Origin of the sequence: Labilibaculum filiforme, assembly GCF_002843315.1 — a bacterium.
Taxonomy (GTDB): Bacteria; Bacteroidota; Bacteroidia; order Bacteroidales; family Marinifilaceae; genus Labilibaculum; species Labilibaculum filiforme.
In genome coordinates this window covers 230,687-288,357 of record NZ_MVDD01000001.1, presented here as the reverse complement: position 1 = coordinate 288,357, position 57,671 = coordinate 230,687, and the positions used below count along the sequence as shown (strand labels likewise).

Sequence of the window (57,671 nt, the reverse complement as noted above, 5' to 3'; positions counted from 1 at the left end):
TGTCGATTATGCCTGAAAAAGAGCAGGCACAAAAACAAATTCAGGCAGCCGCCGCAGAGTACGACGCTCAAATTAAAGCAATGAGAGAAGAGTATCAAACTTTGGTTAACTCTTATGTTGAAAAAAGAGAAACTCTTTCGGAAGCAGTAAGAAACAATAAAGAGGTAGAAATTCAGGATTTACAAAATCGGATGCAACAGTTCGACGGATTTGCACAACAAGAACTTCAAAAAAAGCAAAATGAATTATTAAAACCTATCTTTGATAAAGCTTCTGCTGCTATAAAAGCAGTTGGTGCAGAAAATGGATTTATTTATGTTTTCGATATTAGCACTGGGGTTATCTTGTTTAACTCTAATAATAGTGTTGATGTAATGCCATTGGTAAAAACAAAATTAGGAATTAAGTAATTTTTCTTTAAGATATTGTGAAAAGGTGGTATTTTTAATACCACCTTTTCTTATTTTTTGTAATCATGGTTAAAAAAAGTCAACCTATTGGTGTTTTCGATTCAGGATATGGAGGATTAACCGTATTGAATGAGTTGCTTAAAACCTTGCCCGAATATGATTTTATTTATCTAGGGGATAATGCTAGGAGTCCATATGGTACTCGGTCTTTTGATGTTGTATATGATTATACCTTAGAAGCCGTAGAGCAACTTTTTTCGATGGGTTGCGAGTTGGTAATATTAGCATGTAATACCGCTTCAGCTAAAGCACTACGCACTATTCAACAATGCGATTTGCCTAAAATTAACCCTAATCGAAGAGTACTTGGGGTAATTCGTCCAAGTGTGGAGGAGATTTCGAATATTACTAACTCGAAACATGTTGGTATTATGGGTACTGTAGGTACTATTCGGTCTAATTCTTATCCATTAGAAATTGCTAAATTATTTCCGGATATAGTGGTGGTTCAAGAAGCTTGTCCAATGTGGGTGCCATTGGTAGAAAATAATGAGATCGAAACAGAGGGAGGTAGATATTTTATCAAAAAAAATATTGAAAGTTTACTGGCAAAAGATCCCCATATCGATGCGATAATTTTAGGTTGTACTCATTACCCTTTAATGCAGAAAGAAATCAAGAAAATGCTTCCGAAGCACATTCAGTTGGTTTCTCAAGGGGAGATTGTTGCTCGAAGTTTAAAAGATTATCTTTACCGACACCCAGAAATGGATATAAGATGTAGTAAAAACGCTAATTGTGAATTTTACACCACTGAATTTGTAGATAGTTTTGAGGAGAAAGCAGGTCGTTTTCTGAATACTAGCTTAAAAGCAAAGCATATTACGTATTAAAATGTATAAAGTAAAAATAGAGCCTTTCTTTTTTGAAGAAAGGCTCTATTTTTTTGTTCCCACATAAATTATTTATTGACTATTTCTTCATCTGTTTGATACCAGCTAGCATACATCGCGTAACTGTTAGCAATTCTATTAATTTCCCCTTCTAACAATTCAGGACTGAGTTCTTTTATTTTTTTTGCCGGAGCTCCTGCGTATACACTTCCCGATTCAACATGTGTTCCTTTTGTAACAACCGAGCCTGCCGCAATGATAGCGTTGCTCTCAATTACCGCATCATCTAAAATTACTGCACTCATACCAATAAGAACATTATCCTTTATGGTACAGCCATGCACTACTGCATTGTGAGCAATAGATACGTTGTTCCCGATAGTCGTTGGCGACTTTTTATAAGTAGCATGTATTGTAGCATTGTCTTGAACATTCACATTGTTTCCTAATCGAATAGAATGAACGTCGCCACGTAAAACAGCACTGTACCAGATACTACAATCATTTCCCATCTCAACATCACCTATTATAGCAGCGCTTTCTGCAAAAAAGCAATTATCTCCAAATAAAGGAGTTTTTCCATTTAATTTTCTTATGAAGGCCATTCTTATTTAGTTTGATTATAAATACAAAGATAACTAAAAAAATATTTTAGTGCTTATTTCAAAAAATCTTGTAAAAAAAGTTACGCAAACGTTAACGTGAATGAAATTGAAAATGAGTATGTTAACTAAAGAGTGAATTGTAAGGAAATTTCCCAATTACCTGTTGATTTGTAATTCATAGAGCTTGTTTATGTTTGAATTTAAAAGGTTTACGATAGATGGGTGTTTGAAAATTTAAGTTTTTTTCACACTTTTGACATTAAAGAAAAGGAAAAGAGGAAATTTTTTAGCAAAATTTAACAAAAATTAAGTAATAAATACTATCTTTCTTTAATATCATATTTAATGATTGCATTTTATTGTTTCATTTCCTTTTTAAGGAATGAAGAATTTACATATAAATGTGTATTAATGTTAATTAACCACTAACTAAAAGTTTATGAAAAAAAGTTTGTTTTCGATGTTAATTCTATTTGTAATAGGATTACAGAGCGTTTTAGCTCAAAGTCGAGAAGTTTCAGGGGTGGTTACTTCAGCCGATGATGGGCTGTCTATCCCGGGAGTTTCTGTAATTGTAAAAGGTACAACCATTGGTACCACAACTGATTTCGATGGTAAATATTCTTTAAATGTTCCTGCAGATGGAAAGGTATTGATCTTTTCTTTTGTTGGAATGACTATGCAAGAACATGAAATCACGTCTTCTACAATTAATGTAGTAATGCAATCTGAATCTATAGGTATGGATGAGGTTGTTGTTGTTGCTTATGGTACTACAACTAAAAAATCTTTTACTGGAACAGCTACTCAGGTTGATGCAGATAAGATTGAGTCCAAAAATGCATCAAACATTACACAAGCTCTTCAAGGTGAGGTTGCAGGGGTGCAAGTTATTTCTAATAATGGTCAGCCAGGTTCAACTGCTGAAATTCGTATTAGAGGTATTGGTTCTATTAATGGTAGCCGTAGTCCATTGTACATTGTTGATGGTACTCCTCTTCAAGGGGATATTAATTCAATTTCGCCTTCCGATATTGCATCTACAACAGTATTGAAAGATGCATCAGCAACTGCTATTTACGGTTCTCGTGGGGCAAATGGTGTTGTAATCATTACTACTAAACAAGGTAAATCAGGAAAAAGTTCTATCGAGATTGATCTTAAAAAAGGTATTAATATTAGATTATTGCCAGAATACGATGTTTTTACACGTCCCGAGGAATATGTTGAAACTGCATGGAGCGCCTTAAAAACAAGAGGCTTGTTGCTTGGAAATGCTGATCCTGCTGCTTATGCAAGTGCTGGATTGTTCACTGGTGATACCAAAGCTTCAGGTTTTAATGATTATTACAACATGTGGGATGTAGCTGGTGATCAATTAATCGATCCTGCAACGGGTAAATTTAATACTGGCGTGAACCGCAAGTATAGTCCAAAGAGATGGAAAGATGAGTTGTTTCAGGGAGCTCAGAGAACCGAAGCTGGTATTAGAATCAGTGGAGGAACCGATAAAACTACATATTTTACCTCTTTTAGTTATTTAGATGATGAAGGTTATTATTTGAATTCTGACTATGAGAGATTTACTGGTAGAGTAAATATTAAGCACGAAGTTAAATCATGGTTAAAAGGTACGATGAATATGAGTTTTATGAACTCAGAGTCAAACTTATCTGGTGGTCAAGATGAAGACTCTAACAACGGATTTTGGTTGGTAGCTAATATGCCTCCTTTGTATCCTGTTTATGCACGTGATGCAAATTCCAATAAAATTGAGGATACTGTGTTAGGCGGATATGTTTATGATTATGGTGATGGTCAATATGGTACTCGTCGATTTGCTTCATTAACAAATGCGGTTGCATCTAGTACTTACGATGTAGCAAGAACTACTAATAATCAGTTTTCGGGTAATTCAAAACTTGAGGCGACTTACAAAGATTTTACTTTTAGTTCGACTTTCGGTCTAGAATACCTTAACTCTTCTTATGACAATCTTGGAAATATGTTCTGGGGTGGTTCTGCAAACCAAGGAGGTAGTATTTATAAACGCAAGAGAGAATGGTTTGCTTTTACTACTACGAATATGTTAAGATATGCTAAGCAGTTTGGAGAGCACAATATTTCTGCATTTATTGCTCAAGAAGCATCTAAAAGAGAATTTAGAGAAATGTCAGCTTTTAAATCAGGTTTGGCTGATCCATGGAGTTTAGAATTAAATAATGCTATTGTTTCTTCGCCTTCTGGTTCTTATACTGATGAGTTGATGCTTACTAGTTATTTTGGACAAATTTTATACGATTTCGATGAGAAATATTTCTTCCAAGGGGTACTTCGTCGTGATGGTTCATCAAAATTTACTAATGATAAATGGGGTACTTTTGGTTCTGTTGGTGGAGGTTGGATGATTTCAAGAGAATCGTTTATGGAACCTACATCTAACTTTTTGAACGAATTGAAGTTGAAAGCTAGTTATGGTGTTGCTGGTGAGCAAGGTGGTATTGGTTCATATGATTCAAGACTTTTATATGAGGTAAGTAATCAAAATGATAAATTAGCTTTAACTGAAAGTCATGTTGGTAATCCTGACTTAACTTGGGAGGAAACTGCACAGTTTAGTATTGGGACTGAATTTGAATTATTTAATAGAATTTCTGGTTCTGTAGAATATTATATCAAGAATACAGATAATCTATTGTTTAATAAAAGGGTTGGTCCATCTAACGGATATGCAATTATTCAAGTGAATGATGGTACCATGGAAAATAGAGGTCTTGAGGTTATATTAGATTTTGAAGTTGTGAAATCTGAAGATTTAAAAGTAAACTTCGGTATTAATGCGGCATTCGAAAAGAATGAACTAACAGCTATGCCTCTTGAATCTGGTTCAGGAGAACAAAAAGTAATTGATGTTAGTGGTCTTTATGGACGTGCTGTTGGTCATTCCTTATTTGATATTTATACTGCTGAATATGCTGGTGTTGATCCAACAAATGGTAGAGCTCAATGGAATCGTTACTATAACGAAGTTGGTGGTGTGAAAGATTATATTGCTGATATGGAGATTTATTTGGCTCAAAATAAAGGGAATATAGGTGAAATTGGTAAAGAAACAACTACCGAGTATTCAGATGCAACTCAGAAATTCATTAATAAGACACCAATCCCAACTGTTCGGGGGTCATTCAACTTAGATGCATCTTATAAAGGATTTTCATTAGCAGCCTTATTTAATTATAGTTTAGGTGGTTATGGTTACGATAGTAATTATGCAGCCCTTATGGATGACGATTTGTTAGGTAGTAACAACTGGCATAAAGACATCAAAAATGCTTGGAAACAATCAGGAGATATTACTGATGTACCAGCTATTACAAGTGGTTTGTCTGGTTATAGTGATGCTAACCGTACTTCTGATCGTTTTGTAACTAAAACAGATTATTTATCATTGCAAAGTGTTGTATTATCGTATAGCTTTAACAAACGTATGCTTGATAAGTTGAAATTGAAAGGATTAAAACTGTTTGTGTCAGGGGATAACTTGTGGACAACTACCAAACGTAAAGGATTTTATCCTAATGCTTCTGAAGTAGGTGCTTCGTCAAGATATCAGTATGTATCTTTATCAAGCATTACTGGTGGAATCAATGTGAAATTTTAATTATTAAAAAAAAGAAGATTATGAAATATATTTTGAAAAGCTTCTTGTTGTTGATGGCTGTTGGAGTGTTTTCTTGTTCTGACGACTTTTTGGAGTCGGAATCCACAGAGTTGATATCAACAGATAGAATGGCGGAGGTGGGACCTTTAAATGCTGAGATTTTTAATGGTACCATTCGAGGATTATATACTTTAATGTATCAAACAGGAACTGGTGGTACTGATTTAGATCACAATGACTTCGGACAGAAGGGATATGATATCTTTTCTGATATGTTGAGTGGTGATATGGTATTAGGTGGATATAACTATGGTTGGTATAAAAACCTTGCTAATTTGACTACTACTTTGGATTATAGAGATAATGATAACTATAAACCTTGGCGTTACTACTATAGAATTATTCGTGCGACCAATACAATTATCGACGGTTTGGGAGGTAATGATGCTGTATTGGAAAGTGATGATGCAAAATGGCAGATGGGACAAGCGAAAACAATGAGAGCGTACTGCTATTTCTATTTAGCAAATCTTTATGCTGAAGAGTATAATCCTGCTACACCAATTTTACCACTTACTACATCGCTTACAGAGGTTGATATGCCTTTGAGTACTGGTGCTGATGTATGGGCTCGTATTAAGTCTGATTTGGAAGCTAGTTCTACTTTATTGGATGGTTATACTCGTGAAGGACTTCAAGGTGTAGATCAGGATGTTGCAAATGGATTATTGGCATATACTTATTTAACAATGGGTGAATATGGTAATGCTGCAACAACTGCTCAAAAACTGATTGACAAATACGCAATTATACCTAGAGATTTAGCTGTTTATAATGGTGATAATAAGCGTAATGCGTTTAGTTATATTGATGGTGATGGTGCCGATTGGATTTGGGGTATGGATTTGACTTTGGATCAAGGATTAGATTTGGTTTCTTGGTGGGGACAAGTGGATATATTTACCTATAGTTATGCATGGGCAGGCGATCCTAAAACAATGGATGCTGGGCTTTTTGCTAGTATTCCTGATACAGATGTACGTAAAGGACAGTTTATTGACCCATGGTCAGAGTCTTTGAATTATCCTGCATATAAATTTTATGCTGAAGGTCTTAGTATTGGTGGACAACGTGAAGTTACATCCGACTATGTATATATGCGTGTAGAAGAAATGGTTCTAATTAAAGCCGAAGCCGAAGCTTTTGACAATAAAGATGTTGATGCACAAACGACTTTACTTCAACTTGTTTCAGAAAGAGACACAGATTATGCATTCATTTCAGGACTTACAGGACAAGCTCTTAAAGATGAGATTTATCATCAATGGAGAATCGAAATGTGGGGTGAAGGTAAAAGTTATTTGGCTATGAAACGTAACAAGGCTACTATTGTACGCGAAGGTCACATTGAATATAATGAAGCAATTCCTTATAATGACGATCGATTAACTCTTGATATTCCTTATCAGGAAATTCAGGATAACCCTAATATTAACTAAAGGTTTTAGTTAGTTATAACCTATTAGTCTTTATTTTTGTTAAAGGTATTGGGTTAAAATGATAATAATTATAGCAGCTTTCTGTAGTGGAGAGCTGCTTTTTTTATGCGAATTTATTTTATTTACGATCCAGATTTGGAGTGGAGGATTTATCCATTAAGAAGCTATAGTTTGCCTTTACAATTAGCGTAATTCTTTAATGGCATTATGGAATTATAATTTAAGTACGCTTATGCACTGTAAATTCGTGAATAGGTATTGTTTAGTCTTGTTGAGTAGTAGTATTTAACTAAATTCATCTATATATTTGATTCAGCTTTTAATGCAACGATAACGTTAAAAATCTTGTATTATTTAGTTTTTACTTATTTAACCTATTTTAAAGAAAACGATAGTTAAGACTTTTTCAAATGGTTTTACTTTTTAGATATGTATCGGAAATTTAAGAAGATATTCTTGTAAGGTATGGTTTAATAATGTGATCATTAACCATATTTCGTAAGGCAATCCTACTTCTAATATGATTGGCATTAAGAAAATTGTTAATCTATAATTCGGAAATAAAGATGCGACTATGGTAAGTTTATGGAGTGTAAACCGTTTAGCTTTATTTATTGTGATTACTAATTGTCCATAGGGAAAAAATAAAAACCTCAGTAAACCATAGTGAAGTGAACCCCAAATGTTGTGTCCAACTTTTGGGGTGCAGTTCAGTTTGCTGAGGCTTTATTTATAGGTTGTTTATTTAATCTTTAAATATTTTATTGGGGTTTAAATATGTTATTTTGGCAATTTCTTCCAGTTTCTTAATGTCAACTAGTTTTTTATTTCCCACAATTGCTATTGCAATTGGTTTGTTTTGAATATTCTTTTTGTAGAAATCTAAAATGTCATTGAACGTCATATCTGAGTAGGAAGCAATTTTTGATTTACTAGGATCTTCATTGTAACCTAATCTTTGCCATTCTTCTATATTTTGACTTAAGTACCTAAAAGAAGGTTTATTACTTAAGGTTGCTTGTACAAGATAGCTTCTAATATTCTCAATTCGTTCTGGTTTTTCCGGTAATTCTCTTATTAGTTTTATAAACTCGGTCACAGCGTCTGCGGTTTTATCTGCTTGTACACCAATGTAACCATTTAAATGTGCTGGTTTGTTCGTAATATCTGGAGTAGAGTACATAGCCTGTGCAGTGTAAGCAAATGATCTAAGTTCTCTTAATTCTTGAAGGACAATCCCATTAAATCCTCCACCAAAGTATTGGTTAAATGCATTGATTATTGGTTGCTGGTCTAAATTAAAGTTCTCTCCAAGAAGTACTAAGTGAACATCACTTTGACGAGCATCACTATTATTTAGAAAGTAAATAGTATTTTCTGAATAATTGAAGTCTTCTATTAATTGTGGGGAATTAGATTCTTTTAAACCTGATGGAATTGCTAGATTGGCCATTAAGGTCTCTTTAACTTCTTTAAATGGTTTTTTACCAACATAATGAATCGACGTTTCATACTGTGTTGCTTTGATAAAGTCGGCTGTTAATGTAGATTTGGTTAAAGATTTAAGATCTTCATTACTTAATCGTGTTAATTCTGGTGAATTTTCATGATATTTTAAGTATTCTTCTATAGCACTAGATTGTGAGTCTTTTTCATCTTTTTCCATTCTTCTAGAGCCGATTATGCTTCCGAGAAGTTGGTCCATTTGTTTATCGTCTAAAGCCGGTAGAATGTAGGTTCTTGAAAGTAATTGACATGCTTGTGCCAAGTTTTGTTCTTGACCTGTAAGTGTTACGTAGGTGTAATTTTCATCGTTTGAGAAATAGTAACTACATGAAATTTTGGCAAATTCTTTTTTAAGTTCATGTGGTGTGAACATTGCCATAATTCCGGCTTTATTCATCAATGAAGTAGCTAAATCTAAAGTTGGAATTTCAATATTTCCAACGCCATATTTAAGTGTTAGAGAGAAGACATTATTTTTGGAATTTTGATTATAGTAAAGATTAACTTTATCGGCAATTGTCTCTTTTGTTATATCCTTATTTAAATCAAAATATTGCGGTGTTTTTTCAAGAGGTGCTATTATAGCTATTTTTTTAGAAAAATCAGAAACTGACCCTTTACTTGGTTCTATTGGTTTAATTTCAGGTTTCTCAATTTTATCTTTTTCAGCTTTTCCTCTGCTTGAAAATAATGAAAGGTAGTTGTCTGTTAAATATTCATTTGCAACTTTTAAGATATCATCTTTTGTTACTGACTGAACTTTTGTTGGATACTTATCAAAATCTTCGATAGTTTGGTGGCTTGCGAACATTGATGCTAATATCCTTCCTGTTGAGTTGCCTGATTCTTTCGCTAATTCAAAATCGGTACACATTTTATCTTGGATGGCTGATAATGTCCATTCTTCAAAAGTTCCTGATTTTAGTTCTTCTATACCTTTAAAAATCATTTTTTCAACAGCACTAAGAGGCGTGAAATTTAATTGATTATAGTCAAATATAGGTACTGACAGTATCTGTAATAGTCCATCATTTATTTTAGAATCTAAGCCAACACTTATATTTTGAATATCCCCGTCAATAACGTATTTGTCGAGAATTCCTGTTTGTTCATTGTTTGATAATAATCGGCACATAATATCCAAAGCTATTTCATCTTTGTTGCCAGATTCTACAGCAGGAAATCCCCATATTGCTACTGGTATTGGAGTGACTTTTATTTTTACTTTTTTGTTTCCATTTAGGGAAGCTTTTGTTATGGGTTTTCTAATAGGAAGTGGTTTTGCGTCCCACTTTCCAAAGGTGTTTTCTATCAATTTTTTGGCATTTTCACTATTGAAATCTCCTGACAAAATCAGTCCCATATTTCCAGGAACATAAAATTTTTCGTAGTGTTTGATTAGTTTGCTAAGAGATGGCTTTTTTAAGTGTTCTGTAAAACCGATAATAGGTCTTCCATAAGGAGTTTTTTCACCATAATAGGCACTATTAAATTCTTCTCCTAATACAGAAAATGGAGAGTCGGAGTACATGTTTTTTTCCTCATATACAGTCTCGAGTTCAGCTTGAAAACCTCTAAAAACTGGATGTACAAATCGATTGGAATAGATTTCTAACCATGCTTCCAGTTGTCCCGCAGGAAAATTGTTGTAGAATTGGGTCATGTCGAAACCAGTTCCTGCATTTAAGCTGGTACCGCCAATAGACTGGATAATATTACTAAATTCATTTGCAATAGTAAATTTTCCGGCTAATAACGATTCTTCGTTAATTTCTTTTTGAATTCTATTTATATCTTCTTCTACAGTTGTTTTTTCCAGATCATCATAAAGAGCTATGATTTTGTCATAGTGAACTTTTTCTTGTTCCCAGTTTGTTGTCCCAATTTCAGATGTTCCTTTGAATAGTACATGTTCAAGGTAATGTGCTAATCCTGTAGCATCAGAGGGATCATCTTTAGATCCTGATTTGGTAACAATACATCCATAAATTGAAGGTTGTTGATGATCCTCGTTGAGGATAATGGTTAGTCCGTTTTTTAACTTATAGCTCGTTGTTTGAGCCATTATTGATGTTGCAATAAATAGCAACAGAACGGTGATTGACAGTAATTTTTTCATGATTAATTATTAATTTATGTTGTTATATTCAAAGATATAATATTTTTTTATGTTTTTAATTAAAGATTAATATGTTATTAATTGGGTTTAAAATAATTATTGAAGTTTTCTTTCTTCTCACCATTGCGATAAATGCATTAAATATGGTGTTTGATATTTCGTGATTAGTTTTAAGATGCTAAGAAATCTGTTCAAGTTTTTTTGCGAAATATTAGATTAGAAAGTGATGGTCATTCGAAAGAGAGTGTAATAGTATCTGGTTTGTTATTTTTACTTTAAGTGATAAGGATATTATACAGAAATTATACTTCAGGTATAGTGACTTTGGTAAAAATTGTATCATCTTAAATTTTCGCTACCTCTTCAATTTTAAACAATTAGAAATGTAGACTAGGTCTTATTTTCAACATTTCATCCAAAAATATACCGCAGGATTCTCCAAATTTGGAAGGAATAGTCATCAAAAATAAGTTGATTGATTATAAATAAAAAAAAAATGTATGATTTAGATTATTTGTAAATGTAGAGGAAGACTTCTTTAAAGTTACGCAAACGTTAACGTGAATGAAATTGGAAATGAGAACAATAGATGAATTGTAATTTGATACTAAATTTGCCATAATAGTTAGTATATGTTATTAAATCTATTTGTTTTTGTTTATAATTAAAAGGATTACGAAAATAAACTATTTGAAAGTTTAAGTTTTTTTCACACTTTTGAGGTCGCAGATTAAATAGGGGTATTTGATATCTGCATTAAGAAAGAAGACTATTAGGAGTTATATGAATTCCTATTTCGTCTTAAAAACAATTCTAAAGGGTGCATTTTATTGCTTCTATCTCCAAAGTATTTCGAGATAGATGGATTTATATATAAATGTGTATTAATGTTAATTAACCACTAACTAAAGGTTTATGAAAAAAAGTTTATTTTCGATGTTAATCCTATTTGTAATAGGGTTACAGAGCGTTCTAGCTCAAAGTCGAGAAGTTTCAGGGGTGGTTACTTCAGCCGATGATGGGCTGTCTATCCCAGGAGTTTCTGTAATTGTAAAAGGTACAACCATTGGTACCACTACTGATTTCGATGGTAACTATTCTTTAAGTGTTCCTGTTGATGGAAAAACTTTGGTTTTTTCGTTTGTTGGAATGACTATGCAAGAGCGAGCTATTACCACAACTACAATTAATGTTGTTATGGAAACTGAATCTATTGGTATGGATGAAGTTGTTGTAACTGCAATGGGAGTAACTCGTGAAAAGAAAGCATTAGGATATGCTGCAACTTCGATAGGGGGAGATGAGATTGGAAAATCTCAAGCGGTTAATCCAATGAGTGCACTTCAAGGTAAGGTAGCAGGGGTTGATATTTCAACAGCTCCAGGACCAGGATCGACTCAGAATGTAATGATTCGTGGTGCTTCTTCGTTTGGAAATAATCAACCTTTATATATTGTTGATGGTGTGCCGATTACTAATGAGCAGAATAGCTCAGGAAGTGCTCTAAACTCACAAGTTGACTTTGGATCAGGTATTAATGCAATTAATCCTGATGATATTGAGGATATGACTGTATTGAAAGGAGCTGCGGCAACCGCACTTTACGGTTCACGTGCTGCTAATGGTGTAATCATGATTACAACTAAATCAGGTAAAGATACTGAAGGCAAGGTGCGAGTATCTTATAGTGGATCTGTTACTCTTTCAAGAGTAGGTCGTCTTCCTGATGTTCAGAGTCAATTTGGACAAGGTTGGTCTGGTGATAGAGCATTAGACGAAAATGGAAACTGGGGACCAGCTTACGATGGAAAAGATCGTGTTTGGGGTAATGTTGTTGATAACAGTCAGCAGATTAAACCTTATGTATTTTTGGAAGATAGAGTACGTGATTTCTATGAAACAGGTAAGAATGTTAAAAACTCGGTTTCATTAAGTGGGGGGAATGCTTCTACCAATTACTTTATGTCCTTATCTCAAAATTCTGTTGATGGAGTAATTCCAACGGATAATGATTCTTATAAGCGATATACTATTGCAACTAAGGGTTCTCATAAAGCTGGTAATTTAACTATAAGCTCTTCTGTAAACTTCAGTACTGAGAAAACTAAAGCAGTTGCGTCTGGACAAGGAACATCTGTTTTTAGATCCTTATACGAGTCGGCAAATGATATTTCAATTGTAGATTTGGAAAACTATAATGATAAATTCAATAATTTGGATAACTATTTTACTCCTTACGGTGTAAATCCATACTATGTGTTGAATGAAAATTCTGCAGTACAGAATAAAAAGAAGATCTTCGGTAAATTTCAATTAGATTACGAATTTACTAAGGATTTGAATTTGAGTTACCGTTTTGGAGGTGATTATGAAACTTCAAGATCTGAAACACATACAGCAATTATCGCTTTCACACCAGGTGCTCCTAATGACGGTTCTAGTTCAGCAAATCCAGGTAGCTATTCTGAAATTCGTAGATCAAGAACTCAAGTTAATCATGACTTAATGGCTAGCTTCAAGAAAAGTCTTAACGAAGATTTTACAATGAATGCGATCGTTGGTTTAAATGTGAACGAAAGAAGTTATAATTGGTTGAATGGTAGTATCAATTCTATTGATATTCCTGGTTTTTATAATCTTAGCAATAGTTTGGCTCCTTCAGTATCTACTCAATATGACGAAAAACGTCGTTTGATTGGATTATATGCTAATGTCGACTTTAGCTATAGAAACTATGCTTACTTAACGCTTACAGCTCGTAATGACTGGTCGTCGACTTTACCTACTGGTCAAAACGATTATTTTTATCCAGGTGTTACAGGTAGTTTCCTTGTTACTGACTACTTAAAGTATAACGATATTGATACAGGAATTTTAAATTTTGCTAAAGTAAGAGCAGCTTATGGTATGACAGGTAACGATGCTGATCCTTATTCTGTATACGATAGATATGTTTCTGCTTTTTCTGGAAATCCTGGCTATCCAGATATTGATGATCTTTCTTTCCCAATTGGAGGTGTAAATTCATACATGGCTTCTAATCGTTTGGGTAATCCAGATTTAACAAATGAGTTAACTAAGGAATTTGAACTTGGTGTTGAAGCTCAATTCTTTAATAGCCGTTTAGGTATCGATTTCTCTTACTATAATCGTTTAACAGAAGGTTTGATATCAGAATTACCAAAAGACCCATCGTCAGGTTATACAACTCAGATGGCTAATTTAGGTGATGTTCGAAATCAAGGTATCGAGTTCGTATTAAATTTCACACCAGTTAAAACTGCAAACTTTACTTGGGATGTTTCCTATAACGTTGCTTTGAATAGAAACGAAATGGAAAATCTTGATGTTGATGAAGTTTACTTAGGCGGATTTGGTGGTGCTGGAATCTATGCTGTTGAAGGTGAAGCTATGGGGCAATTTAAAATTGCTGCAGTTAAAAAAGTGGAAGTAGATGGAGTAATGAAAACAGTTGTTGATGGAAGTGGTAATCCTCAGCCAACAACAGAAACTGAATTTATTGGTAAGGACATCAATGAAAAGTACAGAATGGGTTTAACCAATACTTTTTCTTATAAAGGATTTGTTTTGGGAGCAACTTTAGATTTCCGCTACGGAGGTTATATGTATTCTTATACTAAGGATTATTTGCATTGGACAGGAGCTTCAACGGAAACAGTATTGAACGATAGAAAAACCTTCTTGGTTCCAAACTCGGTAGTTTCTGATGGTAGAGGTGGTTATGTTGAAAACACAACACCGGTTGATCCTACTGCATTACATAAATTTTATGGTGATGGTGGTGGATTCGACGGTGACGCGGATAACATTATCGATCGTTCTTATTTAAAATTAAGAAATGTAAGTCTTTCCTATTCATTGTCTGACAATTTCTGCAAAAGGTTACATGTTAGTGCTGTGAACTTATCATTAAGTGCTAGTAATATTCTATTGTGGACTCCAGCTGAAAATGCATACATCGATCCAGAGACAACAACCTTTGGTAATGATGTAACAGCAAAATTCGGAGAATATGGTGCTGGACCTAGCAATGAGTTTTACACTTTTGGATTAACTTTTACCTTGTAAATTAAACACAATTATGAAACATAGAATAATAACAATGTCACTTGCCTGTATGACCTTATTTGGTTGGGGATGTGATAGCTATCTAGATATAAATGAGGATCCTAACGTATTAAGTGAGATACCTGATGCAAAAGTAGTATTACCTTCTGCTGAAATTGGTTTGGCCAATCAGCTTATGGGATGGGATTTTGGATTTGGTGGTGGTTTTTGGGGACAATATTGGACTCAAGCTTACTCAGCATCTCAATTTAAATTCCTTTGTGAATACCAAGAAACTAGTTTCTCAAACACTTATACAGAATTAACTGCAGGTGTTTTGAACGACTTGGAAAGAATGAAGGATGTTTCAGCTGAGTCAACGAATAAGGGGAATTATTTTGTTGCAGAAGCTCTTTCTATTTTTACATGGCAAATTATGACTGATGTTTGGGGCGATGTTCCTTACTTCGAAGCGCTAAAAGGAAATGAAGGAAACGTGTCTCCAATGTTTGATAAGGGAAGTGAAATTTATGCAGACCTGTTTAAAAGAGTTGAAGCATTAATTGCTACTGATCTTTCAACCTCTACGCTAGATGAAAGTTACGATTTTGTATATGCTGGTGATTTAACTGCATGGAAAGCGTTTGCAAATTCGCTTAAGTTGAAGTTAATGATGCGTCTTACAGAAACAGCTGATTATAATAACGCAGATGTTATCAGTTTTATCGAAGCTTCAAGCTTTATTACCTCAAGTGCTAGGATTCCTGGATCTACTTGGTCTGACGGTCAAGAAGGAAAACGTCATCCTATGAGAGAATTCGAACAAGGTGGTGCAGCTAACTTGTCTACTAATGTTATTGCATCTAAAAACTTTTTGGATTATTTAAATAACAACAGCGACCCTCGTATTGAAACGTTATTTGTTAAAACTGGGAGTGCTCATAAAGGTGCTTTTGTTGGAGATTTTGATTCTAATGAAGACTCGGATGGCGATGGTGTTAAGGATGATACAGAAAAGTACAGTCAGCCTATTTTTTCGCCAAACATGGATCTTGTGATTATGTCAACATGGGAAATCAATTTCTTTATCGCTGAAGCATATGTTCGTGCGGGTAATAATGCAAAAGCGAAGGAATATTATGATCTTGGCGTTCAGGCTTCAAAAAACCAGCATATTACTGACATAGATCTAGAAATGAAAGTTGATGAGAAAGCTGCTTTAGTTGCAACTTTAGTAAATGATGATATTATTTCTACAGGTTATGCAACTTGGGTGAACGGTACTATTGAGGAAGGAATTGAGCAAATTGCGATGCAAAAGTGGGTAGCAAATGCTAACTACCAACATATTGAATCATTCTTAGAGCATAACAGAACAAAGTATCCATCGGTTAATTTGGTTGATATTCGAAAAGATCGTACTGAAGCTTTTGACAATTTTCCTGTTGGGTCTTTAACAATTTCTGTAGCTGGTAGAGCAAAAACAAATGCTAAACTTCCATCTGCACCAATCTATCCTGCAAGTGTTTTAACACGTAATAGCAATGCTCCAGAACAAAGAGTAGATCTTTTATCGAAAGTTTGGTGGAATCTTAAAGCAGAGTAATAGTTGCAATAAATTGAGATAGGATGTGATTTTAATGTCCTTCTCTTACTATAAAATTAGAAAAATGAAAAAAATATTATATTTATCGCTGTTGTGTATCATTGCCTTGTTTTATTCCTGCGATGATAAAGAAACAGAAGATATTTCAAGAATTACTTATTACCCATTATTAGAAATGGCTGGTGATGAGATTGTAGTTTTAAACATTGGAGATACATTTGTTGATGCCGGAGTTACGGCTTTAGTCGGAGGGGAATCTGCTGAAGTAATAATTGATGGTTCTGTAAACACATCAGTTGCTGGTATCTATGCTTTAGTGTATTCCGCTTATAATGAAGAAGGATTTAGTGCATCAGTTTTAAGACAAGTTATTGTACAAGATATTGCTTCAGTTACAGGTACAGATCTTACAGGAACTTATAAAAGAACAATGTATGGTTCTAGCCCAGGGGGAGGTTTCTCGCAATGGGTAGCAACAGATGCTGCAGGAGTATACAAAGTTAATGATGTAGGCGGTGTGGATTCAGATTCATACGAATACGATCTTGTTGTATATCAAGTTTCAGCTGATAAAATTGTAATGCCAGTTCAAGCGAATGAAAGAGGAGGAACTATTTTTGCTAGTTCTACAACATCAGGTTCGGAACCCGACGTAATTGCTTATAATGCAGGTTATATTTGGAGTGTTAAAGGATCGGGATACGGAACGAATCTTCGTACTTTTGAAAAACAGTAATTTTAACTATTAAAGTAATAGAAATGAAAAATATAATTAATAAGTTATTTCTCGTTGCCACTGTGATGATAGTAGGATTATCGTTCACATCTTGCGATGATGATATTGAAATATGGGATAGTGCAACTTTAGAATATTCGGGATCTTACGTTTGTCAAGTGCAATACGAAGATGGTTCTGTTTATGCTGATTATAGCGATTCTAGAATAATTGATATTTATAATACAGAGGCAAATGTTGATAATGAGGTGTGGTTTACGGATCATGGTAAATGGCTTGAAATAACATCAAAATTTTTCTTAAATGGTGATGCTTCTAGTTTTGCATCTAAGTCTCTTAGTTACGATGATTTACCTTTAAATAATTCTATGGTAAAAGTTCCTACTACAAAACCTACTGCTGCAGGTGAAACTGTTGTTAAAAATATCTGGGGAGCTAAAACAGGTTTAGTTGAAGGTAAAGTTTTACAAAAAGCTGCGACTACTATTGGTGGTAATGTTGCTGATAGTATTTACATGAAGGTTGTGTTCTTGTATGGGGATGTTACTTTCAAGTCTCAAGAAGTTCCTGAGGCTTACAGAGCAAATCCTGATGTAGCTGAATTCGAGTGGATATTCGATTCATCGGTATATGATACATCTTCAACTGATGAAACCTATATTTATTCAGGACACCGGTACACTGGATTTTCTGAAGATTCACATTAGAAATTATTTTCTATAGTAATATGGAGAGGCTATCAGCAATGATAGCCTCTTTTTTTTGACCACATTGAAGTAAACAATTGTGGCTTTGCACTTCGTTTATCATCACCATGGAGATCTAGAACAATTCTTTGATTATTTTCTCGTTACTTCCCTTATTAAGACATAATCAACTCTTTATGCTAGCATTTTATGTGAGCTAGGTTTGATGTAACTTTTTAAGATACAAACGATTGCGAAAAGTGGATATTTTTTTTGCTCTTTGCTTGTCTAAAAACAGGGAAACGCTACCTTTACCATGCTATGTAACATGATTTTAGCACCGTGTGATTTAGATAAATAAAAAACAACTAACTAACCAAAGGCTTAGTTTCAAGTTTAATTCAAAACAGTCATGAGTCAAAAAACAAAAATCATTGAAAAGGAAGAAGTTGTTATTCGATTCTCCGGAGATTCGGGAGATGGGATGCAGCTAACAGGAACGCAATTTTCGGATACTTCCGCATTGTTCGGAAATGATGTTGCTACTTTTCCTGATTATCCAGCTGAAATTAGAGCCCCTCAGGGTACAGTTGGTGGTGTATCGGGTTTTCAATTGCATTTCGGGCACAAGGAGGTGAATACTCCCGGTGATTTTGCAGATGTATTGGTGGCTATGAACCCGGCAGCATTAAAGGCAAATTTAAAATGGGTTAAACCGAGTGGGACAATTATTATTAATGAAGATAGTTTTACCGATAGGAATTTTGAAAAAGCCGGTTATGAATCTGATCCATTAGATGATGAGAATTTGGCCGATTATAATCTGATTAGAGCAAGAGTAACTTCGCTTACAAAAGAGTGTTTGAAGGATACAGGATTGGATCAGAAAAGTATTATCCGCAGCAAGAACATGTTTACACTTGGGATGGTATATTGGATGTTCGATCGTCCATTAGACCATACAGAGGAGTTTATTGAAAAAAAATTCAAAAAATATCCATTGGTTGTTGAGGGAAACAAGATGGTGTTGCGTGCAGGTTATAATTTTGCAAAAACAATTGAGGCTTTGCCCTATAATTTTAGTGTGGCACCAGCGAAAATCAAGAAAGGAATCTACCGGAATATTACAGGAAATAAAGCAACAGCCTGGGGATTAATTGCAGCAGCCGAAAAAGCTGGTTTGGAATTGTTCTGTGGATCGTATCCAATTACCCCTGCAACAGAAATTCTGCAGGAATTGGCCGCCCGTAAGGATCTTGGTGTGAAAACATTTCAGGCAGAGGATGAGATTGCTGGTATCTGTACATCAATTGGAGCTAGTTTTGCGGGTAATTTTGCAGTAACAACAACATCAGGACCAGGATTGGCACTTAAAACAGAAGCTGCAGGTTTGGCTGTAATGACAGAATTACCTTTGGTAATTGTGAATGTTCAGCGTGGAGGCCCATCAACAGGTCTTCCTACGAAAACCGAGCAGTCAGATTTAATGCAGGCAATTCACGGTCGAAGCGGAGAATGTCCAATGCCTGTAATTGCAGCCAGTACACCTTCAAATTGCTTTGAATACGCCTTTAGTGCAGGTAAAATTGCCCTGGAGCATATGACTCCTGTTATTTTGCTTACTGATGGTTTTATTGCAAATGGAGCTGAACCTTGGCGAATTCCTAAAATGGCTGATCTTTCTTCAATAGAGGTGCCAATTGCTAAAGAGGGTGACAACTATCAACCATATGCCAGGGATAAAGATAAACTGGCAAGAAAATGGGCTGTACCAGGAACTAAGGGCTTGGAGCACCGAATTGGAGGTTTGGAAAAGATGGATGTGACAGGAACTGTTTCGTATGTGCCGGAAAACCATCAGGTAATGACAGATATTCGATCGGAAAGAATTAGACGGGTTGCTAATTTTATTCCTGATGTACCGATTAAAGGAAATGAAGATGCAGATGTTCTTGTTGTAGGTTGGGGTGGAACTTATGGTCACTTAACCACGGCTGTTCGTGAATTGCAGGCCGAGGGAAAGAGTATCGCCTTAGCACATTTCCATTATATTTTTCCATTGCCAAAGAATACCGGGGAGGTTTTAAGTCGTCATAAAAAAGTAATCGTTTGTGAATTGAATGAAGGACAATTTGCCGAGTATTTAAGGGCTGGTTTTCAGGATATCAAATTTAAACAATATAATAAGTTACAAGGACTGCCTTTTACTGTGTTGGAATTAAAAGAGAGGTTTAATCAATTATTGGAGGAGAAATAGTCATGACAGATACAATTCTTAAATCAAATAGTCCTGTTAAATTAACTCCAAAAGATTTTAAAAGTGATCAGGAGGTAAGATGGTGCCCTGGATGTGGAGACCATGGAGTATTAAATTCGGTTCAAAAGGCAATGGCTGCAATGAACATTCCTAAGGAAAAATTTGCTGTTATATCAGGAATTGGATGTTCATCTCGTTTTCCATATTATATGGATACTTATGGTTTTCATACAATTCATGGAAGAGCTGCAGCAATCGCTTCGGGGGTGAAGTCAGCAAATCCAGATCTTGAAATATTACAAATATCGGGGGATGGTGATGCTTTGGCAATTGGAGGAAATCATTTTATTCATGCTATTCGTAGGAATATCGACATGACTATTCTTCTTTTTAATAACGAAATTTATGGTCTTACAAAGGGGCAATATTCACCAACCTCGAAGCAAGGAATGGTGACTAAAACTTCTCCATTTGGGACTATTGAGCAACCATTTCATCCAGCAGAACTAGCTTTAGGAGCACAATCAAAGTTTTATGCCAGATCAATAGATACGAACATTAAATTAACCACCGAATTAGTTTTAGCGGGATCAAAACACAAAGGGACTTCTATTATCGAAATTCTACAAAATTGTGTTATTTATAACGATGGAGCTCATGCTTTAATCACCGATAAGGAAACTAAGGACGATTTTCAGCTGACTTTGCGTCATGGGGAACGCATGATCTTCGGAAAGAATAAAAACAAAGGTTTAGTTTTGGGTGGTAATGGGAAACTAATTGTAGTTACAATTGGCGAATTTGGAATTACCGATCAGGATATTTTAATTCACGATGCTCATAATCCAGATCCTCATATGGCTTGGTTACTGTCTAATATGACAGCACCAGAGTATCCTGTAGCCTTAGGTGTTATTCGAGATGTTGCAGCACTTTCTTACGAAGAAAAAATGGTGCAGCAAATTAAAGATGTTCAAGCAGTGTCGACGATTAAATGCATGGACGATTTGCTGAATAGCGGGGATACTTGGGAAGTTAAATAATACGAAAAAAAAAATTAATTTATCAATACATAAAAAGAGGGAACAATTGGTTTCCTCTTTATTTTTTACCTTTAAAATTGATTATTTTCAGCCTCAAGTTTTAAAGGGAATCAAATAATAGAAAAAGGGAGAATTTCGATTGAGTTTTTCCGATTTTATTTAAAGTATATCTATTCATCAAACACTTACTATTCGTATTCAGGTTGTTTGTAAAATTTAGATATCAAACCGGAAAATTATATTATTTTGTATTTCTAAATACAGACAACAAAAACATAAATACCAATTAACATGGAAGAAGTTTCGATTTCCAAAATATACAAACGGAAAAAGAGTGATAGAGATATTTTTCAGGAATTGATGCCTTATAAAGTGAAAGAAATTCTTCTTATCGCAACTTATTACGATGCATATACCATTGTACGGGAAGGTCAGTTTTCAGATAAAATAGTGGGGGAATATCTGCAGCTAAATTTATATGCAGCACCACGATTTACAAGTGTTGCAACTAACGATGAAGCTTTAGAAGCATTAAGTAGCAGAACTTACGATGTGGTAATTTTAATGGCGGGATTGGATAAACAATCGCCATTGGAATTGAGTCAGGAAATTAAAAGGGTACAACCGGAAATTCCTGTCTTGGTTTTGGTGAACAACAATAGTGATTTGGCCTATTTTGATAGAGCCGCTGATAAAATTAAGAATAACATCGACCGGGTTTTTGTTTGGAATGGCTCCACAAAGATCTTTATGGCCATGACCAAATACATTGAGGATAGAATTAATTTAGAACCCGACACCAAAAGTGGAGATGTAAGAGTCATCCTATTAGTGGAGGATTCCGTAAAATATTATTCCAGATATCTGCCATTGTTGTATACCTCTGTAATGACTCAAACACAAAAAGTTATTTCGGATGAAGGAGATATTGACGAAATGCATAAGATTCTGAAAATGAGAGCTAGGCCTAAAGTTATTTTGGTAAGCACTTACGAGGATGCAGTGGAGATTGTCGATAATTATTTGGAAAATTTACTTTGTGTTATTTCTGATGTTCGTTTTGCCAGAGATGGAAAATTGGACGATGATTCGGGCATAGAACTGATTAAATACGTTCAGGATAAAAACATGAAAATTCCGTGTTTAATGCAATCGCATGATACGGATAATGCAATTAGAGCGATGCAGGTTGGGGCTGATTTTATTAACAAAAACAGCGATACTTTAGCTTTGGATATTTATAATTTCATTTACACGAAATTGGGTTTTGGTGATTTTGTTTTTAGAAATCAGAGCGGAACAAAAGTGGCGATTGCAAAATCGATGGAAGAGTTTGAAGAAAAGTTAAAGTACGTTCCAGACGAATCTCTTCTCTATCATTCAAAAAGAAATGGAATTTCAACTTGGCTAATGGCACGTGGAGAAATTAATGTTGCCAAAAAGCTAAGAAGATATCAAATAGAGGATTTTAAATCAGTAAAAGATTTACGTAAATTTTGTTTAGATGTATTTGAAGCTTCGCGTATTAAACAATTACGAGGACGAATTATAAAGTTCAGACCAAATATTGTGAACTCGAATCATTACGTAGTTCGTTTGGGACGAGGATCTTTAGGAGGAAAAGGACGAGGATTAGCCTTCCTTAGTAACTTTATTGAGAATATTTACTTCGCAAAATTAATTAAGGATATCAATATCTCGATTCCTAAAACAGCGATTATTGGAGTGGATGAATACGATAATTTTATCGAGAAGAATAATCTCTACAACAAGATTTATCTGGATAAAAACTATAAAAAAGTTAGAGATTTATTTGCCAAAGGCGAGTTGTCTGATAAATTAAGAGAAAGGCTTCGCGAATATTTAGAGGAAATGACTTGTCCCATAGCAGTTCGTTCGTCGGGCTTGTTCGAAGATTCGTTAATGCAACCATTTGCAGGGGTTTACGCAACCTATTTACTTCCCAATAATCATCCAGATATCGAAGAGCGTTTTCGTCAATTAGTAACCGCAATTAAGCTTATTTATGCTTCTATTTTTTCGCCAGACGCACAATCCTATTTTAGTGCGGTTGATTATAAAATTGAAGAGGAAAAAATGGGCATTATCATTCAGGAAGTAGTGGGACAGGAATCAAACGGAAGATATTATCCAAATATTAGCGGGGTAGCACAATCGTACAACTACTATCCATTTTCATACATGAAACCAGAGGATGGTTTTGCCGTTATTGCTATTGGACTTGGAAAATATGTTGTGGGAGGAGAAAAAACGCATCGTTTTTGCCCCGAGCATCCTAAATTGCAGTTGGCATCTATCGAGGATCAGATGAAAGATTCGCAGAAGTATTTTTATGCAATTGATATGAAAAAGGAAAATATTGATTTGCTAAAAGATGGGGAGGATGCGGTTACCGTTAAATATCAGCTTACCGATGCCGAGGAGGATGGAAATTTGTTGCATTGTGCATCGGTTTACGATTTTCAGAATGATAGGTTGGAACCTGATTTGAATTTACGAGGACCACGTGTGGTTAATTTTGCAAACATTTTAAAATACGATCAAGTTCCTATTGCACATGCACTTAGTGTGATTCTTAATATTTTTAAACAGGCAATGGGAGCTCCTGTTGAAATTGAGTTTGCAGTAGATCTTTCGAAAGGGAAAAATGGTTTACCTACTTTTCAATTATTGCAGATAAAGCCTCTTATACGTCAGGAAATGAGCATTGAGATCGACATGAGTAAGGTGGATAAGGAAAAGCTCGTTTTATTGGCAAGCAAAGGGATGGGAAATGGAAAAGTGGACCATATTCGAGATGTTATTTACATGGACATTGATAAGTTTGATCGGATTAAAACCGAAGAGATGGCTTTGGAAATTGAGAAGCTAAATCAGAAAATGAAAGAGCAGGATCGTCAATATGTATTGATTGGACCTGGAAGATGGGGAACAAAAGATAAGTTTACTGGTATTCCGGTTCTTTGGTCGCAAATATCTAATGCTAAGATTATTGTGGAACAAGGTTTGGAAGATTTTCCTTTAGATGCTTCTTTGGGATCGCACTTCTTTCACAATGTAACCTCTATGAATGTGGGATATTTCTCGGTAAGAAGTAATTCGGAACAAAATTTTGTGAATACAGAAATTCTCGACAGTCAAAAATTAGTAGAGCAAATTCATTATTTTAAACACGTTCGCTTTAAAGAGCCTCTGGAAATTTTAATGGATGGTAAAAAGCAAACCAGTGTAATAAGTTACCAATAAAAAAAAAGCCGTTTCAATAGTTTGAAACGGCTTTTTTTAGGTATTGTATTTTTTATCCTTGAAATGAATCTACTCCTGCAGTCTCCATTTTACGGTCTACTTTTTTTACCAATCCTTGAATTACTTTTCCAGGACCAATTTCGGTGAAAAGTGTTGCACCATCAGCAATCATATTCTCCATGGTTTGGGTAAAACGAACTGGAGCAGTTAGTTGAGAAACCAAATTTTTCTTGATTTCTTCGGGGTCGGATATCGGCATTGCATTTACGTTCTGATAAACAGGACAAATTGGAGTAGAGAAAGTAGTATTCTCAATAGCTTCTTCCAATTCAACACGTGCAGGTTCCATTAAAGGAGAGTGAAATGCACCACCCACTTTTAGTGGAAGAGCTCTTTTTGCTCCAGCAGCCAATAATTTCTCGCATGCAATTTCGATTCCTTTCATACTTCCCGAAATTACCAATTGTCCAGGGCAGTTGAAATTAGCAGGAACAACAATTTCGTTAATTTCCTTACATATTTTCACAACAGTTTCATCATCTAGTCCGATGATAGCAGCCATAGTTGAAGGCTCAATTTCGCAAGCTTTTTGCATTGCAGCAGCACGCTGAGCAACCAATCTAAGACCATCTTCGAAAGACAAGGTACCATTAGCAACCAAAGCCGAAAATTCACCCAAAGAGTGACCTGCTACCATTTGAGGTTTAAAATCATTGCCAAGAGTTTTGGCCAATATTACAGAGTGCAAGAAAATTGCTGGTTGCGTAACATTTGTTTGTCTTAAATCCTCATCGGTTCCTTCAAACATTAGGTCGGTAATCTTAAAACCTAAAATATCGTTTGCTAGTTCAAAATGCTCCTTTGCAAGCTCTGAATTTTCGTACAGGTCTTTTCCCATACCAACAAATTGGGCTCCTTGCCCAGGAAATACATATGCTTTCATATTTTTTTTCAATTAACAATTTTCAATTCACTAATATGCTTCTTTGGTAAGGAATTGATTATTAGGATAAGATTTTAAAATCTTTCGGGCGCAAAGATACCTATTCAATACGCAAAGTGCAATTTAAATTACACATAGTGAAATCGATCGTCTTCGTTTTCCGAGGATTGGCATTTGTTTAATAACTGGATTTAGTTGCGATTAAGCGAATAAACTCTTCTCGGGTAGCTACTTTTTCGAAAGCTCCAGTAAAGTCGGATGTTGTGGTAATTGCATTTTGTTTTTGAACACCTCGCATCGCCATGCACATGTGTTGCGCTTCAATAACGACAGCAACACCTAGCGGATTTAACGTGTTTTGAATACAATCTTTAATTTGAGTAGTTAAACGTTCCTGAACCTGTAAACGGCGGGCAAAAGCATCTACAACTCGGGCAATTTTACTCAATCCGGTAATGGTACCGTTAGGGATATAAGCAACGTGTGCTCTTCCAACAAATGGAAGCATATGGTGTTCGCACATCGAATAAACTTCTATGTCTTTTACAATTACCATTTGGCGATAGTCTTCCTGAAATATGGCAGATTTTAAGATGTCTTCAGGATTATTGTGATAGCCTTGCGTTAAAAATTGCATGGCTTTGGCAACTCGTAAAGGAGTTTTTAAAAGACCTTCTCGTTCGGCATCTTCCCCTAATAGTTCAAGTACTTTTTTATAGTGAAACATTAACTGTTCTGTAGTTTCCTGATCGTATTTTTCTATTTTTGTAAAACCTTTATGGTTGTCTTCGTTGGTTGAAAATTCCATCTGTATTTCGTGTTTTTAAATTAAGTCGCAATTTTGACTTGCAAAATAAGTATAAATTTCACCTATATAACAAACTTTTTAAAGCTTTTGTTTGGGCTAAGTTCTTGCATCAATGGAGATTTTAGTAATTGCGGGCAATTTTTCGGTGCTGCAAAATTTTATCAGTCAACTAGTTTTAGTTGAAAATTTAGGAAAAAACTATGCTCGATTTAGTTATCAGGAGAAAGAGCTTGATATATTAATTTCGGGAACCGGAGGAAGTGTTACCTCCTATTTTCTAACCAAATCATTAAATTTTAAGCAATACGATTTTGTAATTCATTTAGGCAGGTGTTTTAGTTTAAAAGACCAACTAGAATCTGGTATTGTTGTAAATGTAATTGATGATTACTTTGGAGATATGGGTTTTGGAGCCAATGAAAGTTTTTCTTCGGTGTTCGATTTAGGGATGCAAAATAAAAGCGAATTCCCTTTTGTAAATGAAATGCTCGAAAATAATCTTTTGTTGCCCGAATTTCAATCTCAATACCGAAAAGTAAGTGGAATAAGTTGCAATGCTATTCCTAACAGTCTGTTCGGAATTGCGAATATGTATTTAAAAAATCATCCAGATATAATTAGTCGCGACGGAGCAAGTGTTTTATACATCTGCATGGAAGAAAAGGTGAAATTACTTCAGCTTTTTTATGTGGTGGATCGACTTGAAAACGCAAGTGAAAACTATCAAATTGAGGAGCTCGAAGTGGCAAAGCTTACCGAAGCTTTGGAGGTAAGCTTAGCCCAAGTGTTGTAATTATATTAATTCAATTTTATTGCAATTGCTTTTTTGTAATAGACAGATTGAAATACACCTCGCGCCAACATAAATGCTAGCATAGCAATCCATAGACCATGATTTTGAAGGCTATTGCTTAAAAAAAAGTAGCAGGGAATGAAAACAAATAGCGTTGCAGCCATCATTGTTTTTCTCATGTACTTCGAAGCGGTAGCACCAATAAAAATTCCATCAAGTAAAAAGGATCCAAAACTTAGGATTGGTAATAAAATTATCCATTTAATATAGTCTTGTGCTTCCAAAATAATTGCCTCACTATTGGTTAATGTCGACAATATCCAATTACTACTTGTTGCATAAAATAAGGTAAAAGCCAGACTTATTCCTATTCCCCACATAAAAAGCAGACGAATAACGTGTTTCAATCCATTTTGATTTTTAGCACCAATAAATTTCCCGACTAAGGCTTCGGCAGCAAATGCAAAGCCATCCATAAAGTAGGAAAAGATGAATAAGAATTGAAGAAGCAATGAATTTACTGCGAGTATATTCTTGTTGTTGCTGGCCGATTCAGTAGTAAAAAAGGTAAAAACAAAGATAATGCAGAGGGTTCGAATAAAAATATCCTTATTAATAAGAATAAAGTGTTTTAATTCTTTCATCTTCATCATTCCTTTTGCACTCCAATAACGAAAAAGACGTTGATAATAATGGGAGATAAAAAACAAAGCAAGAAATAAGCCACAGTATTGGGCAATTACAGTTCCTAATGCAACTCCGCGTGCATCTAAATCCATTCCGTAAACAAAGAACGACGACAAAGCAATATTAATAATATTACAAATAATGGCAATTATCATTGGAATCTTGGAATTCTGCATGCCAATAAACCAGCCTGTTAATGCATATAAACCAATAGTTGCAGGCGCAGCCCAAACACGAATATAGTAGTACGATTTTGCAATTTCCTCCACCGATTTTTCTGAGTTGATTACATAAAAACTAAGGTCGGCAATTGGTTTTTGCAGAATTAAAATGAATATACTACCTAGTAATGCTACAAAAAGTGCTCTAGATAAGGAAAGAATGGATTCGCTAAGATTTCTGGCACCATAAGCTTGCGCCGTAATTCCTGTTGTACCCATGCGTAAAAAGGCAAATCCCCAATAAAGAAAATTAAAAATGGTTCCACCTAAAGCAATTGCACCAATAAAATCAACTTTCCCCAAATGTCCCATTAAAGCTAAATCGACAATCCCCAATAGGGGAATAGTGATATTGCTAACAATATTTGGAAGTGCTATATGAAGAATTCGTTTGTTCACGATACTATTTTGAGAAGTTTTAAGGACACGAAAGTAGCTAAAAATCTTGTATCTAAAAGAACACAGTGCGGATCTAAAAATAAAAGACAAAAAAGTCTTTAAATTATTTGGATCTAATCCAGATAAAAATTAGCTTTGTTTTAGTGTTAGAAAAATAGATAGTAATTACAATTAAAATACATACAAAATATGGCATTTGAATTACCAGAATTACCATATGCTTACGATGCTCTCGAGCCACATATTGATGCAAGAACAATGGAAATCCATCATTCAAAACATCATGCCGGCTATACCAATAATTTGAATGCAGCACTTGCAGGAACAGCAGCCGAAGGCAAAAGCATTGAGGATATATTAGCGAACATTTCGAAGCAATCAGTTGCAGTAAGAAATAATGGAGGTGGTTTTTTTAATCACGATTTATTTTGGCAGGTGATGTCTCCAAAAGGAGGAGGAAAGCCTTCGGGATCCCTATTAGGAGCAATTGAAAAAGATTTTGGATCGTTTGATTCATTTAAAGAAGAATTTTCCAAAGCTGCGGCTACTCGATTTGGTTCTGGTTGGGCATGGTTGGTGAAACTACCAAACGGCCAGCTAGTTGTTAGTTCAACTCCAAATCAAGACAATCCATTAATGGATGCAGCAGAAGTAAAAGGAACACCAATTTTAGGATTGGATGTTTGGGAACACGCATATTATCTGAAGTTTCAGAATAAAAGACCAGATTACATTTCAGAATTTTGGAATGTAGTAAATTGGGAGGAAGTGGCTAAACGCTTTCAGGATTAGTTTTGTTTATTGTTTTTTTGATTTTGGGACCGGCTTTCTTTGGAGAGCCGGTCTTTTAGTTTTAATACTGTTCGCTATTGGTTATGTGGAGAATTATGTTGAAATTGTATCTTAAATCAAAAAAACAAAGTCATGATACACGAACTACCAAAATTACCTTATGCTTTAAATGCACTTGAACCTTCTATTAGCCAAAAAACATTGGAGTTTCATTATGGCAAGCATCATCAGGCCTACATTACAAATTTGAATAATTTAATAAAAGGAACTGCTTTTGAAAAGGCTAGTTTAGAAGATATTGTTCGACATTCCGAAGGTGGAATTTTTAATAATGGGGCACAGGTTTACAATCACACTTTTTATTTTATGGCTTTAAGCCCAAAAGGAGGAGGAGAACCTAAAGGAAAATTAGCCGATGCAATAAAAGAAACTTTTGGCTCCTTTGTTGCTTTTAAAGAGGAATTTTCGAAAGCTGGAGCAACTTTATTTGGATCGGGATGGGTTTGGCTGGTTGCCGATGCTCATAATAAGCTTCGAATAATGAAAAAAAATAATGCTGGCAACCCAATTACTGAAGGCATGCAACCCGTTTTAACGATGGATGTATGGGAACATGCTTACTATTTAGACACGCAAAATGCTCGTCCGAAATATATCGAGAACTTTTGGAATGTTGTAAATTGGGAAGTCGTTGAAAAGCGATTTATGGAGTTATAAAGAATTAAAGAATAGAAAAGCGGTGATTTGAATAGATATCATCGCTTTTTTTATGCCATAATTTGGAACATTCATGCAATTGTAATTTTGGCTATTATTTGGTAGTAGTAATTCTTTTTACGGAAATAGGCTATTTTCTTTTCATTCATAGCTAGTTGCGCTTGTAATTCATTTTGCTTTGCAAATTGTTTGTATTCAATATAGATAGTAAAACAGAAAATGATTTGTTTTTTTCTTGACGGGTAAGGAAAATTCACTTAATTTAAGGAAACAACGGCTTTATAGACAAAAATAAATCCCTAAAAAATGATTAGTAACAGATGATAAGAGAACTAATTTTAAAGAACAGAAGTTACCGCCGATTCGATGAACAGGAAGAACTTTCTTTAGAGAATATTAAACAATGGATTGATTTGGCTCGAATGGGAGCATCCGGCAGAAACGGGCAAACGCTTAAATATCAAATTGTACTGAGTGAAGAAAAACGAAACAAGGTGTTCGAAACTTTAGCTTGGGCTGGTTATTTGTCCGATTGGGACGGACCAATAGCAGGCGAAAGACCTACGGCTTATGTCATTATGCTGAACGATGAAAAATTAGGTAAAAATTATTTTAGTGACGATGGAATTGCGGTTCAGAATTTGTTGTTGGGAGCAGTAGAACAGGGATATGGTGGTTGTATTCTTCGTGCATTTAAGGAAAAAGAATTGCGTGAAGTTTTGCAAATTGCTTCGGATTATAAAATAATACAAGTTGTTGCTCTGGGAAAACCTGTTGAAGAAGTGGTTTTGGAAGAAATGAAGAACGGAGATATTAAATATTGGCGCGATGAAAATCAGATTCATCATGTTCCAAAGCGAAAGTTAGAAGATCTGATACTTGGAAATCTATAAGAAGTAAAATTTTAGAAATGAAAAAAAACGTAGTTAGTTGTTTAGTCGTACTTCTGGTTCTACTTGCAATAGAAGATGTAAGTGCTCAAAAAGTGAGAACGGATTCTATCTTTTTCACGGGTGCAGTGATGGATCAGGAGGAGCTATCGCCATTGCCTTATTCGCATTTTCGGGTAAACGATAAAAGAGCAGGAACTTCCAATTCTTATGGAAGGTTTTCGTTTTGGGTGAATGCCGGCGATACTATTCGATATACCTATGTGGGATATCATGAGGTACAGATAATTGTGAGCGATAGCTTAAAACAAGATTCTTATTTGTTTGGTGTGTTTATGGCCAAGGATACCATTGCGCTTCAGGAAGTATTAATTCTGCCTCGATTTGGTAATTTTAGGGAAGCATTTATTAATGCAAAAGTGAATACGCCGGAATATGTTCGGGCCAAAAACAATATTAATACTGCAACCTACGAAGCACTTACCAAGCAACCTGATAAAATGGATGCCAAAGCAAATACCGATATGTTGGTGAAGCAACATGTGGTAATGAATGAGCATCATGTAATGGTTCCACCCGATATGATGGTGGGAGTGAGTACCACACGAACTTTGCCCGAAGTGCAAAGATTGAAGAGAAAGAAAGACTTAAAGATTCCCGATAATTTAATCACCGATAAGGAGATTACAACTTTAAAACAAATGTATAAGTACGGATTAAAAAAAGAATAAAAAAAAAGCGGGTGTCCAAAAAATATCGTTCCATTGTCATTTTGATCCCGATAGCTATCAGAATAGCTCAATTAGGTTAATTCGAAACAGAATATTCCTTTTTGGACACTCTCTTTTTTATCGCCAAAACAGAGCGAATGATTACCCTCGGCTGAATAAAGCTTTTATAATTAGCATTGCCATTTTTGGATTTTCTTTTAATCGTCGAGTGGAATATCCAAACCAATCTTTTCCGAAAGGAACATAAACACGCATAGTGTGTCCTTTGTCGGTAATCATTTTTCGAAGTTCGGGGGTAACTCCGTAAAGCATTTGGAATTCATATTTTTCCTTAGGCACTTTATATTTTTCAATTAACTCGAAGGCAGGTTCTACTAAATTCTTATCGTGGGTTGCAATTCCAGGATAAACATCGTTTTGGAGCATAAACTCCAATCCTTTAAGGTAGTTTTCGTTAATCTTATCGTATTTTTTATAGGCAACTTCGGCTGGTTCTACATAAATTCCTTTACAAAGACGATAGTTTAATTTCGAAGTACCGTTTTGCATGTCCATCATATTACTAATATCACCAAGAGTTCTTTTTAGATATGCCTGAACTACTAAACCAACGTTTTTAGGGAATTCGGCTTTTAATTTTCTAAAAAGTTGAATCTCTTTATCAACACAAAGAGAATCTTCCATATCTATACGAACGAAGTTGTTGTATTCTGCTGCTTTTGCTACCACGGTGCGAATATTCTGATAGCAAACTTCTTCATCAATTAGCAAACCAAAAAAAGTTGGTTTCACCGAGTAGTTACCATCCACTTTATTTTCCTGAAAAGCTTCAATAATAGCAAGGTAAGCCTCTTTATTTTCAGTTGCCTGATTTAAATCTTTTATAAATTCACCTAAAAGATCAACGGTGACTTTAATGCCCTCTTTATTTAGTTCTTTCGATGCTGCAATTGCATCTTCGATAGTTTCGCCGGCAATGTATCTTTTAGAAAAGATCCAGACCAGCTTTTTAGGCATATATGGCAGGGTAGCTGCTATTAATTTATTAAACATTGGGAAAGGTTTTAAAATTGTTACTAGGGTTAATTTATGACTCCAATGTAAATAGTATTCTAAAAGAAAAGAATGACGTTTATCAGCAATTATTATTTCCTAAGCATTAGGGCAGTGCAGGGATTCCGAATAATAAATTTGAGGTCGCAGTATTTTTTAGTCTCCATTTTAAGCTTATATTTGTTAGGCAAAAATCAAAAAAAATAAATAATACCGAAAATGTCTTTACTGATTCAGATTTTCCTTAAGAAGGAAATCTTTATTCTGATTCAGAATTTTCAGTCAACCGGGGAAATATCTTGATAATTAAATCTTAAAAATACCTATGAAAAATTTATCTATTGTTTTAAATGCGGTACTAATAGTTGCAGTTGGAATTCTTTATGTACTTCATTTTTCTAACTCATCAACCGATTCTACAAAGGCAAAATCAGTAGCAGGCGAAGGCGCAGTTGTATATATTAATACCGATTCATTATTAACCAGCTATAATTTCTCACGCGATTTAAATGAGGCGTTTCTTAAAAAGCAGGAAGATTCAAGAACCGATTTTAATTTTAAAGCTCAAAAATTAGAGAAAGAAGCTGGTGAGTTTCAATATAAAGTTCAAAATGGTGGATTTTTAAGTCGCGAAAGAGCAGAAGAAGCGCAACGTGTACTAATTGGAAAACAACAAAATTTACAGCAATTAGAGCGGGAGCTTTCAAATCAATTAATGGGAGAGCAACAAGCCAATAGCAAAAGATTGTTTGATAGTGTTACTAACTATTTGAAGGAATACAATGCATCTCATAACTACAGCTTAATTTTAAGTACAACCAAAGGTGGCAATGTTCTTCTTTCTCAGGATGGATTAGATATTACCGGCGAAATTATTTCTGGTTTAAATAGCAGATATACCGCTCCAGCTAAGTAAATTGTACACAATATAGGAGAAGGGCAGATAAGCGATGCAAGCTATCTGCCCTTTTTTATATCTTTGTTTTTTTAAGATATGAGATGTCAGAAATGAGATGATAGATTAAAAGAGAATATTATAACTTAAAATCGTGATTTGTTGAGGTGTGTACATTAAAATTGATGGGAGAAGTCTCAAATCTAAATGCTCAGATCTCAAATCTAAAATAAGAATATGGCTTTCGCTGATAAATACCTAAAGAAACAACGACTGTACCCAGATTATATTACAGATACCGTTTCGGAACAACTAAGTATTATTGTAACAATTCCTTGCTTTAACGAGCCTGATTTACTTCCAAGTTTAGAGGCTTTATGGAATTGTGAACGTCCCGATGGGGAGGTAGAAGTAATTGTGATTGTTAATTCGGGAGAGGTTGTAAGCGAGGTAATTTTAGCTCAAAACGAGAAAACTATTGTAGCTGCAATGGCATGGATGACGACTCATCAGGATGAAAAATTAAAATTTTATCTGATTCATCAAGCCAATTTGCCGAAGAAATTTGCCGGGGTTGGATTGGCACGAAAAATTGCCATGGATGAGGCCGTAAGCCGTTTCAATAAAATCGACAAGCCAAATGGAATCATTACTGGTTTCGATGCCGATTCGGGATGCGATACGAACTATTTTGTGGAGCTTGAGAAGTTGTTTAAAAAGCATCCGAAAGCCAATGGAGCCAATATATTTTACGAGCATCCTTTAGAGGGAAGCGATTTTAAGCAACCAATTTATGATGCCATTGCCCAGTACGAACTTTATTTGCGGTATTACATGCTAGCCATGCGCTTTGCTGGGCATCCGCATGCTTATCATACGGTAGGTTCTAGTTTTGCAGTTAGTGCCAACGCTTACATTAAACAAGGAGGAATGAATCGCCGTCAGGCGGGAGAGGATTTTTATTTTTTGCAAAAGATTATTGCTTTAGAAAAGTTTTACGAGATAAAAACCACGCGGGTAATTCCATCCCCACGTGAATCGGATCGGGTTCCATTTGGCACCGGAAAAGCCATTTCTACTTTTATGGAAGAAGGGATTACTGATTATAAAACCTACAATTATTCTGCTTTTTTAGATTTAAAAAAGTTCTTCGATCGAGTTGATGATTTTTATGGAGTTAATTACGATATCTATTTACATCAATTAATTGTGGATCTTCCCGGACCAGTTCGTTCCTATTTAAAGGAGGATAATTTTTTCGAAGCTTTGGATGAAATCAATCGAAATTGTTCGGGTATTGAATCGTTTCGAAAGAAGTTTTTTGGTGCTTTTTCTGCTTTTAAAGTGTTAAAATACTTAAATAATGTTCACGAACAATTTATCGAGCCAGAAAGTATTGTTGTTTGTGCCAAGCAATTACTCATCGATCTTGGAATTGAAACCAAAGGAATTTATACTGCCAAGGAGCTATTGGAAATTTATAGAGAGTACGAAAAAACGCATGAATAAAAAAAAGACCTCGCGAGGTCTTTTTTTTATTCTTCTATCATTATAAATATATCTTCGTTTTTCTTCTTCATTAAATACTGTTCGCGGGCGAATTTCTCTAAATTTTTCCGATTGGTTTTCAGTTCGTGAATTCGATTTTTGTCGGTTTCTATTTTTTCAATAAAGTAAGCTTTTTCTTTTTCAAGAGATTCAATCGTATTCTCATTTCCTTTTCGCTCCCAAATAGAATGCTGGTCGAAAAACAGCAACCAAAAATAAAAGATCAGAAAGGTGATTACGTATTTGTTACGCACAATTCTGAGAAGTATTATTTTTGTTTTTTTTGGATTCATAGCGTGTTTATTTGCATGCTAAATTACAAAGAATATGTGAAAGTTTGAAAACAGGAGAGAGTTAAAAAATAGAAGCGTAAAAAGATTGCATTTATGAACTGCTTGGTAAATAAAAAACGACCGAAGCGAACTCCGGCCGTTTTACCCAATATAATTTGTGTTCTAAAAACAGGAATTAATTATTTTTCCCGATTGAAGATACATCAACTATTTGATATACTAATCTTCTAAAAAGTTTGGATACATATAATCTGTAGCCGAAACAAAAGTTTCTTTAATGGTACGTGGAGAAACCCAACGCAATAGGTTAATCATCGAACCTGCTTTATCGTTGGTTCCAGAACCTCTACCACCACCAAATGGTTGTTGTCCAACAACAGCACCAGTTGGTTTGTCGTTAATGTAGAAGTTACCTGCAGTATGTGTTAAACGTTTCACTAATTTTTCAATTGCATAACGAGAATCAGCAAATATGGCACCTGTAAGTGCATACATCGATCCTTTATCTAGAATATCTAAAGTCTCGTCTATTTTATTGTCTTCATATACGAAAATGGTCATTACAGGGCCAAATAGCTCTTCTCCCATGGTAACGTAATCCGATTTTAATGCACGAATAATAGTGGGAGCAATAAAATAACCTACCGATTTGTCGTAAGTACCACCAGCAACAATTTCCGCATCAGGAGAAGCTTTTGCAGCATCGATAGCTGCAGCTAATTTATCGAAAGAAGTTTCGTCGATTACAGCATTCACGAAATTAGTGAAATCTTCCGTTCCACCCATTTTAATTTGTTTCAAATCTTCCTTAACAAAAGCCATTACTTCGTCGTATTTGCTTGCAGGAATGAATGCACGAGAAGCTGCAGAACATTTTTGACCTTGATATTCGAATGCTCCACGAGTTATAGCTGTTGCAACCTCTTTAGCAGGAGCAGTTGGATGCATAAAAATATAATCCTTACCACCTGTTTCGCCTACGATACGAGGATATGATTTGAATTTATGAATGTTTTCACCAATTTTTTTCCAGATATCCTGGAATACACCTGTAGAACCTGTAAAGTGAATACCTGCAAAATCAGGAGAACTAAATAGTACCTCAGAAGCAGCAGGACCCGAAACATATACCAAGTTAATAACCCCGGCAGGAACACCTGCTTTCTGGAAAATTTCCATTAAAACCTGAGCCGAGTAAACAGCCGTTTTCGATGGTTTCCAAACAATACAGTTTCCCATCATAGCCGGAGCTGTTGGTAGGTTACCAGCAATAGCAGTAAAGTTGAAAGGAGTTAGTGCAAATACGAATCCCTCCAAAGGACGTTGCTCTACACGATTCCAAATTCCTTTCGATGAAATAGGCTGTTGCTTGTAAATATCAGTCATGTACTGAACGTTAAAACGTAGGAAATCTGCAATTTCGCAAGCAGAATCGATTTCAGCTTGAAATGCATTTTTTGATTGTCCCAACATGGTAGCTGCATTTAATTTTTGACGATATGGTCCTGAAATTAATTCGGCAGCTTTCAAGAAAATAGAAGCACGATGCTCCCAAGCCAAAGCTTCCCAAGCAGGTTTAGCAGCTAGAGCTGCATCAATGGCCATTTGAATATGTTTTTTCTCACCTTGATGATAATGACCCAACACATGCTGATGATCGTGAGGAGGAGTCATTGCAAATAAGTTCCCAGTGCGTACTTCTTCGCCACCAATGTACATAGGCACATCGATTACTTCAGAACGCATTTTTTTAATTGTTGCTTGCAATTCAGCTCTTTCAGGAGAGCCTGGAGCATAAGACAAAATTGGCTCGTTAGTTACGGCTGGAACGTTGTATATACCTTTTGGCATGATGTTGTGGTTTAAAGGGTTATTTATCTACTTTAATTTTCACTCTGAACAAATTTATAAAAAAAAGTACGATTGATTTATGAGGATTATCATACTTGCAAAAAAGCTAATAAATCGTGTGGTGTAGGAATTTCACAAGTAATTATCGATTTCATTTATTTTACACTTTCGTTGATTTAAAAATTGTATCGGAGGTTCTTCTAATTTTTATATTTAGGTAAGCCATGGCTATTGTCATTATCGGACTAATGATATTGAAAAAACAAAAAGGAGCGAAGGCAATAGTTGCTACTCCTAATGCCCCTGCTTGTGCTGCACCGCAAGTATTCCAAGGAACCAGAACCGAGGTAACGGTTCCTGCATCCTCCAAGGTTCTGCTTAAAACTTCGGGTTTTAAATGCTGATCTTTGTACGATTCCGAAAACATTCTTCCACTAACAACGATGGAAATATATTGGTCGGAAGCTGTAAGGTTTAGGAAGGTGCAACTGGCTACAGTTGTAGTTACCAACGATCCGGTCGAGCTAACCGCCTTCATCATGCTTTGTGTAATCTTGTGCAAAATACCTGCAGTTTCGAGAACACCGCTAAAAACCATTGCCGTTAAAATCAACCAAATCGTATTTAGCATGCCTGCCATTCCGCCGGTTGATAATAAATCTTGTATGTTTTCATTTTTAACAGGAATACTAATATCCGTAAAGATGGATTGCATTACCGTATGGTAACAAGCTTCGATATAGGAATCGCTTCCCGAAATTTGTTGAATGATTTGCGGTTGAAAAATAATCGCGAATACGCCTCCTATTAATGTACCTGCAAAAATTGCCGGTAGGGCAGGAACTTTTTTGCTGATAATCACGAAAAGTAATATTGGGACTAAAAATAGCCATGGTGTAATGGTAAAGCTTTCTTTAATGGCGACCTGTACTGCTCGAATACTTTCTGGATTAATTTCTCCTTGCTTACTTAAGCCAATGGCCAAAAATAGAAGAAGAGTGATAATAATGGAAGGAATCGTTGTGTACATCATATATCTAATATGTACAAATAGGTCGACCTCTGCCATTGCCGAAGCCAGATTGGTTGTGTCGGATAAAGGGGAAATTTTATCGCCAAAATAGGCTCCCGATATAATTGCACCTGCCACCAATGCATTGTTATATTCCATTGCATTGCCAACTCCTAAAAGAGCTACGCCAATGGTTGCGATGGTAGACCAAGAGCTACCCGAAACAACCGACACAATTGCACAAATAACTACCGAAAGCATTAAAAACAGCTTTGGATTTAAGAATTCCAATCCATAGTAAATCATTGCAGGAACCACGCCGCTAATCATCCATGTTCCTGCTAAAGAGCCAATTAATAGTAGGATTAACATCGATGGCATTGCTGTGCCAATACTTGCAACGAATCCGTTTTGAATATCATCCCATGTTTTGCCATGTCGCATTGCGATGATTCCTCCAATAGAGGCAGCAATTAAAAGAGAAAACTGATTGGCTCCTTCAATAGCTCCGTCGCCAAAAACAATGGCATTTACACTCAGTAAAATAATTAAGAAAACAATAGGAATAAGAGCTTCCGCGAGGGAGATAGATTTCTTTTGTAGGTTCATGTTGTGGTTAATTTGGGTGAATAGGCTCGTGAAAATACATAAAAAGCTTGGGAAAAGAAATCACTGATTTTAATTAATAACATATTAATGTTAAGTTTTATGCTAGCTTGATATTTGCAATTTTTAAGGGAGGAACGAAACCGAAGCGTAGGAGTAATTTACCGAAAGTTAGCAGCTTTCTATCGAAACAATTTCACAATAATAAATACATTATCTTATTTTACTTACAGATAATGGTAATCTCCGCGGATAGCCAATAGGTTAAACTAAAAAATAAATGGTCATGAAAACTAAATATTTTAAACTAAGCGGTTTGTTTCTTTTCGTTCTGCTTACTGCTCAATCTTGTATGGTGAGTTCTTTGCATCCACTTTATACAAGTAAGGATAGGGTACATTTGGATGAATTAGATGGGGTGTGGGTAAGCGAAGAGAAAGACAGATTCGAGATCAAAACGATTATAGATTCAACAGGTCTTAAAGCAATGAAAAATAAGAACTATCAGGAAGGTATGTCGAAAGAAGATGCTTTTTTCTTTGGTAAAACAAATAAGGAATCGAATTCTAAAAAAGAAGAGGATTTTTTTGCAGGAAAAGAAAAGAAAGAAGATAGTAATGTTGCGAATAGGGAGAAAATTGAGAATTTCTTTTTTAACCCAGTCTTAAGAAAGCATTATCAAATAAAAATTATATCAGGAAAAGAGGAAGCTTGTTTGTTTGAGGGCAGACTTTTTAAATTAGATGAGCATTATTTTTTAGACGTGATTCCAAATGATGACTTTTTGGAAAAAAAATTAAATAATTTTAATCTGATTGGTCTGGTGGTGCCGATGCATGCTTTTTTTAAGTTAAAAATTAAGGACCATCAATTGGTGGTTAATGGCATCGAAAATGATGTTTTTGAGAAACTGATTAAAGAAAAGAAGATAAGAATTGAGTACATAAAAAGAGGAAACAGAATTATTCTTACATCCAAAACTGAAGATATTCAGAAATTCTTAGTCAAGTTTTCCGATGCAAAAATGTTTAACGACCCTAAGGAAGCAATAGTATTGAAACGAGTAAAGAATTGAGGCTCCGACTTAAAGTCGGATTCTCAATAAAAAGAAGGAAATGATCAACCAAATAAAAAATAGTTTCAGTAAGTTCATTCAAAGCAGGATACTTCAACACCTTCTGTTTTGGATGGCTTCTTTTTATGTATTAGTACAATTCTTTGCCCTAGAAGAGGAAATTTCTGATATCGACATTGTTTACACTTTGCTTTTCCACATTAGTTTGTGGATAGGCGTTTATTTAAATACCGAATTACTGATTCGGATTTTTTTGAGGAGAGAAAAATACGTTTTGTATTTTATAGGATTACTTTCTCTTTGGTATTTTGTTGCCTTCCTCAATCAATTTACCTTCGAAAAACTGAGCGATAGAATAGCACCCGACTATTTATTCATCTCATCATATAGTTTTCAGGATTTACTAAAATTCAGTTTTGTATATATTGCTTTAAGTACTCTTTTAAAATTATCGAAATCGTGGTTTCAAGTTCTGGAGACAGCGAAACAATTGGAATCGCTAAAGCGGGAACAAGCAGAGACTGAATTGCAAGCCTTAAAATCGAATATCAACCCTCATTTTTTGTTTAATAATTTAACTTCACTTTACGGATTGGCAAGAAAAAAATCGGAGAATACACCAGAATATATTCTGAAATTGTCGGAATTAATGCGGTATATGATTTACGAGACCAAAGATAGGCTGGTAGGATTAAATAAGGAGCTCGACTACATTGTTAATTATCTCGAATTGCAAAAGTTAAGGTGCGATAAAGAGACGAAGATTCAGTACAAAATAAGTGGGGAATCTTATTTACATCAAATTGTGCCATTTCTTTTAATTCCTTTTATCGAAAATAGCTTCAAGCATGGAGGAATAAATCAATCGCATAAAAACATTGTTGATTTAAAAGTGAATATAAAGGAAGAGAATTTAGAGATGCGCTTAACCAACTCGATTCCCCTAAATGTGGCGATTACTATTGATCAAATTGGAGGTTTTGGAATTGACAATGTAAAAAGTAGACTCGAGTTATTTTATAAGGATAAATATACTTTGCACTTGTTTCAAAAGGAGGAAGAATTTATTGTAGAACTCAAAATCAAACTCAAATGAATAAATCCAACGAAAATACATTCACTTGTTTAATTGTTGAAGATGAACCCTTATCGCAAGAGATCTTGGAATCGTACATTAATGATAGTCCGCAATTGCTCTTAAAAGGGATTTGCAGCGATGCCATAATGGCCAACAGCATTCTGATGGAAGAAAAAATAGAACTTGTATTTTTAGATATCAACATGCCTAAAATGAATGGTATCGAGTGGGTTAAAAGCTTGCGTGAAGTTCCAGAAATCATTTTCACCACTGCGTATCCAGAATATGCAGTAGATGGTTTTGAATTGAATGCTTTGGATTATTTATTGAAACCATTTTCGTTGGATCGTTTTTTTAAAGCGGTAAACAAATTTATGAGCTTGCAGAAGAATTTAGAAAAAAGTGCTTTGTTTTTAAATGCTAATATTTCGGTAAAGTCGAACAAAAAAACCTATCTATTAAAAACTACCGATTTGAAATATATCGAATCCGAAGGAGATTATTTAAAATTACACCGAGACGAGGATTGTCTTGTAATTCATGAAACTTTAAAGAGTTTTCAGACAAAATTACCAGAGAAAAGTTTTTTACGAATTCATCGATCCTTTATTATCAATTTAAATAAAGTAGAATATTTTGAAGGGAATCAGGTTTGTATTGGCAATCAGATAATTCCTGTTGCTAGTTCGTACCGGAAAGAATTAATCGATTTGCTCGATAAATCGAGCTAAATTCTAATTTTTACCCTCGCATCCTGATTATAAGCAAGCTGTATAGGTCAGGTTACGACTAAAAACGATAGTGAAAGTGCTTCCAGCCCTACTTTTTCGGATAAAAAAAGGGATATACAATAAGCATATCCCTAAAAATTATAGTGAGTTCATCTTTTTTATTCCTCCAAAGTAGTTAACTCGTGGTAACGGGTTGGCACCATTCCAATCGTATCTAGTAAATGCTGATCTTCGTTAACGGTCATGTTTTTTACGGTAAGCAATTTGTCGCCAAAGAAAATGGAGTTTGCTCCGGCAAGGAAACAAAGTGCTTGTCCTTCCTGACTGTAATGTGTGCGACCGGCAGCAAAAGCGATTACGGCTTTTGGCATTAGAATACGGGCCGTTGCCACGGCACGAACCATCTCAAAAATACCGATGGTTTCTTTTCCAAAGAATGGAGTTCCTTCAACAGGAACTAAAGAGTTCAAAGGAACATTGTAGGGATGTTTTTCCTGATTCGATAGGGTACGAAGCATTTCAATACGATCTTCGTCGGTTTCGCCCATTCCTAAAATACCACCAGAACAGTAGGAGATTCCGGCTTCCTGCAGGTTAGCTAATGTTTCTAAACGTTCGGCATAAGTTCTAGTTGTAGTAATGCTGGGGTAGTAGCGTTCCGAAGTATCGAGGTTGTGATTTACGGCTGTAATTCCCAAACCTGCTAATTTTTGTGCTTTTTCTTTGTTGATCATTCCCATGGTACAACAAACCTCAAGGCCTAATTTTTTTACTTCCGTAATCATTTCGGCCATTTCGTCGAAACGATCATCGCGGTTGCCATCTCTTCCCGACGAGCTTAAGCAAACACGTTTCACGCCATTTTCTTTTGCAATTTTAGCTTCGGCTAAAACTTCCTCTAAACTTAATTTTTTTGGTTTTACATGGGTGTTGTAGCGGGCCGATTGAGCACAATATTTACAATCTTGAGAACACGCTCCAGTACGAGCCGAAATTAAAGTGTTCATGTTCATTTTTGTAGAATCGTGGTATTTGCGGTGGATATTGGCAGCTTTGTTCACCAAATCCAGTAATGGAAGGTCGTAAATTTCTCTGGCCTCTTCGTAGGTCCAATTGTTTCTGATATCACTCATAACTTAGGTTCTTTTTTGTTTCTAAAATTGCGGGAATAGGAATAATTAGAAAGAACCTTATTTGTTTGTTGATGAGGTTCAATCTGACTGGTTTTGCAAGTGCTCTGATTTTGCAAAGCAAGTACCTGCATGAGTTCGAAGCGCAGTGCTTCCAATTCATCCGTCTCATTCTTATCCCTGCTGTTTAATGGTACATAGCAAAATCCGGAAAAGCCGCATTCGGTTGATGGAACCAGCAAATTATAACTGGTATTGATACAGGAAATTTTAATTTCCCGGTTCATGCTGGCAAAAGCAGCATAGCCTTTTCGGCTCCATCGACTGAATACCTGCAAGTCCGATTTGTATCGACCTTTGTTAAAAACAGGGTTCATATTCATATAAATTTTAATTAAGAGAAAGCAAGATAGTTATTCTCTCTATTTCGGAGTCAAAAGTATTCTTTTTTTTTAAGATAGAAATACTTTTAGAACATGTTGCTTGCAGTGGTAGCTATTTACGATTTGTGCAGATTATAATTGGTTCGAATCAATACATGCAATATTCTATGCTTTGCCATATTTATTAGCAAAAACTTACTAGGGGAAGAATAGTTAACAGGGGAGTACTAACCCAAACCTAAAAAATAATATCGTATCGGGCTTTAAAATTTAGCAGTTGAGTTAATTGTTTGGTATCCAATTAGCCTATCGTAATTTAAAGCAATATCGTGGTAGTAAACGTAAATTAAATAGTTATTTTCTGTTTCCCAATGAGTTCCTTCAATGTAAGTAAGGTCTGGAGTATCTTTTCCATTTTCCAACAAAGCGTATTGGTAGTTGTAATATCCCTGTTTCAGGAAAATAGTTTTTCGGTAAGTGCCAGTACTAAAATCGTATTCCATTTTGTTTTTATCGGAGCAGGTCCAATTACAAAAACCGCCATAAACATATAGGTCTCCATGCTTAATTTCATTGTCGAAGGGCAGGCAAAAGGTAATATAGCAGTAGTCAGCCTCGGTAGCGGCTTCGTCTCTTTCCTGAACAGCTATTAAATAATGGCCATTTAAATCCTGCTCGTAAATGTATTGCTTAAAATGGCGATTGTCTTCATTGGTTAAAAGAACATTCGTGTTTTCATTTTCTTTCCAAATTTCTTTGATATAACGAGTTTGATACCTCATGCTTTTCAAATCAAAATTACGAAATTCGTTACCTCCCGGAAAAATATTTTCTATTTCGTAATCAAAAACCAATTCATTTTTACGGATAAAAATAGGTTTCAAATTTTTCTCACTTCCATCTAATCTTCCATTTTGGGTAAGTACAACTTTCAAATCCGCATGAGGATTATCAATCGTAAAACTTGGATGCAGAATGCTAAAGTCTACTTCCTGATGCGTTTCTCGTAAATCTATTGCAATAGGATGCTTTACTTCTCCTGCTATTTCTACTCTCGAATCTAAAAGCATAAAGCGTTGTCGAATAATTACTTTTTCAGGATCGAAATCTTCATAAACCTCTAAAATATAGTTACCCGATAATTTTAATTGTATGTCGTTGTTTGGAATTTTTAAGGAATAATGAATAAAATCAACATTTGTATTGAAAGAATGTTCGTAATCTTGAATCTGATTTTCGGCAAAACCATCTATAAAATCGAATTCGCTTAAACCAGAATTCTGCCAATTCGAGCTGCAATGAATAATTTTGTAGGAGTAATCTTGAATATCTTCTCCAATTTCATCGAAAGAAAAAAGAAGCTGATTATCGCCATTCAGTTCGATAATTGCTTCGGTTAATTCCCAGTTTATGGGATACATCTGAACAGTATGAATGCTTTCTTTCTTTATTTCGTTAAAATATACCGATTCGGGTACTGCATTGTATGCGAGTGATATCCTTGGAATGCTAAGGAATACAAGACTTATGAAAATAATGAAATTTTTAGGCATGTGAATAGGTATATGTACTGGTTAAAAATAGACCAAAGCGCTTCAAAAATACAAAATTGCTTTATATATTTGTGTTCGAATTTTTTACATGCTCTGGAAATGATTGTTATAAGCTTAAGAAATATGTATCGTATCCGAGCAAAGATTGTGAATTAGAGATTAAAATAGTTATTTTTGACGAAAATTAATAAATTCAAATAGTTTAACATGTCTGAAGTTAAAAAGATCAAAAAAGGCTTAGATATTAAGCTGGCAGGAAAGGCTGAAAAGGTACTTGAAAAAGCTGATCGTTCTGAGACATACGCCATTAAACCATCCAACTTCCCCGGATTAACACCTAAATTAAAAGTTAAGGTAGATGCTGAAGTAAAAGCAGGAGATTCTCTGTTTTTCGATAAGTATTGCCCTGAAATTAATTTTGCTTCTCCGGTAAGTGGTAAGGTTATTGCCGTAAATCGTGGAGAACGAAGAAGGATTCTAGAGGTAGTGATTCAAGCAGATGCTGAGATTCAATACCAGGAGTTTAAGAAAGCTGACCCAAAGGGACTTTCTCGAGAGGAGATTAAGGAAGAGTTGTTGAAGAGTGGCCTTTGGGCATTTGTTCGTCAGCGTCCTTACGATGTAATTGCCAAACCAAAAGATACTCCAAAAGCAATTTTTGTTTCGGCTTTCGATACTGCGCCATTGGCTGCAGACATTGATTTCCTTTTGGAAAATGAAGCAGAAGCATTTCAGGCTGGTCTTGATGCTTTAGCAAAATTGACTGATGGGAAGCTATACCTAAATACCAATCCTAATATCAATCAAACGAAGATTTTTTCGGAAGCAAAAAATGTAGAAGTACGCCAATTTACAGGTGTTCATCCTGCAGGAAATGTTGGTGTTCAAATTAGCCACATTAGTCCGATGAATAAAGGGGAAATTGCTTGGGTAATTCGTCCGCAGGAAGTTGTTTTCATCGGAAGATTATTCACAAAAGGCATTTACGATGTAAGTCGTAAAATCGCACTTTGCGGATCCGAAGTAAAAACTCCATGTTATTTTGAAACTATTTTAGGTGCTTCGGTTCGAAATATTTTAAAAGGCAAGTTGAAAGATGATGAGAAGATTCGTGTTATTTCAGGGAATGTTTTAACCGGAGAACAAATCACCGAAGATGGATTTCTTAATTTTTACGATTCACAAATTACCGTTATTCCTGAAGGAGATAAATTCGAATTTTTAGGTTGGGCGATGCCTGGTTTACAGAAATTCTCCATGTCGAAAACTTTCTTTTCTTGGTTAACTCCTAATAAAGAATACCGTTTAGATGCGAATCTTCATGGAGAGCATCGTGCTTTCGTAATGACAGGTGAGTACGATAAGGTATTGCCGATGGATGTGCTTCCACAACAATTGATTAAGTCTATTATGATTGAAGATATCGATCAAATGGAACAATTGGGAATATATGAGGTAGCTCCAGAAGATCTTGCTTTATGCGAATTTGTTTGTACATCGAAAATTAATGTACAAGATTTGGTTCGTAAAGGAATCGATTTGATGATTAAAGAAATGAGCTAAGAAAAAACGGATAATATTATATAATGAAAGCACTAAGAAAATTTCTTGATAAAAAGAAGCCCTTGTTTCAAAAGGGCGGGAAGTTTGCAAAGTTGCAGTCGTCTTTCGAGGCTTTTGAAACTTTTCTATTCGTTCCCGATATTACATCCCATAATGGAACCCATATTAAGGATGCTATAGATTTAAAGCGTACAATGTCGATCGTTGTTATGGCTTTAATTCCTGCATTACTATTTGGAATTTACAATACAGGATATCAACATTTTCTGTCTATTGGCGAACTGGCAAATACTGATTTTTTAGATATTTGTATTTATGGATTAATTAAAATCCTTCCAATTATTGTAGTTTCCTACGTAGTTGGTTTGGGTATCGAATTTGCCTTTGCGCAAATGCGAGGTCATCAAGTAAACGAGGGTTTCCTTGTTTCCGGAATGCTAATTCCACTAATTATGCCAGTAGGCGCACCTCTTTGGATGGTTGCTGTATCTACTGCATTTGCTGTAGTAATTGGAAAAGAGGTATTTGGTGGAACCGGAATGAATATTTGGAATCCGGCCTTAATTGCCCGTGCATTCTTCTTCTTCGCTTATCCTTCAAAAATGTCTGGTGATACTGTATGGATTGCAGAAAAAGCAGATAGTTTTTCAGGAGCAACTCCATTAGCACATGCAGCTAATTTGGTGGATGTGAAAGGAGAAGCTGCTCTTAGTTTTTATCAACAACATCTGGCTAACGCTTGGGATATGTTTGTTGGTTTAATTCCAGGATCAATCGGAGAAACATCTACTATTGCCATTTTAATTGGAGCAGTTATTTTAATTGTTACAGGAATAGGTAGCTGGAAAATTATTGTTTCGGTATTTGCTGGTGGATACGTAATGGGTTTACTTTTTAACCTAATTGGTGGAAATGCTTACATGGAACTAATTCCTGCATGGCAACATTTAATTATGGGAGGTTTTGCATTTGGAGCCGTGTTTATGGCAACCGATCCAGTATCTGGAGCCCAAACAGCCCGCGGAAAAATCATTTACGGATTCCTTATTGGTTTCCTTGCTGTATTAATTCGTGTAATGAATGCAGGTTTCCCAGAAGCAATGATGTTGTCAATTCTATTTATGAATACTTTCGCTCCACTTATCGATCATTATGTGGTTCAAAGTAACATTAAGAGAAGATTGAAACGAGTTAAGGTGAGTGCTTAATCAAATAATCAACTAGAAAATGAATACTCAAAGCAATACATATACATTTCTTTATGCCGCTATTATGGTGGTGTTAGTTGCTGCGGTTCTTTCTTTTGCTGCTTTGCAACTTAAGCCCCGCCAAACTAGAAATATTGAAATAGAGAAAAAGCAAGACATTTTAAAAGCAGTAAATGTTGCTTCTACTCCAGAAAATGCTGAGGAGCTTTACACGCAGTACATTGTGAAAGCTATAATTGTAAACTCAGAAGGAACTGTTACTTCAGAAGATAAGGATAAAACTTTTGCGGTTGACTTGAAAATTGAGAATAGTAAGAAAAATGTGGCAGATAGAAACCTACCTATTTTCGTATTCAGTAAAGAAGGAATAGGCGAGAAAATGATTATTCCAGTTCTAGGTAAAGGAATGTGGGGTCCTATTTGGGGCTTTGTTTCCTTAGAGTCAGATGGAAAAACGATCTATGGTGCAACTTTTGGAAACAAAGGAGAAACTCCAGGTTTAGGTGCTGAAATTTCAAAATCGGAATTTCAGGAACCATTTACAGGAAAGCAAATTTTTGATGAGGCAGGAAAGTTTACCTCTTTAGCTATGGTTAAAGGAGGAGCAGCAGGCGGTCGTCCACATGAATTTGATGCTGTATCTGGTGGTACAGTTACCTCAAAAGGTTTAGAAGCTATGCTTCAAGATAACCTAAGTAGTTATGAAAAGTTTTTAAAATCTTCTAAATAAGCACGATATGAGCGATAAAGAACCTTTATTCTCCGCTAAAAATCGGAAACTGCTGAAAAACCCATTGGGAAGCGACAACCCGATTACCGTTCAGGTACTAGGAATTTGTTCAGCTTTAGCGGTTACAGCAAAATTAGAGCCAGCAGTGGTGATGAGCCTTTCGGTTATGGCCGTATTGGCACTTGCAAATGTTATTATTTCATTAATTCGAAATACGATCCCTTCTCGTATCCGTATCATTGTTCAACTTGTAATTGTTGCTGCCTTGGTAATTGTAGTGGATCAAATATTAAAAGCTTTTGCTTACGAGGTAAGTAAACAATTATCTGTATTTGTTGGTTTAATTATTACCAACTGTATTATTATGGGACGTTTGGAGGCTTTTGCACTTGGCAATAAACCTTGGCCAGCTTTCTTAGATGGTATTGGTAACGCCGCAGGTTATGGATGGATTCTAATTGTTATTGCTTTCTTTCGTGAATTGTTAGGATCAGGAACCTTGTATGGTTTTAAAGTGATTCCTCAGGCATTTTACGATATGGGATACCAAAACAATGGTTTAATGATACTTCCTCCAATGGCATTGATTACAGTAGGAATTATTATTTGGGTTCAGAGATCTCGAAATAAATCTTTAATTGAGTCGAATTAATTGTAAAGAAAAATCGAAACATGGAAAATCTGATTAATATATTTATCAAGTCGATTTTTATCGACAACATGGTGTTCGCATTCTTCTTAGGAATGTGTTCGTATCTGGCTGTTTCCAAAACGGTAAAAACATCAGTTGGTCTAGGTATCGCTGTAATATTTGTTTTGGGAATAACCGTTCCTTTAAATTACCTGCTAAACAAATACATCTTAGTTAGTGGAGCTCTTACTTGGTTAGATCCTTCATTTGCAGATGTTGATTTAAGCTTTTTAAGTTTCATCATGTTTATAGCAGTAATTGCTTCTTTGGTACAGTTGGTTGAAATGATTGTTGAAAAATTTGCTCCAGCTCTTTATTCTTCCTTAGGTATCTTTCTTCCCCTAATTGCAGTTAACTGTGCAATTTTAGGAGGATCTCTTTTCATGCAGGAAAGAGACTATGGTACTTTAGCAGAAGCAACCTCATTTGGTCTCGGGTCAGGTCTTGGTTGGTTTCTTGCTATCATTGGTATTGCTGCAATTCGCGAAAAAATTCGTTACTCTAATATCCCAGCGCCACTGCGTGGTTTAGGAATCACATTTATTGTAACCGGATTAATGGGAATTGCTTTCATGAGCTTTATGGGGATCAAACTCTAAGCTTTTAACTAATTATGAATTATAATTTATGAGTTGAAATTGTGAATTATAGAATGCAGGTTTTTTGTTTCAAATATCAATATCATCTGATACTTACAAATCTTAATTCTTAATTAATAATTAATCATTCATAATTTTAAAAATTGGAATAGAGATGATATTATTAACAACACAGGGAACAGTTATTGCCACAAGTATTGTGATCTTCCTACTTGTGATCCTGGTACTGGTTTCTATCCTTTTGTATGCAAAAAAGAAGCTTACTCCATCGGGAGAGGTGACTATTGATATTAATGAAGGAAAAGTAAAATTAGTTGTGGAGCCTGGAAATACCCTTTTAGGAGCTTTAGGTGCCGAAAAAATCTTTTTGCCATCCGCTTGTGGTGGTGGTGGAACTTGCGGAATGTGTAGGTGTCAGGTTCACGCTGGAGCAGGTACTATTTTACCTACCGAAACAGGTTTTTTTACTCGTAAAGAGGCTCAAAATGATTGGCGTTTAGCTTGTCAGGTAAAAGTAAAAGAAGACATGTCCATGGAAATTCCTCAAGAAATTATGGGAATCAAGAAATGGGAATGTGAAGTGGTTTCGAATAAGAACGTAGCTACCTTTATCAAAGAGTTTGTTGTAAAATTACCTGAAGGCGAAATTCTTGAATTCAAATCGGGAGGTTACATTCAAATTGATGTTCCAAAAATCGATGTCGACTTTAAGGATATGTTGATTGAGGACAAATACAAAAGCGAATGGGAACATTTCAAACTATTTGATCTTAGTATGAAAAATCCCGAGCCTACTTATCGTGCTTACTCAATGGCAAATCACCCTGCCGAAGGAAATATTGTAATGTTGAATATTCGTATCGCTACTCCTCCTTTCGATCGTGTAAACGGTGGTTGGATGAAAGTGAATCCAGGAATTTGTTCTTCGTTTATATTTTCTCGCAAACCAGGCGATAAGGTTACCATCTCAGGACCTTACGGTGAGTTCTTTATTAAAGAAACTAATAACGAGATGATGTTTATTGGTGGTGGTGCTGGTATGGCTCCAATGCGTTCTCACATCTTCCACATGTTTCATACAGTGAAAACTGGTCGAAAAGCGACTTTCTGGTATGGAGCACGTTCTTTAAAAGAGGTGTTTTACGCAGAACAGTTTGATGCAATTGCGGCAGATTTCCCTAATTTCGAATGGCATTTGGCTTTATCGGAGCCTCAGCCTGAAGATAATTGGGAAGGCCCAACTGGTTTTATTCACCAGGTAATTTACGACAACTACCTAGTTAAACACGAAGAGCCGGAAGATGTTGAATACTACCTTTGTGGACCTCCAATGATGAATTCTGCTGTTACAAGTATGCTTTATGAATTAGGAGTTCCAGACGAAATGGTTGAATTCGATGATTTTGGATCGTAACTCTAACAAGATAAAAAACAAGCCTCGAAATTTTTCGAGGCTTGTTTGTTTTTGCTAGCTTGATTACTTTTGTTGCAGCAAATAGCTTTTATACATACCAGACTAAAGTCATGAAAAAAATATTTTATTTATACCTACTTCTAGGTGTTCTGATCCTATCTTCTTGCCAAACTAATAGTAACAAGTATTATTTCGACGAAGGACAGATTTTTGGAACCTTCTATCATATCGTTTACGAGCATTCCAGCGATAAAAGTCTTCACGAGGAGGTAATGCTTAAGTTGAACGATTTTGACCTTTCTTTGTCCACCTATAAGCCTCAATCCATTATTTCGAGAGTAAATAGTAACGATACCACTGTGGTACTGGATACCTATTTCTTAACGACACTAAAAAGAGGGGAAGAGATTTCGAAAATTACGAATGGGGCTTTTGATATGACGGTTGCTCCTTTGGTGAACGCCTGGGGATTTGGTTTCAAAAATAAGTTGGATCCAGAACAAATACCGGTTGATAGTTTGTTAGAGGTCGTAGGATATCAAAAAGTGCGTTTAATTGCCGGACGAGTAGTAAAAGAGGATCCAAGAATCATGTTCGATGCCAGTGCAATTGCAAAAGGATATGGTGTGGATGTGGTTGCCGATTTTTTGGAGCAACAAGGAGTAACTAATTATATGGTGGAAATAGGTGGCGAAATTCGCGCAAAAGGAAAAAATGATAAAGGCAGAATATGGCGGGTAGGTATCGATAAGCCAATTGATGACCCATCAACGATGTCGAGAGAAATTCAAGAGGTAATTCAACTAGAAAATGGAGCACTGGCAACCTCAGGAAACTACCGACAGTACTACATTAAGGATGGAAAAAAATATGCTCACACGATTGATCCTCGTTTAGGATATCCGGTGCAACATAGTTTACTTTCGGCCTCGGTTTTTGCTCCCGACTGTATGTCGGCCGATGCCTACGCAACAAGTTTTATGGTATTGGGATTGGAGAAAAGCATCGAAATAGTAGAAAAGGACTCCTTATTGGATGCTTATTTTATTTATACCGATTCGTTGGGTAATTATAAATCCTATGTTAGCGATAAGATTAAGGAAGCTATCGTAAAATAAATTGGACATTGAATAAAAAGCGAATGCAAAATTATCGGTTTTCAGATTTCTGAAGCTTGGAAAATAAGTAGTTGTTAAGAAATAATGCAAACAACAGAAAACAAAAAACCGATAATTAAATTTTATTTTGTAGCGCAATTTTCTTGATCCGGATCGGTGCAAGCACAAGAACTACAGCTACTACCAGATATTTTAGCGTTTTTATCGAAAAGTAGCTTAATGCCAATACCTAAAAATGCAAGTAGTAATAAGAAAAGCGACAGGAATAATATTTTAACGAATACCATTTTAATTTAGATTTAATAAGCCATTAATAGTAGTACGGTAATAAGATTAGATGGTTAGGAATCTAATGTTAAAATTGTAAATATATTTTTGACTTAAAGCGATTTTAATTCCTTCTCTAACAGAGTGAGTTGTTTGAATTGAAGAGACTTTTTAGCTTTAGACTGCTCCGTTTTGTCCTGAGAGGTAGCACATCCAATTCCTCGTTTTTTTAAATCTTCATTTTTACCAATATGAAGTTCAGGAAATTTACCATTCTTTTTAATCAGTATAGTTATAGCAAAGCCAGTAAATCCGATTGCTAAAAGAACAATTGTAATAAGTAGAACTGTAATCATTTGTATATTTCTTATTCTGTTTTTATAAAAATTTTGCAAAATAAAAGCTTAAAACTATTTTGGTATCCTACCGATTTATAATTTGTTAGCATGCACAAGTGTACTATATTAGTGATACGAACCATTTAATTATCAGGATAAATAATTTGGATGCAAAGATATCATTTCGGTATCGTTCTTCCAAACTAAAACAGATTTAAAGGTCTGTAAATACTTGGTAAAAATCTTCTTATTTAGAATAATTCTTGCTAAATTTGATAGGATTTTAACTGAAGGATATTCTGTTAAATAAACACACTAACACATCCTTGTTTACAATAGCTAGGGGGAAAAGCTTTGTAAACTAATAACGCAAAAATTATATGTCAGAAATAGTAAAAGAAGATATGGAGGCAAAAAAAGAGAATTTGTCATTCAACGATTTTACATCAGAAGTACTTGAAGATTATCGTATTGCCAATCTTAGTCGCCAACTGAGTATCTGGGGGCGAAAAGAAGTATTAACAGGGAAGGCGAAGTTTGGAATATTTGGTGATGGAAAAGAAGTTGCGCAGATTGCTATGGCGAAAGCTTATAAAAATGGGGATTGGCGTTCGGGATATTATCGTGATCAGACTTTTATGCTGGCCTCAGGCATGTTATCGAGCGAGGAATTTTTTGCTCAATTGTTTGGGGAAACCCGACTAGATAAAAATCCGGGTAACGGCGGGCGATTAATGAATAACCATTACGCATCCCGAAGTTTAAATGAGGATGGAAGCTGGAAAAATTTACTAAACCAAAAAAATTCTTCCGCAGATATTTCTCCTACGGCAGGTCAAATGCCTAGATTACTTGGGTTAGCTTATGCGTCGAAAATTTTCAGACAAAATAATGAATTGCATTCCTATTCAGAATTTTCCGATAAAGGAAACGAGGTAGCTTTTGGTACCATTGGGGATTCTAGTACTTCCGAAGGGCATTTTTGGGAAACAATTAATGCTGCAGGAGTTTTGCAAGTTCCTATGGCAATGAGCGTTTGGGATGATGGTTGGGGAATTTCTGTTCCGAATAAATTTCAAACCACGAAGTCGAATATATCAGAGGTTCTGAAGGGCTTCGAAAAAGATGAAAATGGCGAAGGTTACCTAATTTATAAGGCAAAGGGCTGGGATTATCCTACGCTTTGTAAAATGTATATGGAAGGAGTCGAACTTTGCAGAAAGAATCATGTTCCTGTACTTTTTCATGTTAGCGAGATGACACAGCCACTGGGACACTCTACTTCGGGTTCTCATGAACGGTACAAAACAAAGGAGCGCCTCGATTGGGAAGATGAATACGATCCGATCCGAAAAATGAGAGAGTGGATTCTTTCGATGGAGTTAACAACAGAAGAATACTTAGATGAGATTGAAAAAGCAGCACTTCAAGAAGTAAAAGATTCCAGAAAAGCGGCTTGGAAGTCGTTTTCCGAGCCAATATTAAAAGAAAGAGACGCTTTGATCGAATTGGTGAAAAATTCAGGTTGCGATTGCAAGAAAACCGATCGAATCGATAAAATAGTAAGCGATCTAAAAAAGATTATTCACCCGGTTCGAAAGGATAACTTTACCGCGGCAAAGAAAATATTACGTTTTATTTGTAGCTCGTGCGAAAGTTTTAAACCATTAAAGTCGCAGTTGCAGCTATGGCTTAAAAATTCTCTGAACGAGAATCATGAGCGTTACAGTAGTCATTTGTACAGCGAGACCGATTTAAGTGTGCAAAACATCAAAACGATTGCCCCTATTTATTCCGAAGAATCGAAAATTGTAAACGGACGTGAGGTGCTTCGTGATAATTTCGATAAACTGTTTAGTAAATATCCCTTGCTTTTAACTTTTGGTGAAGATACTGGCTTTATTGGTGGTGTGAACCAAAGTTTAGAAGGAATGCAACAGAAGTATGGAGAGCTTCGGGTTACAGATACAGGAATTAGAGAGGCTACTATTTTAGGACAAGGAATAGGTTTGGCACTAAGAGGACTTCGACCAATAGCAGAAATTCAATATTTCGATTATTTATTGTATGCATTACAAACCATGAGTGATGATTTGGCAACCTTACAGTACAGAACCAAAGGAGGACAAAAAGCGCCGGTAATTATTCGTACCCGTGGGCATCGATTGGAGGGTATCTGGCATTCGGGCTCGCCTTTAAGTATGGTGATTAACTCTATTCGCGGTATTCATGTATGTGTGCCAAGGGATATGACAAAAGCAGCAGGTTTCTATAATACACTTTTAAAATCGGATGAACCTGCACTAGTTATTGAACCTTTAAATGGATACCGATTGAAGGAAAAAATGCCGGATAATTTAGGCGAATTTAATACTCCATTAGGAATTCCTGAAGTGTTAGAGGAAGGTTCGGATATTACTTTGGTAACCTATGGTTCTTGTGTTCGAATTGCCGAAGATGCGGTGAAACAATTAAGAGATTTTAATATCTCTGTGGAACTAATTGATGTTCAGACTTTATTGCCATTCGATATTAACAATCGAATTTTAGAATCGATAAAGAAAACCAATCGAGTTGTATTTTTCGATGAGGATGTTCCTGGTGGAGCAACTGCTTTTATGATGCAGAAAGTATTAGAAGAACAGAATGCTTATTACTATTTAGATTCGGAACCAAAAACAATTACGGCCAAGGATCATCGACCTGCATATGGTACCGATGGAGATTATTTTTCAAATCCCAATGCCGAAGATGTTTTTGAAATCATTTATGATATTATGAGAGAATCCAATCCGCAACAATTCCCATCTATTTATACGAATTAAGACATTTTATTTTTGGAATAGAAAAGACTGAATTGTTAGCAATTCGGTCTTTTTTTTGCTAAAATCTATTAATTATCAGAATATTCTTGCTAGGATGTCACCCATTTTTGATAGATAACTGTTATAGTAGTGTTCAAGAGGATCTGTAGGGGAGATTCTTGAATATTTTTTAGTTAGTGATAAGTTGGATAAAATGTGGTAATTCTAAACAACAAATCAATTCTAAAAGGGCTCTAAAATATTTGGAGTTATAGCCATCTTAAAAAAGATGGCTTCTTTTTAGCTGAAAGTCGCTCCATTTACGCAACCTTTTTAAATATTGTAGTCAGTAATTTATTAGAACCAACGAAATATTCGAAAAATTTTTCTGGCAGAATTATGGGTTTGCCAGAATTTGTGAAAGTAATTATTAATTGTGTGTGGTAGTTCAATTAATGATTAATTTTAAAAGACTCCAATATAGATGGGAGTAGCAGCCATTTCGATAGAAATGGCTGTTTTTTTATGTGATAAAACAGAAGTACAACTATTTCAAAATAAAATAGTCATTGAAATTATTACACCAATAAAATTATTGCTTGCTAATTGTTTTTTTTTATAAAATCAGTCACCCTTTTTGACTTTTTAGTTGTCTTACAATTGTACGAGATAATCTATAGGGGAAAGTCTCGGAATTTTTAGTTAGTGATTGTTGGGTGCAATGTGGTAATTCTAAACAACAAATCAATTCTAAAAGGGCTCCAAAATATATGGGGTAACAGCCATCTCGAAAGAGATGGCTTCACTTTAAATTTTTCTGATAATGATTAGATATTTATTCGTAGTAAAAGAATGAGTTTATCACAAGATTCTTTTAATCGAAAGTATTATTCTAGATAAATAATTTTTAGTTAGTGTTGGTTTGATACATTGTGGTTAGTGGTATAATTGTCAAACGTGATAGTTGCAAATCGACAAAATTCTTGGTCCCGACATATAATAGTATTTGCTATTATGTGTCGGGTTTTTATTCTGCTGTTTTTCCAATATATTTTACAATTAAAAAAAGAAATATAAATCCAACAGGAATTATAATCCAGGAAGAAACTCCGTAAGCTGCGGGAATTAAACCAGCAAAAACAGAAACGCCTCCAACAGTTAAGGCATAAGGTAGTTGCGTGCGTACATGTTCAATATGGTTACAGGAACTTGCTAATGAACTAAGAATAGTGGTGTCGGAAATTGGGGAGCAATGATCCCCTAAAACAGAGCCTGCTAATATTGCAGAAACGGTAATGTAGAAAATATTCATACTATCTAAATCACTCATTCCAGTAGCATGGCACAATGCCCACGATGCTGGTAATATTAGTGGATAAAGGATGGCCATAGTTCCCCAAGAAGAGCCAGTCGAGAATGCAATTAAAGCAGAAAGAATAAAAGTAAAAGATGGTAAGAGATAGGGCGATACATTACTTGCAATTAGTGAATTAGAAATAAAATCGGCTGTGTGCATATCTTTTGTGATATCCGCTAAAGCCCATGCAAGAACTAAAATAAGAATGGCTGTTAACATCGTTTTAAAGCCAGATACCAAGGCTTCTACTGCTTTACTAAGGCCTAGTATTCTTTGACTAAGCGTAAGGGCTAAGGCTGCTAAAACGGCCGACAGAGACGACCACAAAAGAGCAAGGTAGGAGTCCGAAGCACCAATAATATGAGATAGCTTTTTTCCAAAAGCTAGATTTTCGTCGTTCCAAACATTTGCATCCCATCCAGTATAAACTAAGCCAGCAAAGGTTCCAAAAATTACAATCAGAACAGGAATACCTGCATTATACCATCGGGTAGGAGTACCTTTATCAATTTCAACTTCTTTTAATTCTGATGCTACGATCTCATTTTCCGATAAATTTTCAGTGTTTAAAGCTTGCCTGCATTTCTTTTCGGCCTTTAGCATTGGGCCAAAATCCTTTTTTAAAAGCACTAGCATCAGAATAAAAAATAGGGTGAAAAATGGATAGAAACGTGTGGGTAAGGAATGAAGAAAAACACTATAAGGACTTTCATCGATATTAATTTGAACCGTAGCAGACTGAATGTAGCTTAACTCGATTCCAATCCAAGTGGTAATCATCGCAATTGATGCCACTGGAGCCGCTGTTGAATCGACAATATATGCTAATTTTTCTCTTGATATTTTTAATTTGTCGGTTACCGGGCGCATCGTATTTCCTACAATTAAAGTATTGGCGTAATCATCAAAGAATATAAGAACTCCTAAAAACCATGTTACAAATTGACCGGATCTCGGACTATTGGCGAATTTGGATAGCTTATTGACAATTCCCTGCATGCCTCCATTTTTAGTAATTAAATTTACCATTGCTCCTA

44 protein-coding genes (2 of these 44 running past the window's edge) are annotated in these 57,671 nt (G+C 35.3%); 29 read left to right on the top strand and 15 right to left on the bottom strand.

Annotated elements, in window-relative coordinates; genetic code table 11:
• Together BZG02_RS01150 and murI are read left to right on the top strand one after the other, a co-directional pair.
• Window positions 1–410, top strand: partial view of an OmpH/Skp family outer membrane protein gene (locus tag BZG02_RS01150; RefSeq protein WP_101259574.1) — the 3' portion only. The gene continues 106 nt to the left of window position 1, outside the view; only the last 410 of its 516 coding nucleotides appear in the window; its start codon lies beyond the left edge, outside the window; the stop codon is at window positions 408–410.
• A 65-nt stretch (window positions 411–475) separates the two neighbouring features.
• On the top strand, window positions 476–1,303 hold the full coding sequence (gene murI / locus BZG02_RS01145; protein ID WP_101259573.1) for a glutamate racemase: 828 nt from the start codon (window positions 476–478) through the stop codon (window positions 1,301–1,303).
• Window positions 1,304–1,371: 68 nt separating this feature from the next.
• Here the strand turns inward: murI and BZG02_RS01140 are convergent, their stop codons facing one another.
• Window positions 1,372–1,908, bottom strand: a complete 537-nt coding sequence (locus BZG02_RS01140; RefSeq protein ID WP_101259572.1) for a gamma carbonic anhydrase family protein — start codon at window positions 1,906–1,908, stop codon at window positions 1,372–1,374.
• A 439-nt stretch (window positions 1,909–2,347) separates the two neighbouring features.
• On the opposite strand from BZG02_RS01140, the gene BZG02_RS01135 reads away from it, so the two are divergent.
• The gene (locus BZG02_RS01135) at window positions 2,348–5,569 is read left to right on the top strand and encodes a SusC/RagA family TonB-linked outer membrane protein (RefSeq protein WP_101259571.1); all 3,222 of its coding nucleotides are present in this window, start codon (window positions 2,348–2,350) and stop codon (window positions 5,567–5,569) included.
• A 20-nt stretch (window positions 5,570–5,589) separates the two neighbouring features.
• Window positions 5,590–7,068, top strand: coding sequence for a RagB/SusD family nutrient uptake outer membrane protein (locus BZG02_RS01130; RefSeq protein ID WP_101259570.1), 1,479 nt, complete (start codon window positions 5,590–5,592; stop codon window positions 7,066–7,068).
• Between the two features lie 745 nt (window positions 7,069–7,813).
• Here BZG02_RS01130 and BZG02_RS01125 read toward each other — a convergent pair.
• The gene (locus BZG02_RS01125; RefSeq protein ID WP_101259569.1) at window positions 7,814–10,693 is read right to left on the bottom strand and encodes a M16 family metallopeptidase; all 2,880 of its coding nucleotides are present in this window, start codon (window positions 10,691–10,693) and stop codon (window positions 7,814–7,816) included.
• A 915-nt stretch (window positions 10,694–11,608) separates the two neighbouring features.
• Here BZG02_RS01125 and BZG02_RS01120 point away from each other — a divergent pair.
• The 7 genes from BZG02_RS01120 (at window position 11,609) to BZG02_RS01090 (ending at window position 24,356) form a co-directional block, all read left to right on the top strand.
• A complete protein-coding gene (locus BZG02_RS01120) occupies window positions 11,609–14,782 on the top strand; it encodes a SusC/RagA family TonB-linked outer membrane protein (RefSeq protein ID WP_101259568.1) in 3,174 nt (1,057 codons plus the stop codon).
• A 13-nt stretch (window positions 14,783–14,795) separates the two neighbouring features.
• Window positions 14,796–16,367 carry a SusD/RagB family nutrient-binding outer membrane lipoprotein gene (locus tag BZG02_RS01115; protein ID WP_101259567.1) on the top strand — a complete coding sequence of 524 codons (1,572 nt, stop codon included), beginning with the start codon at window positions 14,796–14,798 and terminating at the stop codon, window positions 16,365–16,367.
• 64 nt (window positions 16,368–16,431) lie between these two features.
• The gene (locus BZG02_RS01110; protein ID WP_180335587.1) at window positions 16,432–17,103 is read left to right on the top strand and encodes an immunoglobulin-like domain-containing protein; all 672 of its coding nucleotides are present in this window, start codon (window positions 16,432–16,434) and stop codon (window positions 17,101–17,103) included.
• Window positions 17,104–17,126: 23 nt separating this feature from the next.
• Window positions 17,127–17,810, top strand: a complete 684-nt coding sequence (locus tag BZG02_RS01105; RefSeq protein WP_101259565.1) for a lipid-binding protein — start codon at window positions 17,127–17,129, stop codon at window positions 17,808–17,810.
• A gap of 391 nt (window positions 17,811–18,201) precedes the next feature.
• Window positions 18,202–20,046 (top strand): 2-oxoacid:acceptor oxidoreductase subunit alpha, encoded by a 1,845-nt coding sequence (locus BZG02_RS01100; RefSeq protein ID WP_101259564.1) that lies wholly within the window; start codon window positions 18,202–18,204, stop codon window positions 20,044–20,046.
• Window positions 20,047–20,048: 2 nt separating this feature from the next.
• A complete protein-coding gene (locus tag BZG02_RS01095; RefSeq protein ID WP_101259563.1) occupies window positions 20,049–21,089 on the top strand; it encodes a 2-oxoacid:ferredoxin oxidoreductase subunit beta in 1,041 nt (346 codons plus the stop codon).
• 291 nt (window positions 21,090–21,380) lie between these two features.
• Window positions 21,381–24,356: a PEP/pyruvate-binding domain-containing protein gene (locus BZG02_RS01090; protein ID WP_101259562.1), complete on the top strand. Its 2,976-nt coding sequence runs from the start codon at window positions 21,381–21,383 to the stop codon at window positions 24,354–24,356.
• A 52-nt stretch (window positions 24,357–24,408) separates the two neighbouring features.
• Here BZG02_RS01090 and fabD read toward each other — a convergent pair whose 3' ends face one another.
• Together fabD and folE are read right to left on the bottom strand one after the other, a co-directional pair.
• Window positions 24,409–25,299 carry an ACP S-malonyltransferase gene (gene fabD / locus BZG02_RS01085; protein ID WP_101259561.1) on the bottom strand — a complete coding sequence of 297 codons (891 nt, stop codon included), beginning with the start codon at window positions 25,297–25,299 and terminating at the stop codon, window positions 24,409–24,411.
• 178 nt (window positions 25,300–25,477) lie between these two features.
• Window positions 25,478–26,107, bottom strand: coding sequence for a GTP cyclohydrolase I FolE (gene folE, locus BZG02_RS01080; RefSeq protein ID WP_101259560.1), 630 nt, complete (start codon window positions 26,105–26,107; stop codon window positions 25,478–25,480).
• A 112-nt stretch (window positions 26,108–26,219) separates the two neighbouring features.
• Between folE and BZG02_RS01075 the strand changes: the two genes are divergently transcribed.
• On the top strand, window positions 26,220–26,900 hold the full coding sequence (locus BZG02_RS01075; RefSeq protein WP_101259559.1) for a hypothetical protein: 681 nt from the start codon (window positions 26,220–26,222) through the stop codon (window positions 26,898–26,900).
• A gap of 5 nt (window positions 26,901–26,905) precedes the next feature.
• Here the strand turns inward: BZG02_RS01075 and BZG02_RS01070 are convergent, their stop codons facing one another.
• Window positions 26,906–28,207, bottom strand: a complete 1,302-nt coding sequence (locus BZG02_RS01070) for an MATE family efflux transporter (RefSeq protein WP_101259558.1) — start codon at window positions 28,205–28,207, stop codon at window positions 26,906–26,908.
• A 189-nt stretch (window positions 28,208–28,396) separates the two neighbouring features.
• Here BZG02_RS01070 and BZG02_RS01065 point away from each other — a divergent pair, with 189 nt between their 5' ends.
• The 4 genes from BZG02_RS01065 (at window position 28,397) to BZG02_RS01045 (ending at window position 31,337) form a co-directional block, all read left to right on the top strand.
• Window positions 28,397–28,999, top strand: a complete 603-nt coding sequence (locus BZG02_RS01065; protein ID WP_101259557.1) for a superoxide dismutase — start codon at window positions 28,397–28,399, stop codon at window positions 28,997–28,999.
• A 132-nt stretch (window positions 29,000–29,131) separates the two neighbouring features.
• A complete protein-coding gene (locus BZG02_RS01060; RefSeq protein WP_101259556.1) occupies window positions 29,132–29,716 on the top strand; it encodes a superoxide dismutase in 585 nt (194 codons plus the stop codon).
• A gap of 320 nt (window positions 29,717–30,036) precedes the next feature.
• Entirely contained in the window at window positions 30,037–30,609 is a 573-nt protein-coding gene (locus BZG02_RS01050; RefSeq protein ID WP_101259554.1) for a nitroreductase family protein, read from the top strand.
• A 17-nt stretch (window positions 30,610–30,626) separates the two neighbouring features.
• Window positions 30,627–31,337 carry a peptidase associated/transthyretin-like domain-containing protein gene (locus BZG02_RS01045; protein ID WP_101259553.1) on the top strand — a complete coding sequence of 237 codons (711 nt, stop codon included), beginning with the start codon at window positions 30,627–30,629 and terminating at the stop codon, window positions 31,335–31,337.
• A gap of 141 nt (window positions 31,338–31,478) precedes the next feature.
• On the opposite strand, the gene BZG02_RS01040 is transcribed toward BZG02_RS01045, so the two are convergent.
• Window positions 31,479–32,390, bottom strand: coding sequence for a proline dehydrogenase family protein (locus BZG02_RS01040; protein ID WP_101259552.1), 912 nt, complete (start codon window positions 32,388–32,390; stop codon window positions 31,479–31,481).
• A 325-nt stretch (window positions 32,391–32,715) separates the two neighbouring features.
• On the opposite strand from BZG02_RS01040, the gene BZG02_RS01035 reads away from it, so the two are divergent.
• On the top strand, window positions 32,716–33,306 hold the full coding sequence (locus tag BZG02_RS01035; protein WP_101259551.1) for an OmpH/Skp family outer membrane protein: 591 nt from the start codon (window positions 32,716–32,718) through the stop codon (window positions 33,304–33,306).
• 216 nt (window positions 33,307–33,522) lie between these two features.
• On the top strand, window positions 33,523–34,794 hold the full coding sequence (locus tag BZG02_RS01030; RefSeq protein ID WP_101259550.1) for a glycosyltransferase family 2 protein: 1,272 nt from the start codon (window positions 33,523–33,525) through the stop codon (window positions 34,792–34,794).
• A 26-nt stretch (window positions 34,795–34,820) separates the two neighbouring features.
• On the opposite strand, the gene BZG02_RS01025 is transcribed toward BZG02_RS01030, so the two are convergent.
• The 3 genes from BZG02_RS01025 to nhaC all read right to left on the bottom strand — a co-directional run bounded on the left by BZG02_RS01025 (window position 34,821) and on the right by nhaC (window position 38,598).
• The gene (locus BZG02_RS01025) at window positions 34,821–35,126 is read right to left on the bottom strand and encodes an FtsB family cell division protein (protein WP_101259549.1); all 306 of its coding nucleotides are present in this window, start codon (window positions 35,124–35,126) and stop codon (window positions 34,821–34,823) included.
• Window positions 35,127–35,345: 219 nt separating this feature from the next.
• Window positions 35,346–36,977: an L-glutamate gamma-semialdehyde dehydrogenase gene (gene pruA, locus BZG02_RS01020; RefSeq protein WP_101259548.1), complete on the bottom strand. Its 1,632-nt coding sequence runs from the start codon at window positions 36,975–36,977 to the stop codon at window positions 35,346–35,348.
• Window positions 36,978–37,137: 160 nt separating this feature from the next.
• Window positions 37,138–38,598, bottom strand: coding sequence for a Na+/H+ antiporter NhaC (gene nhaC / locus BZG02_RS01015; protein ID WP_101259547.1), 1,461 nt, complete (start codon window positions 38,596–38,598; stop codon window positions 37,138–37,140).
• Window positions 38,599–38,881: 283 nt separating this feature from the next.
• Here nhaC and BZG02_RS01010 point away from each other — a divergent pair, with 283 nt between their 5' ends.
• Genes BZG02_RS01010 through BZG02_RS01000 form a run of 3 tightly spaced genes read left to right on the top strand, consistent with a single transcriptional unit; the run spans window position 38,882 to window position 41,479 of the window.
• Window positions 38,882–39,670, top strand: coding sequence for a hypothetical protein (locus BZG02_RS01010; RefSeq protein WP_101259546.1), 789 nt, complete (start codon window positions 38,882–38,884; stop codon window positions 39,668–39,670).
• 40 nt (window positions 39,671–39,710) lie between these two features.
• Window positions 39,711–40,766, top strand: a complete 1,056-nt coding sequence (locus tag BZG02_RS01005; RefSeq protein ID WP_101259545.1) for a sensor histidine kinase — start codon at window positions 39,711–39,713, stop codon at window positions 40,764–40,766.
• Window positions 40,763–41,479, top strand: a complete 717-nt coding sequence (locus BZG02_RS01000; RefSeq protein ID WP_101259544.1) for a LytR/AlgR family response regulator transcription factor — start codon at window positions 40,763–40,765, stop codon at window positions 41,477–41,479. The genes BZG02_RS01005 and BZG02_RS01000 overlap by 4 nt, the downstream gene beginning before the upstream one ends.
• A gap of 158 nt (window positions 41,480–41,637) precedes the next feature.
• On the opposite strand, the gene bioB is transcribed toward BZG02_RS01000, so the two are convergent.
• The 3 genes from bioB to BZG02_RS00985 form a co-directional block, all read right to left on the bottom strand.
• Window positions 41,638–42,612: a biotin synthase BioB gene (gene bioB, locus BZG02_RS00995; RefSeq protein WP_101259543.1), complete on the bottom strand. Its 975-nt coding sequence runs from the start codon at window positions 42,610–42,612 to the stop codon at window positions 41,638–41,640.
• Entirely contained in the window at window positions 42,609–42,992 is a 384-nt protein-coding gene (locus BZG02_RS00990; RefSeq protein WP_143470401.1) for a hypothetical protein, read from the bottom strand. Before BZG02_RS00990 ends, bioB begins: the two co-directional genes overlap by 4 nt.
• Before the next feature lie 263 nt (window positions 42,993–43,255).
• On the bottom strand, window positions 43,256–44,545 hold the full coding sequence (locus BZG02_RS00985; protein ID WP_101259541.1) for a type IX secretion system plug protein: 1,290 nt from the start codon (window positions 44,543–44,545) through the stop codon (window positions 43,256–43,258).
• A gap of 207 nt (window positions 44,546–44,752) precedes the next feature.
• Here BZG02_RS00985 and BZG02_RS00980 point away from each other — a divergent pair, with 207 nt between their 5' ends.
• From BZG02_RS00980 to BZG02_RS00950, 7 genes are all read left to right on the top strand, one after another.
• Window positions 44,753–46,108, top strand: coding sequence for a Na(+)-translocating NADH-quinone reductase subunit A (locus tag BZG02_RS00980; RefSeq protein ID WP_101259540.1), 1,356 nt, complete (start codon window positions 44,753–44,755; stop codon window positions 46,106–46,108).
• 23 nt (window positions 46,109–46,131) lie between these two features.
• Complete coding sequence (locus BZG02_RS00975) at window positions 46,132–47,316, top strand: NADH:ubiquinone reductase (Na(+)-transporting) subunit B (protein ID WP_101259539.1); 1,185 nt, start codon at window positions 46,132–46,134, stop codon at window positions 47,314–47,316.
• A 19-nt stretch (window positions 47,317–47,335) separates the two neighbouring features.
• Window positions 47,336–48,046 (top strand): NADH:ubiquinone reductase (Na(+)-transporting) subunit C, encoded by a 711-nt coding sequence (nqrC, locus tag BZG02_RS00970; protein WP_101259538.1) that lies wholly within the window; start codon window positions 47,336–47,338, stop codon window positions 48,044–48,046.
• A 7-nt stretch (window positions 48,047–48,053) separates the two neighbouring features.
• Entirely contained in the window at window positions 48,054–48,698 is a 645-nt protein-coding gene (locus BZG02_RS00965) for an NADH:ubiquinone reductase (Na(+)-transporting) subunit D (RefSeq protein WP_101259537.1), read from the top strand.
• Window positions 48,699–48,718: 20 nt separating this feature from the next.
• Window positions 48,719–49,336 carry an NADH:ubiquinone reductase (Na(+)-transporting) subunit E gene (nqrE, locus tag BZG02_RS00960; protein ID WP_101259536.1) on the top strand — a complete coding sequence of 206 codons (618 nt, stop codon included), beginning with the start codon at window positions 48,719–48,721 and terminating at the stop codon, window positions 49,334–49,336.
• 154 nt (window positions 49,337–49,490) lie between these two features.
• A complete protein-coding gene (gene nqrF / locus BZG02_RS00955; RefSeq protein ID WP_101259535.1) occupies window positions 49,491–50,750 on the top strand; it encodes an NADH:ubiquinone reductase (Na(+)-transporting) subunit F in 1,260 nt (419 codons plus the stop codon).
• Between the two features lie 110 nt (window positions 50,751–50,860).
• Complete coding sequence (locus tag BZG02_RS00950; protein WP_101259534.1) at window positions 50,861–51,868, top strand: FAD:protein FMN transferase; 1,008 nt, start codon at window positions 50,861–50,863, stop codon at window positions 51,866–51,868.
• Window positions 51,869–51,990: 122 nt separating this feature from the next.
• Here the strand turns inward: BZG02_RS00950 and BZG02_RS20725 are convergent, their stop codons facing one another.
• Both BZG02_RS20725 and BZG02_RS00945 read right to left on the bottom strand, forming a co-directional pair.
• Window positions 51,991–52,155, bottom strand: coding sequence for a hypothetical protein (locus BZG02_RS20725; RefSeq protein ID WP_180335586.1), 165 nt, complete (start codon window positions 52,153–52,155; stop codon window positions 51,991–51,993).
• Window positions 52,156–52,248: 93 nt separating this feature from the next.
• Window positions 52,249–52,491 carry a hypothetical protein gene (locus tag BZG02_RS00945; protein ID WP_101259533.1) on the bottom strand — a complete coding sequence of 81 codons (243 nt, stop codon included), beginning with the start codon at window positions 52,489–52,491 and terminating at the stop codon, window positions 52,249–52,251.
• A 362-nt stretch (window positions 52,492–52,853) separates the two neighbouring features.
• Here BZG02_RS00945 and BZG02_RS00940 point away from each other — a divergent pair, with 362 nt between their 5' ends.
• Window positions 52,854–55,298: an alpha-ketoacid dehydrogenase subunit alpha/beta gene (locus BZG02_RS00940; protein ID WP_218972113.1), complete on the top strand. Its 2,445-nt coding sequence runs from the start codon at window positions 52,854–52,856 to the stop codon at window positions 55,296–55,298.
• A gap of 1,006 nt (window positions 55,299–56,304) precedes the next feature.
• Here BZG02_RS00940 and BZG02_RS00935 read toward each other — a convergent pair.
• A protein-coding gene (locus BZG02_RS00935) for a Na+/H+ antiporter NhaC family protein (RefSeq protein ID WP_101259532.1) crosses the window boundary here: on the bottom strand, window positions 56,305–57,671 show its 3' portion. 580 nt of this gene lie beyond the right edge of the window; only the last 1,367 of its 1,947 coding nucleotides appear in the window; the start codon falls outside the window, past its right edge — the gene reads right to left on this strand; it ends in the stop codon at window positions 56,305–56,307.

Excerpts from the sequence above, each read along its gene's own strand:
- murI (WP_101259573.1), top strand. The coding sequence starts at position 476 with ATGGTTAAAAAAAGTCAACCTATTGGTGTTTTCGATTCAGGATATGGA.
- BZG02_RS01140 (WP_101259572.1), bottom strand. The coding sequence starts at position 1,908 with ATGGCCTTCATAAGAAAATTAAATGGAAAAACTCCTTTATTTGGAGAT.
- BZG02_RS01135 (WP_101259571.1), top strand. The coding sequence starts at position 2,348 with ATGAAAAAAAGTTTGTTTTCGATGTTAATTCTATTTGTAATAGGATTA.
- BZG02_RS01130 (WP_101259570.1), top strand. The coding sequence starts at position 5,590 with ATGAAATATATTTTGAAAAGCTTCTTGTTGTTGATGGCTGTTGGAGTG.
- BZG02_RS01125 (WP_101259569.1), bottom strand. The coding sequence starts at position 10,693 with ATGAAAAAATTACTGTCAATCACCGTTCTGTTGCTATTTATTGCAACA.
- BZG02_RS01120 (WP_101259568.1), top strand. The coding sequence starts at position 11,609 with ATGAAAAAAAGTTTATTTTCGATGTTAATCCTATTTGTAATAGGGTTA.
- BZG02_RS01115 (WP_101259567.1), top strand. The coding sequence starts at position 14,796 with ATGAAACATAGAATAATAACAATGTCACTTGCCTGTATGACCTTATTT.
- BZG02_RS01110 (WP_180335587.1), top strand. The coding sequence starts at position 16,432 with ATGAAAAAAATATTATATTTATCGCTGTTGTGTATCATTGCCTTGTTT.
- BZG02_RS01105 (WP_101259565.1), top strand. The coding sequence starts at position 17,127 with ATGAAAAATATAATTAATAAGTTATTTCTCGTTGCCACTGTGATGATA.
- BZG02_RS01100 (WP_101259564.1), top strand. The coding sequence starts at position 18,202 with ATGAGTCAAAAAACAAAAATCATTGAAAAGGAAGAAGTTGTTATTCGA.
- BZG02_RS01095 (WP_101259563.1), top strand. The coding sequence starts at position 20,049 with ATGACAGATACAATTCTTAAATCAAATAGTCCTGTTAAATTAACTCCA.
- BZG02_RS01090 (WP_101259562.1), top strand. The coding sequence starts at position 21,381 with ATGGAAGAAGTTTCGATTTCCAAAATATACAAACGGAAAAAGAGTGAT.
- fabD (WP_101259561.1), bottom strand. The coding sequence starts at position 25,299 with ATGAAAGCATATGTATTTCCTGGGCAAGGAGCCCAATTTGTTGGTATG.
- folE (WP_101259560.1), bottom strand. The coding sequence starts at position 26,107 with ATGGAATTTTCAACCAACGAAGACAACCATAAAGGTTTTACAAAAATA.
- BZG02_RS01075 (WP_101259559.1), top strand. The coding sequence starts at position 26,220 with ATGGAGATTTTAGTAATTGCGGGCAATTTTTCGGTGCTGCAAAATTTT.
- BZG02_RS01065 (WP_101259557.1), top strand. The coding sequence starts at position 28,397 with ATGGCATTTGAATTACCAGAATTACCATATGCTTACGATGCTCTCGAG.
- BZG02_RS01060 (WP_101259556.1), top strand. The coding sequence starts at position 29,132 with ATGATACACGAACTACCAAAATTACCTTATGCTTTAAATGCACTTGAA.
- BZG02_RS01050 (WP_101259554.1), top strand. The coding sequence starts at position 30,037 with ATGATAAGAGAACTAATTTTAAAGAACAGAAGTTACCGCCGATTCGAT.
- BZG02_RS01045 (WP_101259553.1), top strand. The coding sequence starts at position 30,627 with ATGAAAAAAAACGTAGTTAGTTGTTTAGTCGTACTTCTGGTTCTACTT.
- BZG02_RS01040 (WP_101259552.1), bottom strand. The coding sequence starts at position 32,390 with ATGTTTAATAAATTAATAGCAGCTACCCTGCCATATATGCCTAAAAAG.
- BZG02_RS01035 (WP_101259551.1), top strand. The coding sequence starts at position 32,716 with ATGAAAAATTTATCTATTGTTTTAAATGCGGTACTAATAGTTGCAGTT.
- BZG02_RS01030 (WP_101259550.1), top strand. The coding sequence starts at position 33,523 with ATGGCTTTCGCTGATAAATACCTAAAGAAACAACGACTGTACCCAGAT.
- BZG02_RS01025 (WP_101259549.1), bottom strand. The coding sequence starts at position 35,126 with ATGAATCCAAAAAAAACAAAAATAATACTTCTCAGAATTGTGCGTAAC.
- pruA (WP_101259548.1), bottom strand. The coding sequence starts at position 36,977 with ATGCCAAAAGGTATATACAACGTTCCAGCCGTAACTAACGAGCCAATT.
- nhaC (WP_101259547.1), bottom strand. The coding sequence starts at position 38,598 with ATGAACCTACAAAAGAAATCTATCTCCCTCGCGGAAGCTCTTATTCCT.
- BZG02_RS01010 (WP_101259546.1), top strand. The coding sequence starts at position 38,882 with ATGAAAACTAAATATTTTAAACTAAGCGGTTTGTTTCTTTTCGTTCTG.
- BZG02_RS01005 (WP_101259545.1), top strand. The coding sequence starts at position 39,711 with ATGATCAACCAAATAAAAAATAGTTTCAGTAAGTTCATTCAAAGCAGG.
- BZG02_RS01000 (WP_101259544.1), top strand. The coding sequence starts at position 40,763 with ATGAATAAATCCAACGAAAATACATTCACTTGTTTAATTGTTGAAGAT.
- bioB (WP_101259543.1), bottom strand. The coding sequence starts at position 42,612 with ATGAGTGATATCAGAAACAATTGGACCTACGAAGAGGCCAGAGAAATT.
- BZG02_RS00990 (WP_143470401.1), bottom strand. The coding sequence starts at position 42,992 with ATGAATATGAACCCTGTTTTTAACAAAGGTCGATACAAATCGGACTTG.
- BZG02_RS00985 (WP_101259541.1), bottom strand. The coding sequence starts at position 44,545 with ATGCCTAAAAATTTCATTATTTTCATAAGTCTTGTATTCCTTAGCATT.
- BZG02_RS00980 (WP_101259540.1), top strand. The coding sequence starts at position 44,753 with ATGTCTGAAGTTAAAAAGATCAAAAAAGGCTTAGATATTAAGCTGGCA.
- BZG02_RS00975 (WP_101259539.1), top strand. The coding sequence starts at position 46,132 with ATGAAAGCACTAAGAAAATTTCTTGATAAAAAGAAGCCCTTGTTTCAA.
- nqrC (WP_101259538.1), top strand. The coding sequence starts at position 47,336 with ATGAATACTCAAAGCAATACATATACATTTCTTTATGCCGCTATTATG.
- BZG02_RS00965 (WP_101259537.1), top strand. The coding sequence starts at position 48,054 with ATGAGCGATAAAGAACCTTTATTCTCCGCTAAAAATCGGAAACTGCTG.
- nqrE (WP_101259536.1), top strand. The coding sequence starts at position 48,719 with ATGGAAAATCTGATTAATATATTTATCAAGTCGATTTTTATCGACAAC.
- nqrF (WP_101259535.1), top strand. The coding sequence starts at position 49,491 with ATGATATTATTAACAACACAGGGAACAGTTATTGCCACAAGTATTGTG.
- BZG02_RS00950 (WP_101259534.1), top strand. The coding sequence starts at position 50,861 with ATGAAAAAAATATTTTATTTATACCTACTTCTAGGTGTTCTGATCCTA.
- BZG02_RS20725 (WP_180335586.1), bottom strand. The coding sequence starts at position 52,155 with ATGGTATTCGTTAAAATATTATTCCTGTCGCTTTTCTTATTACTACTT.
- BZG02_RS00945 (WP_101259533.1), bottom strand. The coding sequence starts at position 52,491 with ATGATTACAGTTCTACTTATTACAATTGTTCTTTTAGCAATCGGATTT.
- BZG02_RS00940 (WP_218972113.1), top strand. The coding sequence starts at position 52,854 with ATGTCAGAAATAGTAAAAGAAGATATGGAGGCAAAAAAAGAGAATTTG.